The 56,583-nt window shown below is 51.2% G+C and carries 55 protein-coding genes and 1 tRNA gene (1 of these 56 running past the window's edge); 33 read left to right on the top strand and 23 right to left on the bottom strand.

The features are described 5' to 3' along the window. The 3 genes from HMPREF2560_RS08665 to HMPREF2560_RS08655 all read left to right on the top strand — a co-directional run. On the top strand, positions 1-14 hold the end of the coding sequence (locus tag HMPREF2560_RS08665) for an LPS-assembly protein LptD (RefSeq protein WP_349267261.1). It extends 2,386 nt beyond the left edge of the window; 14 of the gene's 2,400 nt are visible here — the last part of the coding sequence; its start codon lies off the left edge, out of view; the stop codon is at positions 12-14. Next, positions 11-1,000 (top strand): peptidylprolyl isomerase, encoded by a 990-nt coding sequence (locus HMPREF2560_RS08660; protein ID WP_070735021.1) that lies wholly within the window; start codon positions 11-13, stop codon positions 998-1,000. Before HMPREF2560_RS08665 ends, HMPREF2560_RS08660 begins: the two co-directional genes overlap by 4 nt. Before the next feature lie 114 nt (positions 1,001-1,114). Next, the gene (locus tag HMPREF2560_RS08655; protein ID WP_070735019.1) at positions 1,115-1,924 is read left to right on the top strand and encodes an alpha/beta hydrolase; all 810 of its coding nucleotides are present in this window, start codon (positions 1,115-1,117) and stop codon (positions 1,922-1,924) included. A gap of 233 nt (positions 1,925-2,157) precedes the next feature. Here HMPREF2560_RS08655 and HMPREF2560_RS08650 read toward each other — a convergent pair whose 3' ends face one another. Both HMPREF2560_RS08650 and rsmI read right to left on the bottom strand, forming a co-directional pair. Then, a complete protein-coding gene (locus HMPREF2560_RS08650; RefSeq protein ID WP_070873823.1) occupies positions 2,158-2,778 on the bottom strand; it encodes a DUF1269 domain-containing protein in 621 nt (206 codons plus the stop codon). A 217-nt stretch (positions 2,779-2,995) separates the two neighbouring features. Beyond that, positions 2,996-3,883, bottom strand: coding sequence for a 16S rRNA (cytidine(1402)-2'-O)-methyltransferase (gene rsmI / locus HMPREF2560_RS08645; protein ID WP_049336857.1), 888 nt, complete (start codon positions 3,881-3,883; stop codon positions 2,996-2,998). A gap of 65 nt (positions 3,884-3,948) precedes the next feature. Between rsmI and HMPREF2560_RS08640 the strand changes: the two genes are divergently transcribed. The 6 genes from HMPREF2560_RS08640 to HMPREF2560_RS08615 all read left to right on the top strand — a co-directional run bounded on the left by HMPREF2560_RS08640 (position 3,949) and on the right by HMPREF2560_RS08615 (position 7,793). After that, positions 3,949-4,296: a YraN family protein gene (locus HMPREF2560_RS08640; RefSeq protein ID WP_049322470.1), complete on the top strand. Its 348-nt coding sequence runs from the start codon at positions 3,949-3,951 to the stop codon at positions 4,294-4,296. Positions 4,297-4,300: 4 nt separating this feature from the next. Continuing rightward, positions 4,301-4,894 (top strand): phosphoheptose isomerase, encoded by a 594-nt coding sequence (locus HMPREF2560_RS08635; RefSeq protein ID WP_003749391.1) that lies wholly within the window; start codon positions 4,301-4,303, stop codon positions 4,892-4,894. 73 nt (positions 4,895-4,967) lie between these two features. Next, complete coding sequence (locus HMPREF2560_RS08630) at positions 4,968-5,579, top strand: BON domain-containing protein (RefSeq protein ID WP_070608435.1); 612 nt, start codon at positions 4,968-4,970, stop codon at positions 5,577-5,579. Positions 5,580-5,645: 66 nt separating this feature from the next. Beyond that, positions 5,646-6,251, top strand: coding sequence for a hypothetical protein (locus HMPREF2560_RS08625; protein ID WP_070608433.1), 606 nt, complete (start codon positions 5,646-5,648; stop codon positions 6,249-6,251). A 63-nt stretch (positions 6,252-6,314) separates the two neighbouring features. Continuing rightward, entirely contained in the window at positions 6,315-7,094 is a 780-nt protein-coding gene (gene map, locus HMPREF2560_RS08620; RefSeq protein WP_049336852.1) for a type I methionyl aminopeptidase, read from the top strand. A 405-nt stretch (positions 7,095-7,499) separates the two neighbouring features. Next, positions 7,500-7,793, top strand: coding sequence for a helix-turn-helix domain-containing protein (locus HMPREF2560_RS08615; RefSeq protein WP_003684039.1), 294 nt, complete (start codon positions 7,500-7,502; stop codon positions 7,791-7,793). Between the two features lie 93 nt (positions 7,794-7,886). Here the strand turns inward: HMPREF2560_RS08615 and HMPREF2560_RS08610 are convergent, their stop codons facing one another. From HMPREF2560_RS08610 to HMPREF2560_RS08600, 3 genes are read right to left on the bottom strand one after another with little or no spacing between them, the layout of a single operon-like run. After that, positions 7,887-8,837, bottom strand: coding sequence for a YheT family hydrolase (locus HMPREF2560_RS08610; RefSeq protein ID WP_070608431.1), 951 nt, complete (start codon positions 8,835-8,837; stop codon positions 7,887-7,889). An 11-nt stretch (positions 8,838-8,848) separates the two neighbouring features. Continuing rightward, positions 8,849-9,475 (bottom strand): phosphatase PAP2 family protein, encoded by a 627-nt coding sequence (locus tag HMPREF2560_RS08605; protein WP_070608429.1) that lies wholly within the window; start codon positions 9,473-9,475, stop codon positions 8,849-8,851. Further along, entirely contained in the window at positions 9,475-10,275 is an 801-nt protein-coding gene (locus tag HMPREF2560_RS08600; RefSeq protein WP_070608428.1) for a competence/damage-inducible protein A, read from the bottom strand. Before HMPREF2560_RS08600 ends, HMPREF2560_RS08605 begins: the two co-directional genes overlap by 1 nt. A 110-nt stretch (positions 10,276-10,385) precedes the next feature. Between HMPREF2560_RS08600 and argG the strand changes: the two genes are divergently transcribed. From argG to HMPREF2560_RS08575, 5 genes are all read left to right on the top strand, one after another. Then, positions 10,386-11,729, top strand: coding sequence for an argininosuccinate synthase (argG, locus tag HMPREF2560_RS08595; RefSeq protein ID WP_004520241.1), 1,344 nt, complete (start codon positions 10,386-10,388; stop codon positions 11,727-11,729). Positions 11,730-11,771: 42 nt separating this feature from the next. Continuing rightward, on the top strand, positions 11,772-11,987 hold the full coding sequence (locus HMPREF2560_RS08590) for a DUF4177 domain-containing protein (RefSeq protein WP_003749376.1): 216 nt from the start codon (positions 11,772-11,774) through the stop codon (positions 11,985-11,987). Positions 11,988-12,032: 45 nt separating this feature from the next. Continuing rightward, positions 12,033-12,629 (top strand): DUF4240 domain-containing protein, encoded by a 597-nt coding sequence (locus HMPREF2560_RS08585; RefSeq protein ID WP_070873822.1) that lies wholly within the window; start codon positions 12,033-12,035, stop codon positions 12,627-12,629. Positions 12,630-12,807: 178 nt separating this feature from the next. After that, positions 12,808-13,257 carry a DUF3290 domain-containing protein gene (locus HMPREF2560_RS08580; RefSeq protein WP_049330865.1) on the top strand — a complete coding sequence of 150 codons (450 nt, stop codon included), beginning with the start codon at positions 12,808-12,810 and terminating at the stop codon, positions 13,255-13,257. 14 nt (positions 13,258-13,271) lie between these two features. Beyond that, positions 13,272-13,904, top strand: coding sequence for a DUF421 domain-containing protein (locus HMPREF2560_RS08575; RefSeq protein ID WP_070873821.1), 633 nt, complete (start codon positions 13,272-13,274; stop codon positions 13,902-13,904). Between the two features lie 72 nt (positions 13,905-13,976). On the opposite strand, the gene HMPREF2560_RS08570 is transcribed toward HMPREF2560_RS08575, so the two are convergent. The 3 genes from HMPREF2560_RS08570 to HMPREF2560_RS08560 all read right to left on the bottom strand — a co-directional run bounded on the left by HMPREF2560_RS08570 (position 13,977) and on the right by HMPREF2560_RS08560 (position 16,810). Next, complete coding sequence (locus HMPREF2560_RS08570) at positions 13,977-14,348, bottom strand: DUF488 domain-containing protein (RefSeq protein ID WP_070829725.1); 372 nt, start codon at positions 14,346-14,348, stop codon at positions 13,977-13,979. 63 nt (positions 14,349-14,411) lie between these two features. Continuing rightward, positions 14,412-15,194 carry an indole-3-glycerol phosphate synthase TrpC gene (trpC, locus tag HMPREF2560_RS08565; protein ID WP_070873820.1) on the bottom strand — a complete coding sequence of 261 codons (783 nt, stop codon included), beginning with the start codon at positions 15,192-15,194 and terminating at the stop codon, positions 14,412-14,414. A 143-nt stretch (positions 15,195-15,337) separates the two neighbouring features. After that, on the bottom strand, positions 15,338-16,810 hold the full coding sequence (locus tag HMPREF2560_RS08560) for a malate:quinone oxidoreductase (RefSeq protein ID WP_070829729.1): 1,473 nt from the start codon (positions 16,808-16,810) through the stop codon (positions 15,338-15,340). A 431-nt stretch (positions 16,811-17,241) separates the two neighbouring features. Between HMPREF2560_RS08560 and HMPREF2560_RS08555 the strand changes: the two genes are divergently transcribed. From HMPREF2560_RS08555 to HMPREF2560_RS08545, 3 genes are all read left to right on the top strand, one after another. Beyond that, positions 17,242-17,736 (top strand): hypothetical protein, encoded by a 495-nt coding sequence (locus tag HMPREF2560_RS08555; RefSeq protein WP_070588206.1) that lies wholly within the window; start codon positions 17,242-17,244, stop codon positions 17,734-17,736. Positions 17,737-17,818: 82 nt separating this feature from the next. Beyond that, positions 17,819-18,448: a 16S rRNA (guanine(527)-N(7))-methyltransferase RsmG gene (gene rsmG / locus HMPREF2560_RS08550; RefSeq protein WP_070735012.1), complete on the top strand. Its 630-nt coding sequence runs from the start codon at positions 17,819-17,821 to the stop codon at positions 18,446-18,448. A 67-nt stretch (positions 18,449-18,515) separates the two neighbouring features. Next, positions 18,516-19,286, top strand: coding sequence for a ParA family protein (locus tag HMPREF2560_RS08545; protein ID WP_070735010.1), 771 nt, complete (start codon positions 18,516-18,518; stop codon positions 19,284-19,286). 649 nt (positions 19,287-19,935) lie between these two features. Here the strand turns inward: HMPREF2560_RS08545 and HMPREF2560_RS08540 are convergent. The 8 genes from HMPREF2560_RS08540 to HMPREF2560_RS08505 form a co-directional block, all read right to left on the bottom strand. After that, positions 19,936-20,616: a hypothetical protein gene (locus HMPREF2560_RS08540; RefSeq protein WP_070735008.1), complete on the bottom strand. Its 681-nt coding sequence runs from the start codon at positions 20,614-20,616 to the stop codon at positions 19,936-19,938. Then, positions 20,613-21,458 (bottom strand): GTPase domain-containing protein, encoded by an 846-nt coding sequence (locus tag HMPREF2560_RS08535; protein WP_070735006.1) that lies wholly within the window; start codon positions 21,456-21,458, stop codon positions 20,613-20,615. The genes HMPREF2560_RS08540 and HMPREF2560_RS08535 overlap by 4 nt, the downstream gene beginning before the upstream one ends. Positions 21,459-21,691: 233 nt before the next feature. Further along, the gene (locus HMPREF2560_RS08530) at positions 21,692-24,643 is read right to left on the bottom strand and encodes a DUF3418 domain-containing protein (protein ID WP_070735004.1); all 2,952 of its coding nucleotides are present in this window, start codon (positions 24,641-24,643) and stop codon (positions 21,692-21,694) included. Positions 24,644-24,708: 65 nt separating this feature from the next. After that, positions 24,709-26,286, bottom strand: coding sequence for a lipooligosaccharide phosphoethanolamine transferase (lpt3, locus tag HMPREF2560_RS08525; RefSeq protein ID WP_141755477.1), 1,578 nt, complete (start codon positions 26,284-26,286; stop codon positions 24,709-24,711). Positions 26,287-26,424: 138 nt separating this feature from the next. After that, positions 26,425-27,813 (bottom strand): ATP-dependent RNA helicase HrpA, encoded by a 1,389-nt coding sequence (gene hrpA, locus HMPREF2560_RS08520; protein WP_083313427.1) that lies wholly within the window; start codon positions 27,811-27,813, stop codon positions 26,425-26,427. A 108-nt stretch (positions 27,814-27,921) separates the two neighbouring features. Beyond that, complete coding sequence (gene rsfS / locus HMPREF2560_RS08515) at positions 27,922-28,308, bottom strand: ribosome silencing factor (RefSeq protein WP_070735002.1); 387 nt, start codon at positions 28,306-28,308, stop codon at positions 27,922-27,924. Positions 28,309-28,366: 58 nt separating this feature from the next. Then, positions 28,367-28,972, bottom strand: coding sequence for a nicotinate-nucleotide adenylyltransferase (gene nadD, locus HMPREF2560_RS08510; protein WP_003684732.1), 606 nt, complete (start codon positions 28,970-28,972; stop codon positions 28,367-28,369). Positions 28,973-28,990: 18 nt separating this feature from the next. Beyond that, the gene (locus HMPREF2560_RS08505; protein ID WP_049336840.1) at positions 28,991-29,575 is read right to left on the bottom strand and encodes a beta-class carbonic anhydrase; all 585 of its coding nucleotides are present in this window, start codon (positions 29,573-29,575) and stop codon (positions 28,991-28,993) included. Between the two features lie 120 nt (positions 29,576-29,695). Here HMPREF2560_RS08505 and HMPREF2560_RS08500 point away from each other — a divergent pair, with 120 nt between their 5' ends. Beyond that, positions 29,696-30,574: an NUDIX hydrolase gene (locus HMPREF2560_RS08500; RefSeq protein ID WP_070829731.1), complete on the top strand. Its 879-nt coding sequence runs from the start codon at positions 29,696-29,698 to the stop codon at positions 30,572-30,574. A 27-nt stretch (positions 30,575-30,601) separates the two neighbouring features. Then, entirely contained in the window at positions 30,602-31,543 is a 942-nt protein-coding gene (locus HMPREF2560_RS08495) for an ABC transporter ATP-binding protein (RefSeq protein ID WP_070608409.1), read from the top strand. A gap of 75 nt (positions 31,544-31,618) precedes the next feature. Here HMPREF2560_RS08495 and HMPREF2560_RS08490 read toward each other — a convergent pair whose 3' ends face one another. The 5 genes from HMPREF2560_RS08490 to HMPREF2560_RS08470 form a co-directional block, all read right to left on the bottom strand. Continuing rightward, on the bottom strand, positions 31,619-34,450 hold the full coding sequence (locus HMPREF2560_RS08490; RefSeq protein WP_070608406.1) for a valine--tRNA ligase: 2,832 nt from the start codon (positions 34,448-34,450) through the stop codon (positions 31,619-31,621). A 96-nt stretch (positions 34,451-34,546) separates the two neighbouring features. Then, the gene (gene zupT / locus HMPREF2560_RS08485) at positions 34,547-35,356 is read right to left on the bottom strand and encodes a zinc transporter ZupT (RefSeq protein WP_002220178.1); all 810 of its coding nucleotides are present in this window, start codon (positions 35,354-35,356) and stop codon (positions 34,547-34,549) included. A 180-nt stretch (positions 35,357-35,536) separates the two neighbouring features. Then, positions 35,537-36,793, bottom strand: a complete 1,257-nt coding sequence (locus HMPREF2560_RS08480; RefSeq protein ID WP_070608404.1) for a D-amino acid dehydrogenase — start codon at positions 36,791-36,793, stop codon at positions 35,537-35,539. A 77-nt stretch (positions 36,794-36,870) separates the two neighbouring features. Further along, complete coding sequence (locus tag HMPREF2560_RS08475; protein ID WP_070608402.1) at positions 36,871-38,262, bottom strand: alanine/glycine:cation symporter family protein; 1,392 nt, start codon at positions 38,260-38,262, stop codon at positions 36,871-36,873. 365 nt (positions 38,263-38,627) lie between these two features. Next, the gene (locus tag HMPREF2560_RS08470; protein WP_070608400.1) at positions 38,628-39,485 is read right to left on the bottom strand and encodes an ATP-grasp domain-containing protein; all 858 of its coding nucleotides are present in this window, start codon (positions 39,483-39,485) and stop codon (positions 38,628-38,630) included. A gap of 126 nt (positions 39,486-39,611) precedes the next feature. Here HMPREF2560_RS08470 and HMPREF2560_RS08465 point away from each other — a divergent pair, with 126 nt between their 5' ends. From HMPREF2560_RS08465 to HMPREF2560_RS08445, 5 genes are all read left to right on the top strand, one after another. Then, on the top strand, positions 39,612-40,847 hold the full coding sequence (locus tag HMPREF2560_RS08465) for an FAD-binding domain-containing protein (RefSeq protein WP_070608398.1): 1,236 nt from the start codon (positions 39,612-39,614) through the stop codon (positions 40,845-40,847). 147 nt (positions 40,848-40,994) lie between these two features. Continuing rightward, positions 40,995-41,714 carry a septum site-determining protein MinC gene (gene minC / locus HMPREF2560_RS08460; RefSeq protein ID WP_004520214.1) on the top strand — a complete coding sequence of 240 codons (720 nt, stop codon included), beginning with the start codon at positions 40,995-40,997 and terminating at the stop codon, positions 41,712-41,714. Between the two features lie 26 nt (positions 41,715-41,740). After that, the gene (gene minD, locus HMPREF2560_RS08455) at positions 41,741-42,556 is read left to right on the top strand and encodes a septum site-determining protein MinD (protein ID WP_049330767.1); all 816 of its coding nucleotides are present in this window, start codon (positions 41,741-41,743) and stop codon (positions 42,554-42,556) included. Between the two features lie 3 nt (positions 42,557-42,559). Beyond that, positions 42,560-42,823, top strand: coding sequence for a cell division topological specificity factor MinE (gene minE / locus HMPREF2560_RS08450; RefSeq protein ID WP_003680625.1), 264 nt, complete (start codon positions 42,560-42,562; stop codon positions 42,821-42,823). 3 nt (positions 42,824-42,826) lie between these two features. Further along, the gene (locus tag HMPREF2560_RS08445; protein ID WP_049330768.1) at positions 42,827-43,747 is read left to right on the top strand and encodes a hydrogen peroxide-inducible genes activator; all 921 of its coding nucleotides are present in this window, start codon (positions 42,827-42,829) and stop codon (positions 43,745-43,747) included. A 63-nt stretch (positions 43,748-43,810) separates the two neighbouring features. Here the strand turns inward: HMPREF2560_RS08445 and HMPREF2560_RS08440 are convergent, their stop codons facing one another. Beyond that, entirely contained in the window at positions 43,811-44,023 is a 213-nt protein-coding gene (locus tag HMPREF2560_RS08440; RefSeq protein ID WP_003684747.1) for a glycine zipper 2TM domain-containing protein, read from the bottom strand. Between the two features lie 254 nt (positions 44,024-44,277). On the opposite strand from HMPREF2560_RS08440, the gene HMPREF2560_RS08435 reads away from it, so the two are divergent. Then, positions 44,278-44,727, top strand: coding sequence for a CopD family copper resistance protein (locus tag HMPREF2560_RS08435; RefSeq protein ID WP_070608396.1), 450 nt, complete (start codon positions 44,278-44,280; stop codon positions 44,725-44,727). 33 nt (positions 44,728-44,760) lie between these two features. Next, positions 44,761-45,735, top strand: a complete 975-nt coding sequence (locus HMPREF2560_RS08430) for a TerC family protein (protein WP_070608394.1) — start codon at positions 44,761-44,763, stop codon at positions 45,733-45,735. 69 nt (positions 45,736-45,804) lie between these two features. On the opposite strand, the gene HMPREF2560_RS08425 is transcribed toward HMPREF2560_RS08430, so the two are convergent. Beyond that, a complete protein-coding gene (locus HMPREF2560_RS08425) occupies positions 45,805-46,236 on the bottom strand; it encodes an Ag473 family lipoprotein (RefSeq protein ID WP_070608393.1) in 432 nt (143 codons plus the stop codon). Positions 46,237-46,418: 182 nt separating this feature from the next. Here HMPREF2560_RS08425 and HMPREF2560_RS08420 point away from each other — a divergent pair. The 7 genes from HMPREF2560_RS08420 (at position 46,419) to cas2 (ending at position 56,425) form a co-directional block, all read left to right on the top strand. After that, positions 46,419-46,494: transfer RNA gene (locus HMPREF2560_RS08420), tRNA-Lys, on the top strand. Positions 46,495-46,794: 300 nt separating this feature from the next. Then, a complete protein-coding gene (aldA, locus tag HMPREF2560_RS08415; RefSeq protein WP_070608391.1) occupies positions 46,795-48,237 on the top strand; it encodes an aldehyde dehydrogenase in 1,443 nt (480 codons plus the stop codon). 170 nt (positions 48,238-48,407) lie between these two features. Next, positions 48,408-49,919, top strand: coding sequence for a lysine--tRNA ligase (gene lysS, locus HMPREF2560_RS08410; protein ID WP_070608389.1), 1,512 nt, complete (start codon positions 48,408-48,410; stop codon positions 49,917-49,919). Between the two features lie 262 nt (positions 49,920-50,181). After that, positions 50,182-51,606 carry an alanine/glycine:cation symporter family protein gene (locus HMPREF2560_RS08405; protein WP_070608387.1) on the top strand — a complete coding sequence of 475 codons (1,425 nt, stop codon included), beginning with the start codon at positions 50,182-50,184 and terminating at the stop codon, positions 51,604-51,606. A gap of 269 nt (positions 51,607-51,875) precedes the next feature. Beyond that, positions 51,876-55,124: a type II CRISPR RNA-guided endonuclease Cas9 gene (gene cas9 / locus HMPREF2560_RS08400; RefSeq protein WP_070608385.1), complete on the top strand. Its 3,249-nt coding sequence runs from the start codon at positions 51,876-51,878 to the stop codon at positions 55,122-55,124. A gap of 67 nt (positions 55,125-55,191) precedes the next feature. Beyond that, positions 55,192-56,106 carry a type II CRISPR-associated endonuclease Cas1 gene (gene cas1 / locus HMPREF2560_RS08395; RefSeq protein WP_070608383.1) on the top strand — a complete coding sequence of 305 codons (915 nt, stop codon included), beginning with the start codon at positions 55,192-55,194 and terminating at the stop codon, positions 56,104-56,106. Further along, complete coding sequence (gene cas2, locus HMPREF2560_RS08390; RefSeq protein ID WP_033912916.1) at positions 56,099-56,425, top strand: CRISPR-associated endonuclease Cas2; 327 nt, start codon at positions 56,099-56,101, stop codon at positions 56,423-56,425. Before cas1 ends, cas2 begins: the two co-directional genes overlap by 8 nt. Positions 56,426-56,583 lie beyond the last annotated feature (158 nt).

Raw genomic sequence — 56,583 nt, 5'->3', positions numbered from 1 at the left:
TAGTCAAACAATGAACTTCAAACCCCTGATTCTCGTCGCCGCACTCACTCTCGCAGTAGGCGCACACGCCGCCCCTAAAGCCAAAGCAGGCAAAGCGCGCGTAGCCAAAGCAGCTGCCGTCAGCGCCACCACCATGCCTGCCGTACAAAGCGGCGTACATCTTTCAGACGGCATTGCCGCGATTGTCGACAACGAAGTCATTACCCACCGCCAAGTAGAACAAGCCGTGGCACAAGCGCGTCAAACCATGCCGAAAGGTACACAAATGGACGCCAACGAGCTGCGCCAACAGGTTTTGGCACAAATGATCAACCAATCCCTGATCCTCCAAGCCGGCAAACGCCGCAACATCCAAGCGACCGATAGCGAAATCGAAGCCGTTATCGCGCACAACCCCAACATCAAAAATCCGTCTGCCGCCGTCCGTCAAGACATCGCCGACAGCATTATTGTTGAAAAAGTGCGCCAACAAGCCATCATGCAAAACAGCCGCGTCAGCGACTCCGAAGTGGCACGTTACATCGAGCAGGCCAAACAACAAGGCGTGACCCTGCCTGAAGCAGACCCTGTGCGCCAATACCATGCCCAACACATCCTCATTAAAGCCGACAACGACAATGCCGCCGTCGGCGCAGAAAGTACCATCCGCAAAATCTACTCACAAGCCCGCAGCGGCGCAGATTTCGGCGGTTTGGCACGCCAATACTCGCAAGACAGCAGCGCCGGCAATGGCGGCGATTTGGGCTGGTTTGCCGACGGCATGATGGTTGCCCCGTTTGAAGAAGCCGTCCACAAACTCAAACCCGGCCAAATCAGCGCCCCTGTCCGCACCCAATTCGGCTGGCACATCATCAAGCTGAACGACGTCCGCGAAGCAGGTACGCCTGAAGAGCGTCAACAAAACGCCGTCCGCCAATACCTGTCCCAACAAAAAGCGCAACAGGCGACCACCAACCTCCTGCGCGAACTGCACAGCAGCTCCTATGTTGACGTACGCTAATCGCGCGTATTGTTAAAAAGGCAGAAATCCGTACAATAAGGCCGTCTGAAAACCATTGTTCAGACGGCCTTTTCCCCTTTTACTTAAACAACCCATTGACTAAAGCACCCCATCATGCCCATCCGCCCCAACTGGCAAGCCGCCACCCTGCTGCAAGCCGAAGAAACTTCCATTACCTCCGCACACACCGGCCGCACCTACCGCATTCAAGCCGCGACACTCGGCGAACGTCCGGCAGGAGGCTATCCCGTACTGTATATTCTTGACGGGGATGCCTTTTTCCCTGCCATCCTCAATATGGCGCAATCCCTGCTCATCAACCCCATTACCAAAAGCCATGCCGCCTGTCTGATTGTCGGCATCGGCTACACCGGCGGCACCATTCGCGACTTAAGCCAACGCGCCCTCGACTACACGCCGCCGCTGCCCGACAACGCGCCCGAATCCGAACGCAAACAATACGGCCAAGCCGACCGCTTCAGCCGCTTTCTCGATGACGAACTCTCCGCCCTGCTCGACAGCAAATACCGCATCGATACCCAAAACCAAGCCGTCTTCGGCCACTCATTCGGCGCCTTGTACGGTCTCTATTCCCTGTTCATCCGCCCCGAACGATTCCGCCATTATTTGCTGGTGTCACCGTCTATCTGGTGGCAAGACCGCCGCGTCCTCGATTGGCTGCCCGACACTTTGCCACAAGGAATCGGCATCCGCCTTGGCGCAGGCGAACATGAAGGCAGAAACAACCGCCCCGACCAAACCAGCAGCGGCATGGTTGCACAAGCCAAAATCCTTGCCGGCACTTTGCACCACCTCGGCGCAGATGTCCGCTTCACCCTCTACCCCAACGCCAATCACGGCAACGCCCCGTTTTACGCCCTGACCGACTGCATCGAATATTTGCGCAGCGCATGGCAGCGTTGAAGCAGGTTTGCCAAACATCGCGGCCGTCTGAAACGCAAACTTAGAAGCGTATTGAACCTATTGGATCAATCTAAAATCCAATTATAAAAAGGCCGAGACCTTTGCAAAGGTCTCGGGGCATGAAAAAGGGAGAGGCTACCTGAAAAATAGATTTTCAGGTAGCCTCAAACTGGTTTGGCATGCATCCGAAACGGAAAATTTGAGCGGTTACATACCTTGGGTTGGTGGCAGTGTTATTTCAACTTGGCTGCCAATTTGTCGAATTTTTGTTTGATGTCGGCCTTGAAGGCTTCCACTTTCTCTTTGCGCTCGGCTTTGCGCTGTTTTTTCCAAGCTTCGTGTGCCTGACGTGCCACTTCTTCCTGCGCTTCTATTGCAGCCAATACGTCCTGTTGGGCAACGGCTGCATCTTGCCGGAGAATAACGGTTTTGAAACGGTGGAAGAAGGCATCCAATACAGCTTCGTCGGATTCTTGCGCCAAAATAATGATTGCAGTACTGCCGTTATCCAGTTTTTTGGCTGTAATTTCCAGCAACAACTCCTCTCCCAATGTTTGGGCAGTGCCTGCATCACTGCCGATGAGTGCGCCAGTAGCTCCACCCAACAGAACACCGATAGGACCGCCGAGAATGCCGACCAGTGAACCAATGAGGCCGCCCGTCCATGCGCCTTCGACCGTATTGGCGGTAAAGTCGGTGCTTTCTGCTGGGATAATCAGACCATTTTCCTTTTTAATCAAAACGGCTTGTGCCACCAAAGCATCTATTGTCTGCGAGTAAGCTTTCAATTCAGAAAAGGCTTGATAAGCTTCGCTGGAGATGTTGAATAAGGCAACGATGATGTTTTGTTTCATAAGTCTACTCCCGTAGGTTGAAAGATTTAAGAACATACAAGTTGTATGCGGTGTCAGTGTAAATTGCAAGGGGGGGGGGAGCAATGCGGCAAACAAAACTTTACCTATGTAAAGCCTGTAGAACCGGCAAACGGATAACGAACAATACCCAGCCTTGCCTGTAGGAAATCGTCGCATCGTTCACACCACAGGTTGAGAGAAATAAGCCTGCAAGACCTCAAGCGTCGTCTGAAATCCGTTTCCACTCCAACGCTAAATCGTACAAGGCTTTTTTGCTTTCGCCGGTAATCTTGGCGGCAAGCTCGGCGGCCTGTTTGGTCGGCAACTCGGCCGCAAGGATTTTCATCGTGTTTTGCGCCGCCTCGGGCAAATCGCTGTGTTTCTCTTTCACCGCAGGGTGCAACACCAGCACCATCTCGCCACGTGTTTGGTTGCTGTCGTTTTTAAGGGCGGCTTGGATTTCGGCAACCGTGCCGCTGAGGAAGGTTTCAAACGTTTTGGTGATTTCGCGCGCCAAAGTCAAACGGCGTTCGGGGAACTGCGCGGCCATATCCGCAAGGCTTGCCTCGATGCGGTGCGGCGTTTCAAACATCACAATCGGAAAATCGGCTTCCGCCCATTTGGCCAGCAGCTTTTGGCGTTCGCCAGCCTTAGGCGGCAAGAAACCATTGAAGTAAAAATCGGATTCCGTCACACCGGCCACGCTCAATGCCCCCATGACCGCGCTTGCGCCGACCACAGGCACCACTTTAAATCCGGCTTCGCGCACGCGGGCAGCAAGTTTTGCACCCGGATCGCAAACCGCAGGCGTACCCGCATCCGAAACTTGGGCAACGCTCAGGCCGTCTGAAAGATAGGCGATGATTTTGTCGGCCATTTGCTGCTCGTTGTGTTCGCGCACGCTCACGAGTTTGCCCTGAATGCCGTACGCACTCAAAAGCTGGGCGGTAACACGGGTGTCCTCGGCGCAGATAATATCGGCCTTTTGCAGCACGGCCAGTGCGCGCAACGTTATGTCGGCTAAATTGCCGATGGGTGTGGCGACAACGTATAATGTCTGTTTTTCGATGCTGTCGACGGCTTTTTGCAGGTGTTTTGTGTACATAGATTCAAGGCCGTCTGAAACGGCGTCTCTTTAAAAACAATGATTATATAACGGGTAAACTTTTCATGCGCTTAAACCACAAACAGGGAGCGGCGGCCGAAGATGCGGCGCTGGCATTCCTGCTGGGCAAAGGCTGCTCTCTGCTGGCGCGGAACTGGCATTGCGCCTACGGCGAAATCGATTTAATCGTCAAAAACGGCGGTACGATTGTGTTTGTTGAAGTAAAATACCGCAAAAACCGAGGTTTCGGTGGTGCCGCATACAGCATCTCGCCGTCCAAATTATTGAAATTGCAACGAAGTGTAGAGTATTATCTGCAAAAGCACGGGTTAAACCATGCGCCCTGCCGCCTGGACGCGGTACTGATCGAGGGCGACGGTCCGCCCGAATGGATTCAAAATATTACAGGTTAACCTCATGACAACATTACAAGAACGCGTTTCCGCACATTTTGCCGAGAGCATCCGCGCCAAGCAGGAAGCTGAAAAAGTACTGGTCGAGCCGACCGCACAGGCCGCCGAGCTGATGCTGCAATGCCTGATGAACGACGGCAAAATCCTGGCCTGCGGCAACGGCGGTTCGGCTGCCGACGCGCAACACTTCGCCGCCGAAATGACCGGCCGTTTTGAAAAAGAGCGCATGGAATTGGCCGCGGTCGCGCTGACGACGGACACTTCCGCCCTGACCGCCATCGGCAACGACTATGGTTTCGACCACGTATTCAGCAAACAAGTGCGCGCGCTCGGACGTGCCGGCGACGTATTGGTCGGCATCTCCACCTCCGGCAATTCCGCCAACGTCATCGAAGCCATCAAAGCGGCACACGAACGCGATATGCACGTCATCGCCATGACCGGCCGCGACGGCGGCAAAATCGCCGCCATGCTCAAAGATACCGACGTTTTGCTCAACGTCCCTTATCCGCGTACTGCCCGCATTCAGGAAAACCATATTCTGCTGATTCACGCCATGTGCGACTGCATCGACTCCGTCCTGCTTGAAGGCATGTAACCCTTTCTTTTCAGACGGCCCATCCCTTAAAGGCCGTCTGAACACCCAACCGTCCATACCCAAGGAAAAGGATATGAAGAATATCAAACGCTACGCCCTCCCCGTTCTGACTGCGACCCTTTTGAGCCTGAGTCTGAGCGGCTGCGTCGGCGCACTGATCGGCGGTGCAGCCGTCGGCACCAAATCCGCCGTCGACCGCCGCACCACCGGCGCGCAAACCGACGACAACGTTATGGCCTTGCGCGTCGAAACCACTGCACGCTCCTACCTGCGCCAGAACAACCAAGTCGAAGGCTACAAGCCCAAACTGAACGTTGTCAGCTACAACCGCCACCTGCTCCTGCTCGGCCAAGTGGCTACCGAAGGCGAAAAACAATTTGTTGAACGCATCGCCCGTTCCGAACAAGCCGCAGAAGGCGTGTACAACTACATCACCGTTGCCTCACAAGCGCGTTCGCTCGGCGATGTGACCAACGATACTTGGGGTACATCCAAAGTCCGCGCCACCCTGTTGGGCCTCAGCCCGGCCACCCAGGCACGCGTCAAAATCGTGACTTACGGCAACGTGACCTATGTGATGGGCATCCTCACGCCTGACGAGCAAGCCCGCGTGACCCAAAAAGTCAGCACGACCGTCGGCGTACAAAAAGTCGTGACCCTCTATCAAAACTACGTTGCCAACTGATTCACAGGCAACCCAGGCCGTCTGAATATTCAGACGGCCATTCCTCCAACGATTACCTGCCACATCATGTCCAAGAATAATAAAACCCCTTTCCAACTTAAGCCCAAACACCTAATCCGCGCTTTATTCCTTGTCAGCTTTATCGCCGTTGCCGCCCTTGTTGCCGGCGTATTCAGCACCCTAAACTCCGGTAAAACCGACGTACCCGAAAAAAGCCCTGCCGAACAAACCGACACACGCATTGAAGTTTGGCGCCCCAACGGCGCAATCGAACCTGAAACCGTTCAGCCTGCCAAAGACGGCGACGCAAAAACCGCCTCCGGAAACCCTGTCGTCCCACAGGACGAAAAAAGCGAAAAAGCGGAAGAAGGTGCAAAAAACGACCGCCCCACTACACACCGCAGCAAACGCACAGAAAACAAACGCGCTGAAGCCGACAAATCAGAAAAAACACAATCCGACAACAGCAGCCCTGCCGCTCAAAACACACCTCAAGCAGACAGCCAGCCGGTAGCAAACAAAGCCGCAGACAGCAAACCGGCCGCACAAGCAGCAGAAAACAAACCGGCAAAAGCCAAAGCCCCCGAGTCCAAACCGACTCCGAAAGCCGAGCCTGAAGCCAAATCACAAGCCAAACCGCGCAATAAAGACAATCTCGACAACCTGTTTTAAACAGACGGCACACCCGTCACGTTCAGACGGCCTCCATGCCGTCTGAAACAAGAAGGAAACCTCATGGACAAAGTCATCATCAAAACCCCCGAAGAAATCGAAAAAATGCGCGAACTCGGCCGCTTGGTCGCCGAAGCCCTCGATTACATCGGCCAATTTGTCAAACCCGGCGTAACCACCAACGAAATCGACAAACTCGTTTACGACTACCACGTCAACGTTCAAGGCGGTTATCCGGCCCCCCTCAACTACGGCAACCCGCCCTACCCGAAATCCTGCTGCACCTCCGTCAACCACGTCATCTGCCACGGCATTCCCGATGACAAGCCGCTGAAAGAAGGCGACATCGTCAACATCGACCTGACCATTAAAAAAGACGGCTTCCACGGCGATTCCAGCCGTATGTTTACCGTCGGCAAAGTCTCCCCGATTGCCCAACGCCTGATCGACGTGACCCACGCCTCCATGATGGCAGGTATTGAGGCGGTCAAACCCGGCGCCACCCTCGGCGATGTTGGCTATGCCTGCCAACAGGTTGCCGAAAATGCCGGCTACTCCGTAGTACAGGAATTCTGCGGACACGGCATCGGCCGCGGTTTCCACGAAGCGCCGCAAGTGGTCCACTACGGCCGCAAAGGTCAGGGCCTCGTCCTCAAACCGGGCATGATTTTTACCATCGAGCCGATGATCAACCAAGGCAAACGCCATCTGCGCATCCTGAACGACGGTTGGACAGTGGTCACCAAAGACCGCTCACTCTCCGCCCAGTGGGAACACGAAGTTTTGGTTACCGAAACCGGCTACGAAATCCTCACCATCAGCCCAGCCAGCGGTAAGCCTTAACCTTGAAAAAACCTTCAGGCCGTCTGAAAACATAGATTCAGACGGCCTGAAATTTATTCGCATTCTCAACCTATAAAACCGAATAAAAACTCGAAATTAAGTTTTTACCCAAATTGAATTGTTTAATTATGTAAAAATTTGCTTACGCCATATTTAAGATAAACGCATAATTTAATGATTTATATAATGAAAATTTACCGAAATAATGAATTAAGAAATATTTACACAAATTATGGCAGACAGCGGAAAACTTCTTTCGAATATACTGTCTAATTATCTAGATCAGTCATTTGCAATACGCCCACATATCACCCCAAAAGCCTACAGGAAAAGGGATGCCGGCATTCTTGCAGACCCATTTTTATGCCTAGAGGCATGCAACAAATACCACAATAAGGAAGATTCATGAAATCGTTCGAAAAAATTGAAAACATCCGCGATATCCGTAAAAAACTCGGCCTGAACCAAATGGACTTCTGGAGCCGCATTGGTGTGACTCAATCCGGTGGTTCCCGTTACGAATCCGGCCGCAATATGCCTAAACCTGTACGCGAATTGCTGCGTTTGGTACACATCGAGCGCGTAGATTTGGCTAAAGTCAACCGTGACGACTTGGCCGTTGCGTCCCTGCTGAAAAACCGCGACCCTGAGTTGTACGCTTCTCTGAAAAAAGAAGCCAAAGCCGACAAAGGCAAATAATCAAGCTATTCAAAAGGCCGTCTGAAACTCTTTTCAGACGGCCTTTTTCCTTTCTACACCCTAAGGGCATGTCGCATACATGCCCTTTTCTATTTACGGCTGATACTGTTTGAAATAGTCCAACACGGTTTGCGGCAGCCATTGCAGATTCAGACAGCCTTGATCGCGGCTGACAAAGCCGACATGACCGCCGTATGCCGGTTGCAGCAGCGTAACGGCCGAGGACACGTCCCGCCCGGTCGGCAGGGCTTCCGGCGGCAGGAAAGGGTCGTTGACGGCATTAAGCAACAGCAACGGCGTATCCACGCCTTTCAGGAATGGTTTGCAGGAATTGCGGCGATAGTAATCATGACGGTCGGCAAAACCGTGTAGCGGCGCGGTAAAGCGGTCGTCAAAGTCGCCAAGCGTTTTGCAGTTTTGCTGGCTTAAGGCCGTCTGAAACCGGGGAATCGCTCGGGCTTTCGGCAACAGCGAGTTTAAAAAATAGCGCGTGTAAATCAGTCGCGTCATGCCATGATCGAAACGCGTACCTGCCGCCACGGCATCAACCGGCGCGGAAACGACGGCAGAAGCACGCGGAACGGCATTGCTGCCCTGCTCGCCCAAATATTTGGCCAGGGCATTACCCCCCAAAGAAACGCCGACGGCGTAGATGGTTGAATAGCGTTGTGCCAGCGTGTTGAGCATATAAGCGATTTCGGGCGTATCGCCGAGATGGTAGAACACGGGCGCGGTGTTTTCTATGCCGCCGCAACTGCGGAAATGGGCAACCACGCCGTTCCAACCGCGCTGCTGTACGGCTTTCATCAATTCGACCGCGTAATGGCTCTCGCTGCTACCTTCCAGTCCGTGGAACAAAACCACCAACGGCGCATCGGGATCGGCGCTGTCGACAAAATCGTAGGCAACTTGGGTTTTGCCGGTACTGTCGGGCAAAAGCTCGCGGCGGTAGTCGGGCTCTTTGCCTTGCAGCAACTTGGCAAACAGAGTGTCGGCATGGCCGTTTCTGAGCCAATAAGGCGTGTTAGGTGAACGTGTATTCATAATTATTTCTTCTATTTTTCAGACGGCCTGAAGATGAGCATATACACCAGCAAGGCAGTCAGCGTGCCGTTTGTCCAGCCTGCCCAAACGTCGGTGGGATAATGCACGCCCAAATAAATGCGTGAGAACCCGGTCAACAGGGCAAAGGAAATACCGCCTATCCAAGCGGCGCGGCGATAGCGCGTGCGGCGGCAAAGCAATATCAGCATGACGGCAATGGCGGCGGAAAACGTACTGTGGCCGCTGGGGAAGGAAAAATTGCTCTCTTCAATCAGGCGCTGCCAAAGCAGCGGACGTTCGCGTGCAAACCATACTTTCACAATCAGCATGTTCACAGTCGGCACCAATGCCGCCAACACGCAAAACAGTGCTTCACGCTTCTTATTGGTGAAATATAGGGCGGCAGCAACCGCGCCGATCAGCGGCACGGCAATCGCGGTTTTACCCAGATAGTGCAACACGGTGGCAATCGGGTCAAACCATGTTCCCGCGTGGGCATGGACAGCGTGCATCAGCGGCGGCTCAAAAGCAAAGCCGCCATATTGCGCCAGCCAAATACCAATGATGAGGGTCGGCGGTAAAAACAGCAAAGAGGCAAAAATCAGTGCGCGTCTGGATTGGGCTGGGGATAAGTGCATTATTCCACCGTTTCTTTCAAAGTCGCGCCAATCGCCTGCAAACCCTGCAACGCATCTTCCCACGCAGCATCCAGCAAGCGGCAGGCCTCGCCTTCCGCCTTAATGCCGAACTCGATATGCGGCGGAATATAACGACCGTCTGGATCGGTACGGCCCACGGTGGGCAGGCTGTACGAACGGATACCGACGTAGGTACGCTCAAGATGTTCCATAATCGGCGTAATGCGCGATTCGGGTTGGTCGAACACATACACGCTGCGGCTGCCGCGTTCGGTTTGGTTGAAGCGGTCGGCGTAATAAGTTTCCAATACCCATTCGGCCATCGGGTGCGCCATCACGGGGAAGCCGGGGAAGAAATAATGCTCGCGGATGGAAAATCCGGCGATGTTGTTAAACGGATTGGGCACCAATTCCGCGCCTTCGGGAAAATCCGCCATTTTCAGGCGTTGGGCGTGTTCCGGCGAATCAAGCGGCTCGCCGCGTTTCCGGGTCACGCCTTCGATAAACTTGGCGGCTTCAGGATGACGGACGACAGGCAAATCCAAAGCAGCAGCGGCGGCTTGGCGCGTATGGTCGTCAGGTGTAGAGCCGATACCGCCGGTAACGAAAGTCGGCAGGCCGTCTGAAAAACTGCGGCGCAGCTGTTTGACCAGCAATTCGGGTTCGTCGGGCAGATATTGCACCTGATTGAGCTTCAGCCCGTGCGATTCCAATAAAGATTTGAAAAAGGCGAAATGCTTGTCTTGGCGGCTGCCGTGTAAGATTTCGTCGCCGATGATAATGAGGTTAAAAGCGTTCATGATGAGGTTTCTTTAATACGGCCCTCCGAACATTCAGACGGCCTAATTGCTGACAATGTATTCCATTTATAAGATAATGGTTTCAACTTTTCAAGTCTGGAGAAATTCCCATGAGCCAAAACCATACCATTTTACAAAATCTCCCCGTCGGCCAAAAAGTCGGCATCGCCTTCTCCGGCGGCCTTGATACCTCCGCCGCGCTGCTGTGGATGAAACTCAAAGGTGCGCTGCCTTACGCCTACACTGCCAACCTTGGCCAGCCCGACGAAGACGACTACAACGCCATTCCTAAAAAAGCGATGGAATACGGTGCAGAAAACGCCCGCTTAATCGACTGCCGCGCACAATTGGCACATGAAGGCATCGCCGCCATCCAATGCGGCGCGTTCCACGTTTCCACCGGCGGCATCGCCTACTTCAACACCACGCCTTTGGGCCGCGCCGTTACCGGCACCATGCTCGTTTCCGCCATGAAAGAAGACGATGTGAATATCTGGGGCGACGGCAGCACCTACAAAGGCAACGACATCGAGCGTTTCTACCGCTACGGCCTCTTGACCAATCCCGCGCTGAAAATCTACAAACCTTGGCTCGACCAACAATTTATCGACGAACTTGGCGGCCGCCACGAAATGAGCGAATTTCTGATTGCCAACGGCTTCAACTACAAAATGTCGGTGGAGAAAGCCTACTCCACCGACTCCAATATGCTCGGCGCGACGCACGAAGCCAAAGACTTGGAATTTCTCAACAGCGGCATCAAAATCGTTAAGCCTATCATGGGCGTTGCCTTCTGGGACGAAAACGTCGAAGTCAAACCCGAAGAAGTCAGCGTGCGCTTTGAAGAAGGCGTGCCGGTTGCATTAAACGGCAAAGAATACGCCGATCCTGTCGAACTCTTCCTCGAAGCCAACCGCATCGGCGGCCGTCACGGCTTGGGCATGAGCGACCAAATCGAAAACCGCATCATCGAAGCCAAATCGCGCGGCATCTACGAAGCCCCGGGCATGGCATTGTTCCACATCGCCTACGAACGCTTGGTTACCGGCATCCACAACGAAGACACCATCGAACAATACCGCATCAACGGCCTGCGCCTCGGCCGCCTGCTCTACCAAGGCCGCTGGTTTGACAGCCAAGCCCTCATGTTGCGCGAAACCGCCCAACGCTGGGTTGCCAAAGCCATCACCGGCGAAGTCACCCTCGAGCTGCGCCGCGGCAACGACTACTCGATTCTGAACACCGAATCGCCTAACCTGACCTACCAACCCGAACGCCTGAGCATGGAAAAAGTCGAAGACGCAGCGTTCACACCGCTCGACCGCATCGGCCAACTGACCATGCGCAACCTCGACATCACCGACACCCGCGCCAAACTGGGTATTTACTCGCAAAGTGGTTTGTTGGCATTGGGCGAAGGCTCCGTATTACCGCAGTTGAATAATAAGGAGTAGAATCAGGGGGCTTTAAAGCCCCCTTGTTTTCAAAGGAATAAAATGAAAGAATATAAAGCCGTCATTTATCAAGAGAACCTGCTGTCCAGTTTGGTTTTCGGCAGCGCCAAAATCAATCCGGTCAAATTCAGCGATTTCCTCAACAGCCACGCTTCGCAAGGCTGGAAGGTCGTTACCATGGAAAAAGACCAGCGCCGCATGCTGCTGTTTTTCGTGCGTGAAGCCTACGTCGTCATTTTGGAAAAAGAACGTGTTTAAACTCGGCGTCTATGCCTGTCTCGGATTATTCGAAAGATTGGAGCCATGACAATCAACGATTTTTGGAACATCATTGATCAAGCACGTCCTGAATCTCGCAATATTGGGGAATTCAACCAAAACTTGAATCGGTTATTGGAATCTTTACCAGATGAGGATTTATTATATTTCGATTATTTCTTTAAGATGTACGAATGCACAATTATTGCCAGTCCCAATAGATTAATTTGGTCTGCGCTATCTTTGGTATACGGTGGTAAGCATAAATACAATACTTATGGCTTCGCAGCTTGGCTGATTTTGCAAGGTAAAAGCCACTATCTTGCTGTTTTACATGATGCCGATCGGCTGGCTGATACTGAAGCTACTCAAAACTATTGCAGTGGTAGTTTGAAGGGGCATGAGCATGAGTTTCCTGAACAACGTTACTTGGCAGGCAGAATATACAGCAAGAGAAACCGCATTGGTATTCGCGCATTCGAAAAAACTACCAAAGAATTCGCTCCAAAAGCCAACACAGAGTGGCAAAAAATCGAACAGCAAGAATTAAACTCTCCCACCTTTCAGTCCAATAGAAATTGGACACTGGAAGACCTTGCTGTGATACTACCCAATACCTATCAAAAATATATATGTGTATGAATGTACAATTAAATACATATCCGAAAAGAAAATGAAAGACGACGGATTTATCAACTGATACCGCTTTAAAAACACCCTATTTTGAAAACTTAACGCAACATCCTTGTTTAATAGACAAGGTCGTCTGAAATTTAAGTTTCAGACGACCTTATTACCCTTCCCAAATTTATCAAATACCATGAAATTCTTTTCTCACTTTTATCTTGAAAACCATATGTATTTCAACGACTACTTGAAATACGTCCTGATTTTCGCCGCCCTCGTCATCCTCCTGCTCGCCGTATCGCAATACCTGCGCCACCGCATGGACACCAAATACCGCGACCTGAGCATTATTGCGCTGTTGTTGCTCATCCTCATCTGCGGCACGCAATATCTTTCATACAGCGAGCGTCAAAACTTTGCCGCCGATACTTCGCGCATGGTGGGTTTTCTCAATGCCTTGATTGAAAACCAAAAAGTTGAAAAACAAGACATCATCGTCAACAGCACGCGCCTGTTCAACGGCATGATTATCGGCATCAAAAACCAATACTACGAAGTCCATTTCAATCAAGACTTCTCCGCCTACACGCTGACACCCATCAATTTGGTCAACAACAATATCGAACTCATCGATAAAGAATAACAGGATACACACACATGGAAGCATACTCCCTGCTCGCCCTCAAACTACTGATGGGTATTTTAGGTTTGATTTTGCAAATCAACCTCTTAGGTAAAGGCAACCTCGCGCCGACCTCCGCCATGGACCAAGTGCAAAACTATGTACTCGGCGGCATCATCGGCGGCGTGATTTACAGCGACAGCGTCGGCCTGCTGCAATTTTTCCTCGTGCTGATTTTGTGGACGCTGTTGGTCTTGAGCCTGAAATTCATCAAAAACCACAACCGCTGGGTCAAATCCATCATTGACGGCAAATCCGTCTGGGTCATCGTCAACGGCAAAATCCAAACCGATGAATGCATGAAAAACGGCATCAGCGCACACGACCTCATGTTCAAACTCCGCGCCGCCGGCATCTACGAAATCTCTGCCGTCAAACGCGCCGTGATGGAACAAAACGGCCAGCTCACCGTCATCCAGTACGGCGACGAGAGCCTGCGCTATCCGCTGATTACAGACGGCCAAGTCGACCCCGACATCCTCGAAATCATTAAGCGTGACGAAGAATGGCTGAAACAAGAACTCGACCGCCTCCACCTTGAAGCCTCACAAGTCTATATCGGCGAATACATAGACGGAAAATTGGTGGCACACCGTTATCCTTCTTGATTTGAAAATAGCAGGCCGTCTGAAACCTTGTTTTCAGACGGCCTTTTTGTATTCAGCCCAAACACTGATTTTTTAATCGCGATATTCAAACGTTGTGCCCAAAAATTGAGCCAGTGCGGAGACGTGGGAATGTCGGGGGTCTTTGACGGCGGTCAGCAATAAAATATTGCCGTGCTGTTTTTCCAAATCCAGCAGCTGCTTGATGGCGGCTTGCTCCGTATCGCCATGCAGCTCTTCATGATAACGGCTGACAAAACCGTCGAAATTTTGAGTCGGATTTTCGTGATACCAGCGGCGCAGGTTTGCACTGGGCGTAATGTCTTTCAGCCAAAGCGCCGTAGCGAAAACTTCTTTATGGACGCCGCGCGGATAGAGGCGGTCGATAAAGACGGCGGTTTGTTTAGAATCGGGTTGATAGGCGTAAATGCGCTGTACGGTAAACATTTTTTCTCGTCTCCAATGGATTCAGGCCGTCTGAAAATTCAGACGGCCTGATGTTTTTTAGGTTTAGAACAGTTTTTTGACTTCGGCTTCAATATCTTCGGCTCGCATAAAGGTTTCGCCGATCAGGAAAGTATGCACGCCGTGGCCGCGCATGAAATCGACGTCTTCTTTGTTGCGGATGCCGCTTTCGGTGACAACGGTTTTGCCGTTTAATTCGGGCAAGAGGTCGAGGGTTTGTTGCAGGGTCACTTCAAACGTACGCAGGTCGCGGTTGTTGACGCCCCACAACGGCGTGGTCATGTTGCGGCATTTTTCCAGCTCGGACGCATCGTGCAACTCCAACAATACAGTCATGCCCAATTCGTGGGCGACGGCTTCAAAACGCTCAAGCTGCTCGGCTTCCAATGCGGCGGCAATCAGAAGAACCGCATCCGCACCCCACGTGCGCGCCTGATAGATTTGGTATTCGTCGATGATAAAGTCTTTACGCAAGACCGGCAGCGCCACGGCCGCACGCGCCTGTTTCAAATACTCGGGCGAGCCTTGGAAATAAGGTTCGTCCGTCAACACGGACAAACAGGCCGCGCCGGCTTTTTCATAGGCAACGGCAATTTCGGCAGGATGAAAATCAGGACGGATCAGGCCTTTGCTCGGGCTGGCTTTTTTGACTTCGGCAATAATGGCGGGCAGGTTTTGTGCGTGTTTTGCACGGATCGAGCCGATAAAGCTGCGAACCGGCGCAGCAACCTGCGCTTGGGCTTTGATGTCTTCCAAGGAAACGGCGGCTTTTTGGGCGGCCACTTCTTCTGCTTTGGTGGCAAGGATTTTGTTGAGAATATCGGTCATGGCGTTTTTCTATTGGGGCTGATTTTCGGGTTTGAGTCGTGCAACATGCTGCCGCAGATTAGATTTCAGACGGCCTGAATGTCGCTATTTTAATGGTTTGAAAAAAGGCGGGCAAGAATGCCCGCCTTTGCGTCTGCTTCAATTTAGTGATGAATGCCCAAAACGGACGCGTTGTGGCTGATGATTTCGTCCGCCAAAGACGGATTGTCGTTCAGCTTGATACCGTAGCCGGGCACCAATTCTTTCAGACGGCCTGACCATGATTCGGCATGATCTGGGAAGCATTGGTTGATCAGCTTAATCATCAAAGGTACGGCGGTTGATGCACCTGGGGACGCGCCCAGCAATGCGGCCAGCGAGCCGTCGGCATGGGCGACGATTTCGGTACCAAATTGGAGTATGCCGCCTTTTTTCGGGTCTTTTTTGATGATTTGCACACGCTGACCGGCGGTAATCAGTTCCCAGTCGTCAGGATTGGCTTCCGGATAATACTCTAAGAGCGAAGTGAAGCGTTCTTCTTTGGTTTTACGCAATTCGCCCAAGAGGTATTTGGTCAGCGGCATATTAGCCCAACCGGCGCGGAGCATAGGATAGAGGTTGTCCATTTGGATGGACATCGGCAGATCCATGAGCGAGCCTTGTTTGAGGAAGTTGGGGCGGAAGCCTGCATACGGGCCGAACATCAAATGGCGTTGGCCGTCCACGTTGCGGGTATCCAAATGCGGAACGGACATAGGGGGCGCGCCGACGGAGGCTTGGCCGTACACTTTGGCGTTGTGTTGCGCGGCCGTTTCGGGATTGCTGTTGCGGAAGAAGAGGCCGGAAACCGGAAAGCCGCCGTAGCCTTTGCCTTCGGGGATACCGGATTTTTGCAGCAGGGTCAGTGCGCCGCCGCCTGCGCCGAGGAAGACGAAACGGGTGCGGAGTGTCAACGGGTCGTCATCCTCTTTGGTGCTGCTGGTTTTCAGCACCCATGCGCCGTCCGATTCGCGGTTGAGGTCGTCGACATGGCGGTTGAATTTGATTTTTACGCCTTTGTCGCTCAAGTATTTGACCATCTGGCGGGTCAGGCTGCCGAAATCGACGTCTGTGCCTTCGGCGGAGTAGTTGGCGGCAATGGATTGGTTTTCATCACGGCCGTTGACAACCAGCGGCGCCCATTCGGCAATTTTGGCGCGGTCGGTAGAAAACTCCATTTTTTCAAAGAGTTTTTGGTTTTTGAACACGTCGAAACGTTTTTGCAGATAACTGCAATGGTCGGCGTTCATCACCAGCGACATATGGGGGACGGAATTGATGAAAGTGCGGTCGGTCAGTTTGCCTTCTTCGACCAAAGTCGCCCAAAATTGGCGGCTGATATGGAATTGTTCGGCAATATTGAGGGCGCGGGTCGGATCGATCGTGCCGTCGGCAGTCAGGGGCGCATAGTTCAATTCACACAGCGCAGAGTGTCCCGTACCGGCATTGTTCCATGCATTTGATGATTCCAACGCTACATCTTCCAAGCGTTCGATCAGGGTGATTTCCCAAGATGGTTCGAGTTCTTTGAGCAATACGCCCAAAGTGGCGCTCATAATGCCGCCGCCTACTAATACGACATCGGTTGCTTCAGCCATGGTTTTACTCCTACTAAAGTCAGGCATGGTTTGCCTTGTGGTTATCTATCATTATAAACAACTGATTTCATAGGAATTATTTTGTATTTTTGTTGTGTGTGAAACTTTTTTGCCTGCTGAGTTTCCGAGCGTAAATGGCGGAAGGCAGTTTCGGTTTGGGTTCCAGATTTCAGGTCTTTATAATATGTTATTGAGAATTTAGTAGATTTTACGGAGAAATGCAAAGATTTTCTGTTCGGTTCATATAAAAATAAGAGATTAGGCTGTCTGAAAACGTTTTTTTAACCTTTATCCGCCAACGTTTGCCAAGAAAAAAGAATTTTTCATTTCTTTTTTAATTGACCGTTTTTGTCAGCAATTTCAGCGCTAACAAACGTGAATCAACCGCCAATCTGCTATCATTTCAACTTATTTTCCCAAGGCAAACCGCCATGTATCTGACACAAGAAAAGCCCTACCGCCCCCTATTGGTCGCACTGATGTTCCTCACCCTGCCACTGGCGATGATATTGCACAATATCGTGCAAATCGCCTTTTCAGACGGCCAAGGCCTGCTGATAACGGTCAAAGACGGCACATGGGCATGGCAAAGCGGTTGGCAGGATTCCGTCGCATGGTTCGTCTGCGGCATGTTTGCCTTCCTCAACCTGCCGATTGCCGGCGGGCTGACCAAACTGGCGTATAAAAAAATGATGCGCCGGCATTCGCGTTACGCCATCTTCCTTGCCGGGGTCGCAGCGTGTGCCTCGGCGGCGGCAGGATTAATTTTTGAAGCCATCTTAGGCAATGCCGCATTGGCCGGTATGCGCGGACAAGGCGTGTTCTACTACACCCTCTCCGTGTGGATCATCGCCATGCTGACCCTGCCCAAACAGCTTACGCGCGCGCCGGAGCAGCCCATCGTCTTTCACAAAATGAAACGTTGATTCAACAGGTACAAACATTTTCAGACGGCATGCTTTCCGTTACCATTACATCCAACGCGTTTTAACCAATAAGGAATAACAAATGAATCAGGCGCAACAGCTCCGCGACGGCATACAGACACTAGGTTTGGACATCGACGAAGCCAAACAGGCCAAACTGCTAGACTATGCCGCCCTGCTGCAAAAGTGGAACAAAACCTACAACCTGACCGCCCTGCGCGATCCCGCCCAAACCGTCAGCCATCATTTGCTCGACAGCCTGACCCTCCTGCCCTATATCGAACACGCCCAAACCATGCTCGACGTCGGCTCCGGCGGCGGACAGCCCGGCATACCCACCGCCATCTGCCGCCCCGACCTCGACATCACCCTCCTCGATGCCAACACCAAAAAAACCGCCTTTCTGCAACAAGCCGTCATCGAACTCGGCCTTAAAAACGTCTGCGTCATCAGCGGCCGCGTAGAAGCCGCTGCCGACTGCCGTGCCGACGTCATCACCAGCCGCGCCTTTGCCGAACTCGCCGACTTCGTCAACTGGACCGAACACCTCCTCAAAGACGGCGGCTACTGGGCTGCCATGAAAGGCGTATATCCGCAAGAAGAAATCGACAAACTGCCCGAAAGCGTCGCCGTCGAAAAAGTCGAAGCATTGCACGTCCCCCAACTCAATGCCGAACGCCATATCGTCATCATCCGCAAAAAGGCCGTCTGAAAACAACCCAAGCATACCGAATAACGGTACAATCCAGCCATCCACACTTAACACGACAGCAAAGCACATGAGCGCACAAATCCTCGCCGTCGCCAACCAAAAAGGCGGAGTCGGCAAAACCACCACCACCGTCAACCTAGCCGCCTCCCTAGCCTCCAAAGGCCGCCGCGTCCTCGTCGTCGACCTCGACCCCCAAGGCAACGCCACCACAGGCAGCGGCATCAACAAAGCCACCATCGAAAACGGCGTTTACCAAGTTGTCCTCGGCGAAACCGACATCCCCAACGCCGTCGTCCGCAGCAAAGAAGGCGGCTACGACGTATTGGGCGCCAACCGCACACTGGCCGGCGCAGAAGTCGAACTCGTCCAAGAAATCGCACGCGAAATCCGCCTCAAAAACGCCCTGCAGCTCGTTGCCGACGACTACGACTACGTCCTCATCGACTGCCCCCCGTCCCTGACCCTGCTCACCCTCAACGGCCTGGTCGCCGCCAACGGCGTCATCGTCCCCATGCTTTGCGAATACTACGCCCTCGAAGGCATTTCCGACCTCGTGGCCACCGTCCGCAAAATCCGCCAAGCCATCAACCCTGACCTAGACGTAACCGGCATCGTCCGCACCATGTACGACAGTCGCAGCCGCCTCGTCGTCGAAGTCAGCGAACAGCTCAAACAACACTTCGGCAACCTGCTCTTCGACACCGTCATCCCCCGCAACATCCGCCTAGCCGAAGCCCCCAGCCACGGCCTCCCCGCCCTCGTCTACGATGCCCACGCCAAAGGCACCCAGGCTTATCTAGACTTGGCCGATGAACTGATTGCACGGTTGGAAAAATAAACAGAAATATGAATATAAAAAGGCCGTCTGAAAGTTGAAAAGTGCTTTCAGACGGCCTTTGGTTTGATTGGAAAGAATATTTTTTCAAAAGACCGCGTGCGTGCGTACCGCGCACACCCTACATACGGGTTTTGTGGGATTGCAGGTAGGGTGTGTGCCCAAAGGCACGCACGCGGTTGGATACAGGCTACGGCTTGCTAGACAGGCTACGCTGGCTACACATAAATTTCAAATTCTTTGTGATTCATAGGTAGGGTGTGTGCCCGAAGGCACGCACGCGGTTTGATGTAGGCTACAGCTTGCTTGCCCTGCTGAAAATACAGCAGTCCGCGTTCGGTGATATGGGGCGGGAACAGGTGGAGCGGGTGGATACGGGGCATGGTTTGCTTCCAAGAAGTGGTTGAAACATGGGGAGTTTACTGGTTCGGGCGACGTTTGGGGAGAGGGTAGTGGGAATTCTTGTTTGGCGAAGTGGTAAAAGGTCGTCTGAAAATGGGTTTCAGACGACCTTTGGGGGGGAAGAACAGAGGTTTACAAGACAAACATGTGTACTACACAGCTTGAACACGAATTCCAAATTTTGTGTGTCTTGTAGGTAGAATTCGTGTAGGAAGGCAAGAACGCGGCTGGCTACGGTCTGCTAACTTACTTACAAAATATTTAATTTGATAAATTTAAAATATAGATAAATGGTTATTATTGCAGTTATTGTTAGATAACACCCAAAAACAAAAAACATCATTATTCTTCTAGTTTTCATATTTGCTTCATATTCAGAAGAATAGGTTTCTGCTTGGTAAATCATTATTGAAATATACTCCTCCAAGCTAAATTTCATTTTTTCCTCATTACTATATAATTGATATTGGTAAGTAGTGTTATGAATGCTTTCTTGTTCTTCTTGTTGAATCTTAATATTTATCCTATACAATTCTTGTATCAAATGAAATATTTCTTCAGAATAGTAATCAAATTGTCGTTGCATTCTTAGTCTCTGATTTTGTGTACAATATCCAGACCATATAAAAATTAAACTAGAGGGCTTTTCTTCTATCTGTTTTTCACTATAAAAAATATCTGGATACTTGTCAAAAGAAAAAATTACATTCACTGGATCATCATTAGATTTTTTAGAAAAAAACAATGAATTCATTTTAAGGCTTTTATTAAATAGCCCTGCTATATATGCCGAATACAAAGCCACTCCTTTTGTCCTATTGGCATATACTGCTAACGTATCTCTTCCTTTATAAGGCACGATTATTGCAAAAGAAGGGGGTAAATTTTGTAAGTCAATGGGTTGCATTCTTTCGAAAGGAGGTATTTTCATTTTACACCTTTACAAATTTTATTAAGGATAGCTGCAGAAGAATTTTTATCATCGTAATCATTTTTATTAGTATACTCTATATATTCAGACTTATCTCCAAAATACTTTTTCCAATCCTCGTGAAGATTTTTATAATTCTTTTGCAAAGTCTCTTTACTTGTTTCAGCTGATTTATTCCAAAGGTCTTTTTTGTTCACAATAAATAGACTGGGAATGCTTTTTTTATTATCATAATTTCCATCTACGTTGTCTTTAATTTTTTTGATAAAATTTTTAACATCATTTTGTCGGCTCCAAACAATTTTTTTGGAAACATGAGATTCAGAGTGATCTACCATCAGGACAATAAAATTAGCTAGCTTCAATACTTGATAAGCATGATATATTTGCTCTCCGCTCATATCAATTAAACATAGGGCTTGATTCTCGTGTATTTTTATTCTTCCTTCAATATTCTGAGTTCTACTTTTAGCAAATCGCTCATGAAAAAAAGAATTGATTAGGGTAGTTTTCCCAACATTAGACAACCCAATAATAATAATTTTAGGTGTTAAATGAAGATTTTTAATTTCGTCTATATTTAAAATTTCTCCTTCTTTTATTTTTTTTATTTCTGAAAAAGGCTGTTTAATGATAATTAAAATAATTAATATGACTAAAGGAAGTGAAAGAGCTATTATCCATAAATGAAGGTTTTTAATACCTAAAATAGTGGGGGTTGTTATGCCGAGAGTGGCAAAAAAGCTTATTATTCCACATGGTATAAGTATTATTTTATAATATTTCTTTATTAAAAGAATAAGTATTTTTATATGCAAATTAAGTTTGTTAAATTTTTTCATAACTATCTTTGTAATTCAAATAAATTAACCATATTAGTTTATGTGCTGAATTGTAATATTATTCCAAATATCATGCAGTTACTTATTAAAGTATGCACTAATTTCTAAAAATTGTTGTTAAATAATAAAAATTTTATTTCTAAATTAATTCATCATAAAAATTTTAAAAATTTATGTATATTATCATAATTTTATAGTTAAGGTGATTTCACCGCTATTATGCTGTTTCCAATCTACCTCAAAATTCCCCACTCCTTCAACAACCGCTTCATCGATACTGGATACGGTGTCTTCAACTCCTGCGCAAACAGCGACACTCTCAATTCTTCAATCATCCATTTAAACGCGGCGAGGTCGTCTGAAACGGGTTGTCCTTGTTTCACTAAGCTGTCGGTTTTTTCCTGCCACATTTGTTCCAGCTCTTGAATATCGGCTTCGCGGGCTGCGTCACGGGCGGGGTTGCCGCTGTATTTTTCGAGGCGCAGGGTCATGGCTTTGAGGTAGATGGGCAGGCGTGGCCATTGTGCCCACGGGGTGTGGGTGGCGAAGCCGGCGGCGAGCAGGGTTTGCAGGCGTAGTCTTAGAAGGTGGGTGAGCGGGTGTTTGCCGAGTTTGCCGTTGAGTTCGGCGTAGGCGGCGGCGGTTTCCTGTAGGTAGCGGCTGAGGGCTTCTTTGACGGCGGGCAGGCGGCTGCGGGCGCGTTTGATTTGCTCTTTGAAGGCTTTTTCGTTGCGCGGCAGCTCGTCTTCGCCGATAAAGGCGCGGTCGCAGACGGCTTGGGTGAGGTCGTCGCGCAGGGTGTCGGCGTTGATGTGTTTGAGTAGCATGGCGGCTTGGGTGAAGCCTTGGATGCCTTTGTTCAGGTCTTTAACTTGTTCTTTTAGTTGTAGTTTCATGAGTTCGATCACGCCTAATCTATGGGTTTGTTCGGCGGCGGCGGACGTGTCGAACAGGCGCAGGGCGATGCGGCCGTCTTTTTCTTTTTGCAGGCCAAGGTAGCCGGTAAGCTGTTGTTTGCCGCGTGCGAATTTGATGGATTCGGGCAGGGTGCCGATATCCCATGTGGTAACGTTGTCGCGCTCAAATTCTTGGGTGTTGTCGCGGAAGGTGACGGCGGCAGCTTGGCCGAGCTGTTGTTGCAATTCGTGCAGTTTGCGGCCGCCGGCAAGCTCTTGTCCTCCGTCGTCGATAATGCGCAGATTCAAATAGCAATGTTCGGGCAATTCTTGCGCCGCCCATGCGTCTTGGTCGATTTGCTCGAGAATCCGCATATCGCCGGCACTTTTGGCGATAAAGTGCGCCAACTGGGGAATGATGGACGCTTGGCGGTCGGGATTGCTTTCGAGGAATTTGGTGATGAAATCGGGGACGGGCACGCAAATGCGGCGGATTTGCTTCGGCAGGGCTTTAATCAGCAACTGGATTTTTTCGCGTAACATACCGGGCACCAGCCATTCGAGCGACGGCGCGTGCAGGCGGTTGAGGACGGTCAGCGGCACGGTCATGGTCACGCCGTCGAGCGGATGGTGCGGCTCGAAGCGGTAGGAAAGTTTGAACTTGCCGTCTGCGGTTTGCCAGAATTTGGGGAACTGCTCTTCGGTAATGTGCGCGGCGGCGTGTTGCATCAGATCGTCGCGGCTTAGGAACAGCAGGCGCGGATTGTCGCGTTCGGCGGTTTTGAGCCAGGCTTCAAAGGTGCGAATATCGGCAAGGGGTAAAGGTTTCAGACGGCCTTTTTGAGATGCTGGCTGCTTTTTGGGTTTTGGGTCGTCTGAAACATTTTGTCGGGTATGTGAACTCGGTTCACGCTCGCGGTTGTCCGCATCATTGGAATCCGTATGCATGGCTTGTGCCACACGTCCTGCGTTGCGCTGGTTTGCTTGTCCGTTTTGATCGACTGTCTTGTCCGACTGGGTTTGTCCGCCCTCTTCACTTCCCCAAATGCCGCCTTTTGCATCTTTCCACACCAGCTCGGGCAGGCGTTCGTTATAAAACGCGAACAGGGCTTCGTCGTCGACCAATACGTCTTGCTTGCGCGATTTGTGTTCGAGTTCGGTAATTTCTTTAATCAGCTTTTTATTGTGGGTAAAAAAGGCCGTCTGAAGATTGCTTTCCTGCGCCACCAATGCGCCGCGGATAAAGATTTCACGCGCTTCTTCGGGCGCAACTTTGCCGTAAGACACGGGGCGGCGCGGCAATACGGTCAGGCCGTAAAGCGTCACGCGTTCGCTGGCGACGACTTCGCCGCGTTTTTGTTCCCAGTGCGGCTCGAAATAATGATAGCGGACGAGGTGCGGCGCTTCCTGCTCTATCCATTCGGGCTGAATAACGGCGACGTCGCGCGCGTAAAGGCGCGTGGTTTCAACCAATTCTGCCGCCATCACCCATTTGGGCTTGGCTTTGAACAGGGCTGAAGCGGGGAAAAGGTGGAAGCGGCTGCCGCGCGCGCCGGTATAGTCGTTGCCGTCGGGCGATTTCATGCCGACGTTGGCGATAAGGCCGGTCAGTAAGGCGCGGTGGATTTGTTCGTAGCCGGCTTCTTTGGCGGCGCGGATTTGGGCGCGGTGTTGTTTCTTATCCAGTTGTTTTTGTTTGAGTTTAGCTGCCAAATCTTGGTCGCCTTGGCTTTCAGACGGCCTTAATTGTTCTTGGGAAGGAGGTTGCCTAAATGCGGCTTCTTTGGTGGTCAAACCCATTTCAATCGCGGTTTGGGCAAGCTGGTGGTGCAGCTCACGCCATTCGCGCATACGCAGGTGTGACAGGAAATATTGTCGACACCACTGCACCAGCTGCTTGTTGGATAAACCTTTGTCGCGCTCGCGCTGGAAGCTGTCCCAAATATTCAGATAGGCAAGGAAATCGGATTGCTTGTCGGTAAAGCGTTCATGCGCCTTGGCTGCGGCATCGCGCGCTTCCAGCGGCCGCTCGCGCGGGTCTTGAATCGACAGTGCAGACGCGATCACCAATATTTCCGCCATACAGTCGTGTTTCTTCGCCGCCAGCAAAATGCGCGCGATTTTCGGGTCGATAGGCAGACGCGCCATTTGTTCACCGAGCTTGGTCAGGCGGTAGCGCGTGTTGGCACCGATATGGCCCGAACTGTTTTGCAGGCCGTCTGAAACATTGGCTGGGTTGGATCGGGCATCCATGCCTGATCCGCGTACTTGGTTTTTCATATTTTGCATAGTCTTGTCGGTCGGGCATCTTCCCCGACATCATCTTAATTTGTCTTTATTGGTTTTCACGCCGCTTATTGCGGATAAACATATTCCGCCTTACCGTCGCGAATGTTCAAGCTGCCTGCATCGCCTGTAATCAGGTTGCCCGTTACCGAGCCTTCGCTACAACCTGAGACCGGCATATCGTAGCCCAGCGTGTGAATCAGGAACGTTGAAAGTTGCTGGTGGAAGGCAATCTCGCAAGGCGCAAAAGCCTGGTTGGCAGCCTGTTGCACGGCCTTATCCGGGCTATATAACACCAGCGGCACAAGATAGCTGTCAGGCTGCACCGTGCCTTGATTGTAGGTATCTTGGCGCACATACTGGCCATGATCGGAGGTATAGGCAAACAGCCAGTTGCCGTCAGGCTGCTTTTGCAGCTGCTCGAATACGGTTTGAATCATTTGGTCGGTTTTGTGGATGGTGTTGTCGTACTTATCCACAATATTGGCTTCGCCGAATACTTTATCTTGAGGCTGCAACAATGCGCCGTATGGGACGTGCGAACCGCGTTGGTGCAACACGATAAAATGCTTGCCCTGCTGCAAATTGATTTTGCTAAACAGCGGCAGTAGCTTCTCATCGGGCATATTGTCGCCGTTGCCATAGCCAAGTTGCGTCGGCTGAATCAGATGGTCTATCCACTTTTTACCGATTAGGTTCAAAATCGCCATTTCGTTTTCCGCCTGCGCGCTGTAAAAATACGTTTCATAGCCCTGTTCTTTGGCAAGGCGGAACATATTGGTGTCGCCGCTGCTGATTTGCTCATAGCCGTTGGCATGCGGTATCGCATTGAAAAAGCTGGGCAGGGACACAGCCGTCATCAAAGCGGCGGAATAGCTTTGTTTCACAATCGGCTTAAAGTCGGCTTGCGAAAGCTGGGTCAAAAACGGCGAAGTTTCGCGTCCGTAACCAAACAGTTTCAAATGCATCGCGCTTTCACTTTCGCCCATAATCAGGACAATATTTTGAACACTGCCCTGCCCGATTTTGCTTGGCGCTGGCTGTTTGAACACAGGAATCTTGCTTAAATCAAATAACTGATACGGCAACACGCGCCCGACAAAATAGCCGAAGCTGAAATAATTGGCTTTGATACGGCTATATGTCGGTTTGGGCGAAATACCGTGTTCCTGCGTCGTACTGAATGAACGTCCAAAAATCAGCAACATCGCCGCAATAAACAAAATATCGGCGGCAAAATGCGTCTTACGGCGGAACTTGGCAAGGCTGCAAAACAGCACGACTTCCAATACACCCCACACCACAGGCAGCCACAACTTATCCAACATCGACGCGCCCGCGCTGCCGACTTCAGTAATCTCTTTCAGCATCAGCCAATAATTAATGCCCGTCATCCAACTTTGATAAACCGCGTAATGCACATTGTTGGCAATAATGCTGAGCGCGAAAAACACCGCAATCAACAAACGCGTCACCTTATAACGCGCAAACAGATACAGCGCAGCAATCACAAATGTCAGCGCAAACGTTTCCGCAATTTTCGCAGTCGGTAAGGTTTCAATTCCGAATACAAAGCGATAGGCAATTTCGCTGGCAGTCAGTAAAGACGAATACAAAACAAGCGTGAGGAAAGATTTTTTCATCATTAATATTTCACAATAAAAAATTTACCGATTGGGTTTTAAAACCCAATATTCCCTTTTTAATAGTTTTTAGTTTCTCAATGATTTAGGCCGTCTGAAAATGAAACATGGCCTGCCATTTGATTAAGAAAGATTTTATTTTCAGACGGCCTCCACCGCACCCAACTCCAGCAACACTTGAAAACCGTCATTGATATACCGCGAATCGGGCATTTCTAAAAATGGGAATGCCGCCACATCGCCCAAGTTCAGCGATGCCATGCGCAAGATGACGGCGGCGAGGTTGCTGCGGACGATTTCGGGATCGGTAAATTCAGGGCGGCTGTTGAAATCTTCTTCTGAAAACAGTCGGATACATACGCCTGCGGAAACGCGGCCGCAGCGGCCGGAGCGTTGGCGGGCGGCGGCTTGGGAGATTTTCTCTACATGAAGCTGTTCCACTTTCGCCCGTGCGGAATAGCGTTTGACGCGTGCAAGGCCGGTGTCGATGACGTATTTGATTCCCGGTACGGTGAGCGAAGTTTCGGCGACGTTGGTTGCTAACACGATGCGGCGTTTCGCGCCTGAAGGGTGGAAGATTTTGTGCTGCTCGGCGTGTGACAGGCGTGCGAACAGGGGCAGGATTTCGTCGTTGCGGCGCAGCGTGGATTTGCGCAGGGCTTCGGCGGCTTCGCGGATTTCGCGCTCGCCCGGCAGGAACACCAAGATATCGCCGTAGCGCGCCAATTCGTCGGCTGCATCGACAATCGCGTCGGTCAGCTCGACTTCTGCATCGTCTTCGTCTTTGCTGGTCAGCGGGCGGTAGAGGATTTCGACGGGGTAGGTGCGCCCGCTCACTTCCAGCACGGGCGCGCCGTTGAAGTGTTGGGAGAAGCGTTCTGCGTCTATCGTTGCCGAGGTGATGATGACTTTCAAATCGGGGCGGCGTGGCAGCAGTTGTTTCAAATAGCCCAAGAGGAAGTCGATGTTCAGGCTGCGTTCGTGCGCTTCGTCGATGATAATCGTGTCGTAGGCGGCGAGATAACGGTCGGTCTGGGTTTCTGCCAGCAGGATGCCGTCGGTCATCAGCTTGACGCAGGCATCGCGCGAAGTATGGTCGGTAAAGCGCACTTTATAGCCGACCGCGCTGCCGATTTCGGATTTCAGCTCTTCGGCAATCCGCTCTGCTACGGAGCGCGCGGCCAAACGGCGCGGCTGGGTATGCCCGATCAATCCTGCCGCCCCACGCCCGAGTTCCAAGCAAATCTTGGGCAACTGCGTGGTTTTGCCCGAACCGGTTTCGCCGCAAATAATCGTTACCTGATTCTCGGCAATGGCTTTTTTGATTTCGTCGAGTTTTTCGTGAACGGGCAGCGTGTTGTCGAATTCGGGCTTGGGCAGTTTGGACAGGCGTTGCAGATAGAGGTCGTGCGATTTTTTGTATTTTTCCTCGACCTTGGCCAAGCCGCCGTATTTATTGGGGTTTTTAAAGGCAGATCGCAGAAAATGGCGGTCTTTGGAGAGGGTTTGGGCGAAATCGGGTTGCGGCATGATGGTGCAATAAATTAAATAATGTGAAAAGAATGGAATTATAGCAAAAGGCCGTCTGAAACTTGCTTGCTTTCAAGTTTCAGACGGCCTTTGTATGGATAAACCGTTTTAGTCGGCGGCGTGCCAAGGTTTTTGCATACCGGCGTGGAAACTCGGTTTTTCTCCGCCCCACAAGGTGTCGATGTCGTAGAAGTCGCGCACGGCAGGGAGCATGACGTGGACAACGAGGTCGCCTGCGTCGACAAGCGTCCATTCGCCGCTGTCACCTTCGGTGCTGAGGATTTCAAAACCGGCTTCTTTCAAATCGACGGCAACGTTGTTGGCCAATGCTTTGACTTGGCGTGTGCTGTCGCCGCTGGCAATAATCATGCGGGCGAACAGGGAGGTTTTGTCTTGGGTTTCCAAAATAGAGATGTCTTTGGCTTTAATGTCTTCGAGGGCGTTTACGGCCACTTCGACCATTTTTTGCAGGTCTTGCAATTCTTGTTCGTTCATTATTTTCCTAGTTGAAATGTTTTCAGACGGCATTATAGCTTATCTGCCTGAATAAACGCTATTTTTCATAGAGTTTGTGTTGGCGGATGTATTGGGCAACGGGTTGCGGCAGGCCGTCTGAATGGTGGGTTTTGGCGAGATCGGCGCGGATTTGGGTGGAGCTGGTATTGTGCAGCGGCGCGTTGAGGATGCGGACGCTGCCGTTTTGCAGGGCTTCGCCGAGCCATGCGTGCAATTCGCGCGGGGTTTTGTTGAGGTTGTCGCCCTGTCGCATGGCAATGGCGATATGGGTCTGGCGCACGAGGGTTTGCCATTTTTTCCATGTGTGCAGCTGCATCAGGCTGTCGCTGCCCATCAGCCACCACAGTTGCGCGCCGGGAAACTGCTGGCGGAAGATTTGGACGGTGTCAAACGTATAAGTCGCGCCGTCGCGAACGATGTCGCAGTCGCTGGCGGCGAATTTCGGCTCGTCGGCGATGGCGAGTTCAACCATATTGAGGCGCTCTTGTGCCGGCGTGCGCGTGCTGTCTTTGTGGTACGGGTCGCCTGCCGGCAGGAAGACGACGAGATCCAAACCGATTTCGTCGGCGAAGGCGCGGGCGATGTGGAGGTGGCCGTTGTGGATGGGGTCAAACGTGCCGCCGAATAATCCGATGTTTTTCATTTCGTGGTGGTGTCTGCGTTAGATGTTTTGGCCGTCTGAAGCAGGCAGGCTGCCGTCAACAATCAGGTTGAGCTTGCCAGTGGTCGGGTGGATGACCAGGCCGTGGATGGCGATATTGTCGGGCATCAGCGGATGTTTGCGAATCAGCTCGACGGTATGGCGCACACTGTCTTCGACATCGTCAAAACCGGTCAGCCAGCCGTCCAAATCGATACCGGCATTGCGCAGGGTTTCGATACGGTCGTCGGGGATATTGCTGTCGTGTACGCGTTGGAGGAACTCTTCGGCGTGCAATCCGCGCATACCGCAGTCGTGGTGGGCAATGACCATGATTTCTTTGACTTTGAGTTCAAATACGGCCACCAACAAACTGCGCATCACAGAACCCCAAGGGTGGGTCACCAGCGCACCGGCGTTTTTGATGAGCTTGGCATCGCCGTTTTTCAAGCCCAACGCATTGGGCAGCAGCTCAATAATGCGTGCGTCCATGCAGGAAAGGATGGCCAGCTCACGGCCGGGGTATTTGTTGGTAAAGTATTTTTCGTATTCGCCCGTTTCGACGAAATGTTGGTTATAGGCGAGGATTTCGCTCAATTCGCTCATGATGTGCTCGTTTCGGATGGTTTACTCTATTATAGCGGTTTTCGAGTAGTGCGGTTGTTTTGCAAATTCGCCGTAAACGGCTAAAATCGACGTATCTTTAGTTCTTTTGGAGGATGCGCCATGTCTCAGTCTTTCCGTCTTGAACAGGTATTCGCGTCTGATGTCCACGACGCATTGTGGGATTGGGCGCAAACCAGCTATGGCGCATCCGACGATTGGTGCATTCTGTATCTCAACGGCCTGCCTTTAGGCCGTCTGAACCCGTTATGGCGCGAACGCCTCGGGCAAGATTGGACAGGCAGGCAGTCGACCCTTTCAGACGGCCTGAATTTGGAAACCGACAACTGGGCTCAGATGGGTGACAGTTTACAAACTCTGGCGCAACAATGGCGCGATTGCGGTTGGCTCAAAGGTTGGCGCGGTGAAAAGTTCGACATCTGCGACCAGTCGGGCAAGCCTTTATGCGCACTCGAACGCGCCGCCTTCCGTCCGTTCGGCCTGATGAGTCAGGCAGTGCATTTGAACGGATTGGTCGAAACAGAAGACAGTCTGCGCTTTTGGATAGGCCGCCGCAGTCCGCACAAAGCCGTTGATCCGAACAAACTCGACAACCTGACCGGCGGCGGCATCAGCAGCGGCGAGAGGCCGTCTGAAGCTGTCTGTCGCGAAGGTGAAGAAGAAGCTGGCATTCCCGCTTCGTTAACCCCCCATATCCGACCGACTGCCCAGATATATAGTTTGCGCCCCGTTAACCGCGGTGTCCACAACGAAATTCTGTATATCTTCGATATCGTCCTGCCCGAAGACTTCCAACCCGCCAACCAAGACGGCGAAGTCGCCGGTTTTGAACTGATGGACATCCCCACCCTGCTCGATGCCATGTTGGGCGGGCACATGATGCACGATGCCCAGTTGGTCACGATCGAAGCCTGCCGGCGATACGGCCTGATCGACCCCAAACATCCGCTGTCCGCATGGCTCGACAGCATCCGTTGCTGACCCCATTTTTAAAGACCGTCTGAAACCATGTTGCAACTCAAAAACATCAACAAACGCTTCGGCAGCAAAACCGTTGCCCAAGACATCAACCTAACTGTCGAAGCAGGCGAAATCCTTGCCGTACTCGGCCGCTCCGGCTGCGGCAAATCCACCCTGCTCAAAACCATCGTCGGCCTGGTGCGTCCCGACAGCGGCGAAGTCTGGCTCAACGGCGACAACATCACCGACATGCCGTCTGAAAAGCGCAATATCTCGCTGATGTTTCAAGACTACGCCCTTTTGCCGCATTTAACCGCCCTCGACAACGTCGGCTTCGGCCTCAAAATGCGCCGCCTGCCCAAAGCCGAAATCGAAGAACAATCCATGCAGGCATTGCGCGACATCGGTTTGGAACACGAAGCGCAACGCAAACCCGAAAGCCTCTCCGGCGGCGAACAGCAACGCCTTGCCCTCGCACGCGCCCTCATCACGCGCCCGTCGCTGTTGCTCTTGGACGAAGCCTTCTCCAGCCTCGACACCCACCTGCGCCACCACCTGCGCACCCTGACCGCCGAACGCATCCGCAGTCAAAACATCCCCGCCATCCTCGTGACCCACTCCGCCGAAGAAGCCTGCACCATGGCCGACACCATCGCCATCATGCACGAAGGCCGCATTCTCCAACACGGCACGCCGGAAACCCTTATCCGCCGCCCCGTCAACGCCCAAGCCGCCCTGCTGCTCGGTTTGGCCAACACCGGCGACACACGCTACATCCCCCAACACGCCATCCGATTCGACCCGAACGGCACGGCCGTCCGCATCAGCGAAGCCGTCCCCCTCGCCGAAGGCACACGCCTCACCCTCGCCCATCCGCAATACGGCGATTTGATTTGGTATCCCCACGCCGACCACGATACAGACAAACCGCAAACCGGACAGGAAATCCGCATCAGCGTGGATGAAAGTCAGATTGTTTGGTTTGATTGAATTTGATGGATTAAGAAAAAGAAAAAGGCCGTCTGAAAAAACATTCTTCAGACGGCCTTGTCTATTCAATCAAAATCAGTCTTTCAACTTCGCCAACTGATTTTGAACTTTCGCCATTTTGTCTTCCAATTCCGCCAAATCGGCTTTGTCTTTTTCCACCAAATGCGCCGGAGCTTTTTCGGTGTAGCCGGGTTTGGAGAGTTTGGCATTGAGTTTGTCCAAGGCTTTTTGCAGCTTCTCGGCTTCTTTGCTCAAACGGGCGGTTTCGGCGGCTTTGTCGATTTCGACTTTCAGCATCAGGCGCGCGCCGTTGCAGACGGCGACAGGTGCGTCTTCCGCTTCGGGCAGGCTATCCACCAGCTTGGCTTCGGTCAGTCGGGTCAGCGACGGCAAGTATTTGAGCAGGCCTTCGAGTTCTGCGCTGCCTTCGACGAAGAGCGGTGCTTTGACGTTTGGCGCGATACCCATTTCGCCGCGCAGTTTGCGTACTTCTTCCACCAAGTCTTTCAATGCGGCCATTTTGTCGAAGGCCGTCTGAACGATTTTTTCTTTATCGGCTTGCGGATAGGCGGCCAACATGATGCTGTCGGCGGTTTTGGCATTGGCCAGAGGCGCAACCACCTGCCACAGCTCTTCGGTAATGAAAGGCATGATTGGGTGCAGCAGGCGCAGGATGGTTTCGAGTACGCGCACGAGGGTGCGGCGTGTGGTGCGCTGGGTTGTCGGGCAGCCGGTTTGGATTTGCACTTTTGCCAGCTCGATGTACCAGTCGCAATATTCGTTCCACACAAATTCGTACAGCGTTTGCGCGGCAAGGTCGAAGCGGTAGGTTTCAAAGGCTTCGGCAACGGCGGCTTCGGCCTGTTGCAGTTTGCCGATAATCCATTGGTCGGCAAAGGTAAACGCCAACGGCTGCATTTCGTCTTGACCGCAGTCTTTATCTTCGGTGTTCATCAACACGAAGTTGGTGGCGTTCCACAATTTATTGCAGAAATTGCGGTAGCCTTCGGCGCGTTTGAAGTCGAAGTTGACGCTGCGGCCGAGGCTGGCGTAGCTCGCCATGGTGAAGCGCAATGCGTCCGCGCCCATGCTCGGAATGCCTTCAGGGAAGAGTTTTTTGGTTGCTTCTTCCACTTTCGGCGCGGTTTCGGGTTTGCGCAGGCCGGTGGTACGTTTTACCAGCAGTTTTTCCAAATCGATGCCGTCGATCAAATCCACAGGGTCGATGACGTTGCCTTCGGATTTGGACATTTTTTTGCCTTCGTGGTCGCGCACGATGCCGTGGATATACACGTCTTTAAACGGTACTTTGCCGGTGAAGTGGGTGGTCATCATAATCATGCGCGCCACCCAGAAGAAGATGATTTCGTAGCCGGTAACCAAGACGTTGGACGGCAGGAAGGCTTTGAGTTCGTCGGTTTCAGACGGCCAGCCGAGTGTGGAGAACGGCACGAGCGCTGAGGAGAACCATGTGTCCAATACGTCTTCTTCGCGGGTCAAGCCTGTTTTGCCGGCTTGTTTTTCGGCTTCTTCCTGATTGCGGGCAACGTAAACATTGCCTTCGTTGTCATACCATGCAGGGATTTGATGGCCCCACCACAGTTGGCGCGAAATACACCAGTCTTGGATGTTGTTCATCCATTGGTTGTAGGTGTTGACCCAGTTTTCGGGAATGAAGCGCACTGCGCCGCTGTCGACGGCTTTTTTGGCTTTGTCGGCAAGGCTCAAGCCTTTGAATTCGCTGTCAGGCTCGCCGCCGTTTGGCGTGGCGGACATGGCGACAAACCATTGGCTGGTCAGCATCGGCTCAATCACGGAACCTGTGCGGTCGCCTTTCGGTGTCATCAGCGTGTGCGGTTTAATTTCGACCAAGAAGCCTTGTTCCTGCAAATCGGCAACCATTTGTTTGCGCGCGGCAAAGCGGTCCAAGCTCGCATATTTTTCAGGCAGGGCAAAGCCTGGTTGCGCTTCGCCTTTGAAGTTGAACACTTCAGCGTTTGCCAGCACTTTGGCTTCCAAGTCGAACACATTAATCAGGCGCGTGTCGTGGCGTTTGCCGACTTCGTAGTCGTTGAAGTCGTGCGCAGGCGTAATTTTCACGCAACCGGTACCGAAGTCTTTTTCAACGTATTCGTCGGCAATCACTGGAATGGTGCGGCCGGTCAGCGGCAGGATTAATTCCTTACCGATCAAATGGGTGTAACGTTCGTCTTCTGGATTGACGGCAACGGCCACGTCGCCCAGCAACGTTTCAGGACGGGTGGTCGCGACGATAACGGCTTCGGCGGGATTATCGGCCAGCGGATAGCGGATGTGCCACATAGAGCCTTGTTCTTCCACGCTTTCCACTTCCAAATCAGACACTGCCGTACCCAAAACCGGATCCCAGTTCACCAAGCGTTTGCCGCGGTAAATCAAGCCCTGTTCAAACAGGCGCACAAACACTTCGGTAACAGTTTCGGCACGCACGTCGTCCATCGTGAAATACTCACGCGTCCAGTCGGCAGAACAGCCTACGCGGCGCATTTGCTGGGTAATCGTGCCGCCGGACACTTCTTTCCATTCCCACACTTTTTCCAAGAATTTTTCGCGGCCCAAGTCATGACGGGACACGTTTTGCGAGGCAAGCTGACGCTCGACCACAATTTGTGTGGCGATGCCCGCGTGGTCGGTGCCGGGAATCCAGGCGGTGTTGCAGCCTTTCATGCGGTAGTAGCGGGTCAGGCCGTCCATGATGGTTTGGTTGAAGGCATGACCCATGTGCAGCGTGCCGGTTACATTGGGCGGCGGCAGTTGGATGGAGAAAGACGGTTTCGTCAAATCCATATCAGGCTGGAAATAGCCCTGCTCTTCCCAGTTTTGATAATGTTTGGATTCGATTTCGGCTGGATTGTATTTGTCTAACATGATGGAACTTTGTGAAATTAAGGTTATTTTTGATGTGCGGATTATAACGCAAAAAGGCCGTCTGAATCATTTCAGACGGCCTTTGGCATACGGGTTTTAAAAACGGAACAATACCAGGCTGACGGCAATCACCGCCATACCCGTTGTCAGGCCGTAAACGGTTTCATGGCCGTCTGAATAGCGTTTGGCGGCTGGCAACAGCTCGTCCAACGCCAAAAACACCATCACGCCGGCTATCACGCCGAACACCGAACCGAACACGGCAGGCGACAAAAACGGCTGCAAAACCAAATAGCCCAAAGCCGCCCCCAAAGGCTCGGCCAAGCCGGATAGCAGGCACGCCCATACCGTCTTCTTACGGCTTCGGGTGGCAAAATAAACCGGCGCGGCGATGGAAATGCCCTCCGGAATATTATGGATGGCAATCGCCAAGGCCAAAGGCATCCCGACCGCCGGATTTTCCAAGGTGGCAAAAAACGTCGCCAAGCCTTCGGGGAAATTGTGCGCAGTAATCGCAAACGCCGCCATCATGCCGACTCGCGCGATATGGCGGCGTTTACTTTCTTGAAACGACGGGTCTTGCGCGTCTAAAGTTTCATGCGGGTTCGGCACCAGGCGGTCAATCAGCGCAATGCCGCCCATTCCGGCCAAAAATGCCATCGTTGCCGCCGCAAACGCGTGGTCTTTATCATAAATTTCAGCGAACGCCTCGCTGGATTTACTGAAAATCTCCGTCAGGGAAACATACACCATCGCACCGCCGGCAAATGCCAAACCAAACGACAACACGCGCGGATTGGGCGTTTTGGAAAACATCACCAAGCCGCTGCCTAATACGGTAAACAAACCGGCAGCCAACGTGATGGAAAAGGCAACGGCCAAATTGGACATCGAAAAATCGGGCATAAGAAAACCTGCGCTAAAAGCTGGGACAGGTTCAGACTAACACTTTTTAATGCGCATGATAATAGTTATTATTTATTTTATTGATTGGATACATGGATTTTGAAACAAAAGGCCGTCTGAAAAATGATTTTCAGACGGCCTTTACATTTAAAATGCCGCTAAACCTTAGCGCTTTCCAGCTTAAGCCTGATAGCGCGACAGGCTCAAATCGTCGCTTCGGATTTCGGTGTCTTTGCCGCTCACGATATCGGCAGTTAATTTTGCCGAACCCAGCGACATGGTCCAGCCCAAAGTACCGTGGCCGGTATTTAGGAATAGGTTTTCAAAGCGGGTGCGCCCGATTAGCGGCGTGCTGTCGGGTGTCATCGGTCTGAGGCCGCTCCAGAACAATGCTTGTTTCAAATCGCCGCCTTCGGGGAACAAGTCGTTGACGACTAAAGCCAAGGTTTCGCGGCGTTTTTCGGGCAGTTTGATTTCATAGCCCGACAATTCCGCCATGCCGCCGACACGGATTCTGTTGTCAAAGCGCGTGATGGCGACTTTGTAGCTTTCATCGAGAACGGTGGAAACCGGTGCGCCGTCTGAGTTTGTGACCGGCAGGGTCAAGGAATAGCCTTTGACGGGATAAATCGGCAGATTGAGATCCAACTGCGCCAACACAGTCCTGCTAAAGCAGCCGAGCGCGCAGACAACGGCATCTGCTTCAAACCGCCCTGTTTCGGTTTCAACGGCTTTGATGCGCAGCCCGTTGTGGTCGATGCGGCTGATGGTTTGGTTGAAGTGGAACTGTACGCCCTTTTCTTGACACAATTTGTATAGGTTTTCAGTGAAGAGATGGCAGTCGCCGGTTGCGTCTGCGGGTAGGTGCAGGCCACCGGCAATTTTGGCGGTAACGCGTGCCAGCGCAGGCTCAAATTCTGCGCATTCTTTAGGTTTCAGGCGGCGGTACGGCACGCCGTAGCGTTCCAAAACGGCAATGTCTTGTTCTGCCGCTTCGACTTCCTTAGCCTGACGGAAAATCTGCAATGTCCCTTTTTTGCGTCCCTCGAAATTCATGCCGGTTTGAGCTTCAAAACGGAGGAACATTTCACGGCTGTATTCAGAAATCCTGACCATGCGCTCTTTATTGATTTGATAGCGCGCTGCCGTGCAGTTTTGCAGCATTTGCCACAGCCATTCAATTTGATACAGGCTGCCGTCAGGGCGAAACAGCAAAGGCGGATGGCTTTTAAACAGCCATTTCAGTGCTTTGGTCGGGATACCGGGTGCAGCCCAAGGCGTGGTATAGCCGTAAGAAAGCTGGCCTGCATTGGCAAAACTGGTTTCCATCGCCACGCCCTCGGCGCGGTCGATGACCGTTACTTCATGCCCTGCCTCTGCCAGATACCACGCGGAAGATACGCCAGCAACACCTGCACCTAAAACAAGCACTTTCATTCTTCTCCTCCTCTGACTTTTTTCAAAACAAACTTAATATACATCGGGCCGTCTGAATGTTCAGACGGCCTTGGACATTAATGCGGCAATTCGCCGTTTTTGATTTTTTGTTTGAAGTCGCGCGTTTCATTGACGATGACTTTCGCCATCAACAAAAGCGCAATCAGGTTGGGCAATGCCATCAGGCCGTTGAATGTGTCCGAAGCCAGCCACACCAAATCAAGGCTCAACACGGTACCCAGCATGACAGAAGAGACGTAACCCACGCGGTACAAACCGGCAAACTTCTCGCCGAAGACATAAACCGCGCATTTCTCGCCGTAATAACACCAGCCGAGAATGGTTGAGTAGGCAAAGAAAATCAGGCCGATGGTGACAATCCAGCCGCCGATACCGGGCAGCATTTTTTGGAAAGTGACGGTTGTCAGCGCCGCGCCGCTCAATTCAGGTTTCACAAACTCGCCACCTGCGCCGAGCAAACCCATGACCAACACGATACCGGTAATCGAGCAGACAACAATGGTGTCCAAAAAAGTACCGGTCATGGAAACCAAAGCCTGACGAACGGGGTGGTCGGTTTTCGCGGCGGCGGCGGCAATCGGCGCAGAACCCATACCCGCCTCATTGGAGAACACGCCGCGCGCCACGCCGTAGCGGATAACCGTACCGATGGCGCCGCCTGCCACGGCCTGTGCGCTAAACGCATCGGAGAAAATCAGTTTGACGGCGGGCATCAATACATCGGAATTAATCACGATAATGGCAATACCGCCTACTACATAAAACACTGCCATGGCAGGCACGATAAAGGACGCGGCTTTGGCGATGCCCTTAATGCCGCCCAAAAGTACAATGGCCGTTAATACAGTCAATATCACGCCGGTGTAGGCAGGTTCGACGCCGAAGCTGGTTTGTACTGCCTGCGCAACCGAGTTGGACTGCACCGAGCTGCCGATACCGAAGGAAGCGAAAGTACCGAACAGCGCAAATGCGACGGCCATCCATTTCCAGTTTTTGCCCAAGCCTTTTTCGATGTAATACATCGGGCCGCCGGACATTTCGCCTTTGGAATTGGTGACGCGGTATTTCACCGCCAACACGCCTTCGCCGTATTTGGTGGCCATGCCGAAAATGGCGGTCATCCACATCCAAAATACCGCGCCTGGGCCGCCTGTTACCACCGCTGTCGCCACACCGGCGATGTTACCCGTACCGATGGTGGCGGACAGCGCGGTCATCAACGCCGCGAAATGGGAAATATCGCCTTCGTGGTCTTCACCGTCTTCATGCTTCTTTGACGGCACAAACGCCTGTTTCAGCGCATAACCCAACATGGTGAACTGCAAGCCTTTCAGCAACACGGTCAGCAAAATGCCCGTACCGACCAGCAACATCAACATAATAGGTCCCCAGACCCAGCCGCTGATGGTTTCGAAAAAGGCTTTGAGATTGTCTAAAAAAAATTGCATGGCTTTCTCCTTTGTCTGTTTTATTTTTTTATGCACTACTTTTTGTAGTGTCATGTAATTTCAGCACAGAATATTCAATAAGACAATATCTTTCTTTTTAAAAAGATTTTTGAGGTTTTACCCTAAAAAGATACCTATTTAGACCGACCAGATTGTTTACAATCCGCTAAAAATAAAGGCTGCGGCCGAGATAAAATGCCAAATGAAAGTTAATCAACCATCAATTAAGACTGCAACAATTAAAATGACACAATCGACAAATGGCACATTATTGAAAAATACAAATGCGCAAATCTTGTTTAAAAAAAGCCTCAGACCGTCTGAAAGATGGTTTTCAGACGGCCTGAGGCTTGTTATTTATAAAGTCAGGTTGATGAATGTTGTCCAAGCAACTGCGCCAACACTCGGGCAAAGCGTTCCGTCGTGCCTTCGCTGGTGTGCAAATACAGGGCAGGCTCGATGAGTTCCAACTCATTGAGCAGGAATGTGTCGCCGACCAATGTGCCGTCCACGCGGGCGTAAACCGGCATTTGCGGCAAAGTGGCCAGTACGTCTTGCGCGGCACTGATGGCAAACTCGGGCGGCTCAATACCAAACACCGACACGCCATAGGCCGAGTTGGCGCGCCATTCGCCTTGGGGCGGCTGACGGCGCACGGCATGGCTGAATATGCCGTTGAAAAACACCAGCGAGGTTTCGCCCGCCGTTTCGATTTCACGGATATACGGTTGAACAATCATGCCTTGCGGATAATCCGCCATGTTCACGTCCAATGCGTCCGCACAAACTTTGACCACGCCTTTGCCGCTCTGCCCGAATGCAGGCTTGATGACCGCTTCCGTCCAACCTTGTTGGTTCAGTATGTCCGCCAATTCGGCTTTTTGCGGCGGAACAAATACGCTGGGAATCACTTGCGAGCCACGCGCCGCCAAATCGCACAAATAAGTCTTTTCCATATTCCAAGCCATCAGCTCGGGCGGATTGATAAAATGCTGCCCCGCCTGCTCGGCTTGCTCCAGCCATTGGCGGAAGGCTTCAGGTTCGGCGGCATAATCCCATGCGCACAAAGGCAGTAAAAACGTCGCAGACGGATGGTTTTGCCACGTATCAAATACGGTTTTCACGCCCATGCTTTCCAAGCATGCCGCCAATGTTTTCAGGTTGTCCGATGGTTCGGGATAAGTTTGGCAGGTAATGAGTGCCAAAACGGTTTGCTCGGTCATGGTTGCCGCCTCATTGCTAAAACCAAAATTATATAGCGAAATCAAACCAAAAGATTTTTCAGACGGCCTGATACATGAGGCCGATTCTGATAAAATGGTTTTCCCCTTTTCCGTCGGAACATGCTCATGAAATCTGCTCACGTCCTTGTCTGGTTCCGCCGCAACCTCCGCCTGCACGACAATGTCGCGCTTAATGCCGCCGTTGCAAGCGGTTTGCCCATCGCCTGTGTCTGGGTCAGCCAAAGGCCGTCTGAAAACCACAATCCGCGTCAAAGCCTGTTCCATTATCAAGCCGCGCAAGAGCTGCATACCCGTCTGGCGGCACACCATATTCCTTTATATGTCGTTGCCTCCGACGAAGACCTCCTCCCCTTGGCTGCTGCGCTCAATGCCCATACCGTCATCACAGACGAAGCCTACACCGAAGCCGAAATCCGCCAAGACAACCACCTCTGGCACAATTTCGACCGGGCAGGCATTGCCCTGCAACACGCCAAAGACCGCGGCATTTTAGCCAAATCCCCCCTTATGGATGCCAACGGACTGCCCTACACCGATTTTGCCGCCTATAAACAAGCATGGTTGCAGGCTTATTCAGGACAAAGGCCGTCTGAAACCGAATTGCCTGTTCAAACCGGACAAAACGTTCCACTGTTCCCAGCCCATACCGGCGCGGTATTGCCTGCCTATCAGCAGGGTGGCGAAACTGCAGCCTTAACGCAATGGCACGCGTTCAAACAGAATTTGGTTCACTACCCGATTACCCAAAACTTTCCGGCACGAAAAAACACCAGCCTCCTCAATGCCTACCTGTCCGCAGGCTGCATTTCACCGCGCCTGCTGGCCGCCGAAGGCTTGGCAAACCGACATTTCGAGTGGCTGGACAAGCTTATTTTCCGCGACTACTGCTACCAGCTCGCCTACCACCGCCGCCTGCCCGAAACAACCGATGCCGCCCCGGTACGCGAATACTGGCGACACGGCCAAACCGGCGTGCCCATCATCGACGCCTCCATCCGCGGCCTCGAAGCCACCGGCCACTTACATCCCGTTCTCCAGCAACTGTGCGCCCACTATTTCTGCCATGCCCTCAACTTCGACCCCAACCAAGGCATCACGTGGACAGCCTCCGTCCAAACCGGCACCGACCCCGCGCTTAACCAAGCCAACTGGCACCTCGCCGCCCAAGACACAGCCACCGTCCGTTATGCCCACCGTTCGCACCAAATCGACCCCGACGGCAGTTACATCCGCAGTTACATCCCCGAATTGGCGCACCTGCCGTCCACCCTCATCCACACGCCGTGGGCAGCCGCCGACGACATCGACACACACGGCTACCCCTTTCCCAAGGCCGTCTGAAACCTGCGTTCACACCAAAAAACCACACTAAATACAGCTGAAAAACGTTCAAACAAAATATTTTGGTTTCAGACGGCCAAACAGATTGAATAGCCAAGATTTACACGGTAAACTTACGTCATTAAAAAATTTTATTATTTCATTACAATGAAACCCGCATTCGACATAAAAACGTCACGTTTGGACGTCTTATCCATCCATCTGCACACCGCAGATTTAACCGAATTGGAAGAATTCCTGCGCCAACTGGCAGGCCAATCTCAAGACGAATTCGTTCCCTTCATTTTAGACGTACAAGATTTCGACCATCCCGAATCCATCGATTTGGGCGGCATGATTTCCCTGTTTGCCCGTTACGGCATGCAAATTTTAGGGCTGCACCACACCAGCGACACATGGGCGGCAGCAGCGGCGCGTTATCATTTGGTATTCAAACAAGGTAACTCCACCCAGGCAGCCGACACACAGGCAGCACCTACTCCGCGCCAAGCACCGCAGCCGCAAGACGTACAAGCCACCGTTATCAACAATCCGACCGTATTGGTCAGCACGCCCGTACGTACCGGCCAGCAGGTTTACGCTGAAAACGGCGACCTCATCGTTACCGGCATCGTCAGCCAAGGTGCGGAACTTATCGCCGACGGCAACATCCATATTTACGCTCCCATGCGCGGCAGAGCGTTGGCTGGCGCGAAAGGCAATACCAACGCGCGCATCTTTATTCATTCCATGCAGGCCGAATTAGTCTCTGTTGCCGGTATCTACCGCAACTTCGAGCAAGACCTGCCCGAGCATCTGCATAAAAAACCCGTACAAGTATCATTGCAAGACAACCGACTGGTTATCAGCGCAATCGACGCCGAATAAACATCAGTACTTAAAAAGGAAATATCGTGTCCAAAATCATCGTAGTAACTTCAGGTAAAGGCGGCGTAGGCAAGACCACTACCAGCGCCAGCATCGCAACCGGCCTGGCCCTGCGCGGCCACAAAACTGCTGTGATCGACTTCGACGTCGGTTTGCGCAACCTTGACCTGATTATGGGTTGCGAACGCCGCGTCGTATACGACCTCATCAACGTTATCCAAGGCGAAGCCACACTCAACCAAGCCCTGATTAAAGACAAAAATTGCGAAAACCTCTACATCCTGCCTGCATCGCAAACCCGCGATAAAGACGCACTGACCCGCGAAGGCGTGGACAACGTGATGAAAGAGCTGGCCAGCGAAAAAATGGGCTTCGAATTCATTATCTGCGATTCCCCTGCCGGTATCGAACAAGGTGCACTGATGGCACTCTACTTTGCCGACGAAGCCATCATTACCACCAATCCGGAAGTATCCAGCGTCCGCGACTCCGACCGCATCTTGGGCATTTTGCAAAGCAAATCCCGCAAAGCAGAACAAGGCAGCACTGTTAAAGAGCACCTGCTGATTACCCGCTACTCCCCTGAGCGCGTAGCCAAAGGCGAAATGCTGTCGGTACAAGACATCTGCGACATCTTGCGTATTCCGTTGATCGGTGTGATTCCTGAATCACAAAACGTTCTGCAAGCTTCCAACGCCGGCGAACCTGTCATTCACCAAGACAATGCTGCCGCAGCCGAAGCCTACAAAGACGTTATTGCCCGCCTCTTGGGTGAAAACCGCGAAATGCGTTTCCTCGAAGCTGAGAAGAAAAGCTTCTTAAAACGACTGTTCGGAGGTTAATACATGTCACTGCTCGATATGCTGTTCGGCAGAAAGCCGAAAACCGCCACAGTCGCGCGCGACCGCCTGCAAATCATCATCGCGCAAGAACGCGCACAAGAAGGCCAAGCTCCGGACTATCTGCCGACCCTGCGTAAAGAGTTGTTGGAAGTCCTGTCCAAATACGTCAACGTATCATTGGACGACATCCGCATCTCCCAAGAGAAACAAGACGGCTTGGACGTTCTTGAGCTGAACATCACCCTGCCGGAACAAAAAAAGGCTTAACACATGACCTTGACCGAATTGCGTTACATCGTAGCCGTCGCACAAGAACGTCACTTCGGACGTGCCGCACGACGCTGCTTTGTCAGCCAGCCCACCCTCTCCATCGCCATCAAAAAGCTGGAGGAAGAGCTGTCGGTATCCCTGTTCGACCGTAGCAGCAACGACATCATCACAACCGAAGCAGGCGAGCGCATTGTCGCCCAAGCCCGCCGGGTTCTGGAAGAAGCAGAACTCATCAAGCACCTTGCCAATGAAGAGCAAAACGAATTGGAAGGCGCATTCAAACTCGGCCTGATTTTCACCGTTGCCCCCTACCTTCTGCCCAAGCTCATTACCGCGTTGCGTGAAACCGCGCCGAAAATGCCGCTGATGCTGGAAGAGAACTATACCCACATCCTGACCGAGTCGCTCAAACGTGGCGATGTCGATGCAATCGTCGTTGCCGAACCGTTCCAAGAGCCGGGCATCGTGACCGAGCCTCTGTATGACGAACCTTTCTTCGTCATTGTTCCCAAAGGACATCACTTTGAAGAACTCGATGCCGTTACGCCTCAGCTTTTGGGTGAAGAACAAGTGTTGCTGCTGTCCGAAGGCAACTGTATGCGCGACCAAGTGTTGGCAAGCTGTTCCGAATTGGCTTCCAAGCAAAAAATCCAGGGCTTGACCAATACCCTGCAAGGCAGCTCCATCAACACCATCCGCCACATGGTTGCCAGCGGCCTGGCCATCAGCGTCATGCCGGCTACCGCATTGACCGAAAACGACCACATGCTTTTCAGCATTATCCCGTTTGAAGGCACTGCACCGCACCGCCGTGTCGTTTTGGCCTATCGCCGCAACTTTGTCCGACCGAAAGCACTGACTGCTTTGCGCACGGCTATTTTGCAATCGCAACTGACCGGTGTAACGTTCGTCAACGAATAAACCACAAAACAAAAGGCCGTCTGAACATTCAGACGGCCTTTTTATTTTTAACCGAATAAAGGATTAGTAGCGGGTATGAACCTGACTGCCGATGACGCCACCCAAAGCCGCACCACCCAAGGTAGAGCCGGTATCGCCACCAATCAAGTTACCTGCCACGCCGCCCAATACCGCACCAGCAGCAGTGTTGCGTTGGGTTTGAGTCATATTGGCACATGCACCCAAAGAAGCGGCCAGCATGATCAAGGTCACAGTTTTTGCAAAAGTTTTCTTCATGGTTTGATTCTCCATCAGGGGTTAAGCTTTATATGGAGCAGTATGGCACAACCTTTCATTAATATATTTTCTGATAAGTAAAGACAGATTAAACTAAGATAACGCTCTTGATGAACGGTTAACTTCAAAAACAAACGGCAATTCCTATAAAATATTTATAAATTTTAATATATTTGGCATAAAATTGCGCATACATCAACCGCATTCGGTAGTGATACAATGACGACTTGTCTGAACTACCGGAAACACCCGTCATGAGTACCTACGCACTGGCACACATCATCCACGTTTATTGCGCGATTGCCTTTGTCGGCGGCGTATTTTTCGAAATGCTGGTTCTCTCCGTTTTGCACACCGGCCGCGTTTCGCGCGAATCGCGCCGCGAAGTCGAACGTGCCATGTCCCATCGTGCCGTCCGCGTAATGCCGCCTGTCGTCATTATCTTGTTCATCAGCGGCATCGTGATGGTGTACAACCGCTACCTGCCGATACTTCACCACCCATTCGACAGCTCTTTCGGCATCATGCTGAGCATCAAAATCCTGTTGGCAATAAGCGTTTTGGTACATTTTGCCATAGCAGTTGTCAAAATGGCCCGACACACCCTCACCGTCGGCTGGTCGAAATACATACACGCCGTCGTATTCAGCCATATGCTGTTTATCGTCTTTTTTGCCAAAGCAATGTTCTACCTGTCTTGGTAAACCTTACCCTTCCCCCGCACACAAGGATTGTTTATGACCCAATACCCGTCCGTCGGCTCGCCGATGTTTTACGGCATCTTCTTTATTGCCGTCTTAATCATGATCGCCATCGATATGGTATCGCTGAAAAAAAACGGCGCCCACAAAGTCAGCATCAAAGAAGCCCTCGCCTGGAGCGGCATTTGGGTGGCCGTATCCTGCGCATTTGCAGGCTGGCTCTATTTTGAACTCGCGGGCAACCCGACTTATGGGGCCGTTGTCGCCAAAGAAAAAGTCCTCGAATTCTTCACCGGCTATGTACTCGAAAAATCCCTTGCAGTCGACAACATCTTCGTTTTCCTGATGATTTTCGGCTATTTCAAAGTCGAACCCAAATTCCAACACCGCATCTTGCTCTATGGTGTATTCGGCGCCATCGTCCTGCGCGCCATCATGATCTTCATCGGCGCAGCCTTGGTACAACAATTTGAATGGATTTTGTACCTCTTCGGCGCCTTCCTCTTATACACCGGCATTCACATGATGAAGCCGGAAGCCGAAGCTGAAGAAGACCTTTCCCAAAACAAAATCCTGACCCTACTCAAAAAAGTCATCCCGACCAGCCAACAGTTTGACGGTGAAAAATTCTTTACCATTGAAAACGGCAAACGCATCGCTACGCCGCTTTTGCTAGTATTGATTATGATCGAATTGAGCGACGTCATCTTCGCCGTTGACAGCATCCCCGCTATTTTTGCCGTAACCACCGACCCATTCATCGTCCTCACTTCCAACATTTTTGCCATCTTAGGCCTGCGTGCCATGTACTTCTTACTGGCAGACTTTGCCGAACGCTTTATTTTCCTCAAATACGGCTTGGCCTTCGTATTGAGCTTTATCGGTATCAAGATGCTGATTATGCACTGGGTACATATCCCGATTTCCATTTCCCTGTCCGTCGTCTTCGGCGCACTGGGTGCATCCATCCTGACTTCTTTGGTGTACACGCGTCAGCAAGAAAAAAAATAATCTGCCGATACAAAAAGGCCGTCTGAAAAACATTTTTTCAGACGGCCTTTTCAAATATCAAACACCAGCTTATTTAGCAGCGTCTTTCAATTTGTCGGCAGCTTCTTGAGTCACATCGGCTGCTTTACCCAAAGCATCTTTAGCCGCATCTTTGGCAGCATCTTTAGCCTCGCCCACAGCAGCTTTTGCATCGTCCAAGGCTTTGTCGCTGGCTTCTTTAGCACCATCGATGGCTTTACCGGTAGTTTCTTTAGCATCGGAAATTGCTTTCTCCGCAGTTTCCTTCGCATCGGCACCAGCTTCTTTAGCGTCAGAAACAGCCTGTTCAGCAGCGCCTTTAGCTTCGGAAGCAGCAGCATCGGCAGCAGAAGCCGCGTGTTCGGCAGCAGCGTTCACATCAGAAGCAACGGCAGAAGCCGCTTCTTGAGTTTCCTGTTTCGCCTCTTGAGAACAAGCAGCCAAACCAGCCACCATCATCGCAGCAATCAATAATTTTTTCATGTTGTATATCCTTTGGTCTAAAAAATATCCATCAGAACTGACAGATTAGAAAATCATAACATAATTAATACTCGAAAACGGGAGAATTAACGCCAAATAACAACCGATTTACGTTTTCTGAAGAAAATTTCAAAAAAACAGTTGACGAAAAGAAACAATCTCCCTATAATGCACAACTTATCGGGTCGTTAGCTCAGTCGGTAGAGCAGCGGACTTTTAATCCGTTGGTCGAGCGTTCGAATCGCTCACGACCCACCAAATATGAAAACCTGCTTTGGAAAAAGCAGGTTTTTTTATATTCTCCATCAAGCCTTTCTTCATTTGATACCTCCCTTATTATCAACATCAATAATATTCGAGCTTTGTCACAATGCTGTTATAGATGCAACTCAAAGCATCACAAACCTCTTGAATCAATCAAACCCAACTCTTCACCCATCACCTTTTTCTAAAAACTTCCAAACACCTATCATCAACCCATACCAAATCCTCTTGTATGCCAGACAATTTAGGCATAGACTAAAACTACATCCAACTACAACAACAGGAGAAGGTTTGATGAAACAACTGTCTATGTATATCAACGGCCGCTTTGAAACCGACTTTAACGGTACATGGCGTGATGTATTGAATCCGGCAACCGAAGAAGTCATCGCACGTGAGCCTAAAGGCGGAAAAGCCGATGTTGATCGTGCCGTTGCCGCGGCCAGAGATGCGCAAACTGCGTGGGAGCGTTTGCCTGCCGTTGAGCGCGGCGCATACCTGCGCAAAATTGCCCAAGGCATCCGCGAACGTGCCGACGAGCTGACCGACACCATTATCGCCGAAGGCGGCAAAACCAAAGATTTGGCACGCATAGAAGTCATGTTCACTGCCGATTATCTCGACTACCAAGCCGAATGGGCGCGCCGTTATGAAGGCGAAATTATCCAAAGCGACCGCCCGCGCGAAAACATTTTATTGTTCAAACGTCCTTTGGGCGTAATCGCCGGCATTTTGCCGTGGAACTTCCCATTCTTCCTGATCGCCCGCAAAATGGGCCCGGCTTTGGTAACAGGCAATACCATCGTCGTCAAACCAAGCAGCGTTACCCCGATTAACTGCCACATCTTTGCTGAAATCGTTCATGCTTCAGGCTTACCTGCCGGCGTATTCAACGTCGTCAACGGCCCAGGCGCAGAAATCGGCAATGCCTTGGCATCGCATCCGCAAGTCGATATGGTCAGCCTGACCGGTTCTGTAGAAGCAGGCCGCCAAGTAATGGAAGCTGCCGCCGCCAACATCACCAAAGTCTCACTGGAACTGGGCGGCAAAGCTCCTGCCATCGTTCTTAAAGATGCCGACCTGGATCTGGCCGTCAAATCCATCTTGGCTTCACGCGTGGGCAATACTGGTCAAATCTGTAACTGCGCCGAACGCGTATATGTCCACAGTAGCCTGAAAGACGCATTTATCGAAAAAATGACTGCCGCCATGAAAGGCGTGCGCTACGGCAACCCGGCCGAAGCCGAGCCAGGCGCACTGGAAATGGGCCCGTTGATTGAAGAGCGCGCCGTCAAAGCCGTTGCCGAGAAAGTCGAACGCGCCGTCAAACAAGGGGCGACACTAGTCTGCGGCGGCAAACGTGCCGACGGCAAAGGCTACTTCTTCGAACCTACCCTGCTGACCGATACCGACAACAGCATGGACATCATGAAGGAAGAAACCTTCGGCCCCGTCCTGCCGGTTGCCACTTTCGACACGCTCGATCAAGTCATCGCTTTGGCAAACGATAGCGAATTCGGCCTGACCAGCTCCGTCTATACCACCAATCTGAATGAAGCGTTTTATGTAACCCGCCGTCTGCGTTTCGGCGAAACCTACATCAACCGCGAAAACTTCGAAGCCATGCAGGGCTTCCATGCCGGTTGGAAAAAATCAGGTATCGGCGGCGCGGACGGTAAACACGGTTTGGAAGAATATCTGCAAACCCAAGTTGTTTATTTGGAAACCGATATCTAACTGCCCTTCATAAAACAAAAGGCCGTCTGAAACTGATTTTTCAGGTTTCAGACGGCCTTTCTACCTTTATAGAAAAAAACACCGACATCGCGTAAAATAGAGCCAATTTTTCACTTTATTCAGGCCGTCTGAAAACTCCGGCAGCCTGACTCATTTTTCCGGAAAACACCATGAGCGAACAAAACAATCCTCAAATCGAGCCGCAGTTGGACGAAAACCAAATCATCGCCCTGCGCCGCGAGAAACTGCACAACATCCGCAAAGAACGCAACGCCTACCCTAACGATTTCAAACGCAACAGCTTTGCCGCCGACCTGCATACCCAATACGGTGAAATCAGCAAAGAAGAACTCGACCCGCAAGGCATTCCCGTCAAAGTGGCCGGTCGCATGATGCTCAAACGTCAAATGGGCAAAGCCAGCTTCGCCACCATTCAAGACGTTACCGGTCAAATCCAGCTTTATTTGAACAACAAAGGCGTGAGCCAAGAAGTTTTGGACGACTTCAACCACTGGGACTTGGGCGACATCGTCGGCGCGGAAGGTACTTTGTTCAAAACCAACCACGGCGAATTGACCGTGCGCGTGTCCAACATCCGCCTGCTGTCCAAATCCCTTCGCCCTCTGCCGGACAAACACAAAGGCTTGAGCGATCAGGAAACCAAATACCGTCAACGCTACGTCGATTTAATTGCCAACGAAGAATCGCGCAATACCTTCATCAAACGCAGCCAAATCATCCAATCCGTGCGCAATTTCATGGTCAACGAGCATTATTTGGAAGTTGAAACCCCGATGATGCACCCGATTCCAGGCGGCGCAACAGCGAAACCCTTCGTGACCCACCACAATGCCTTGGACATTCCGCTCTACCTGCGCATCGCCCCCGAGCTGTATCTGAAACGCTTGGTTGTCGGCGGCTTAGAACGCGTGTTTGAAATCAACCGCAGCTTCCGTAACGAGGGCATGTCCGTACGCCATAACCCTGAATTCACCATGATTGAATTCTACGAAGCCTTCTCCGACTACGAACGCATGATGCAAATGGCGGAAGACATCATCCGCAACGCTTCCCGCGCGGTAAACGGCACGGCGAAAATCAGCTACAACGGAAAAGAAGTCGATTTGGAAAGCCCGTTTGAACGCCTGACCATTCTCGGTGCCATCAAAAAATACAATCCGCACTACACCGATGAGCAGTTGAACGATGAAGAATGGCTGAAAAAAGAAATCGTCAAACACGGCGAAAGCCTGCCTCCTTCTCCAGGTATCGGCAGCCTGCAACTTGCCCTGTTTGAAGGTTGCGCTGAGAGCAAACTGTGGAACCCGACTTTCATCATCGACTACCCTGTCGAAGTGTCGCCATTGGCACGCGCATCCGACAGCAAACCGGGTCTGACCGAACGCTTCGAGCTTTTCGTTGTCGGCCGCGAACTGGCAAACGGCTACTCTGAGTTGAACGATCCGGAAGACCAAGCCGAACGCTTCAAGGCGCAAGTGGCACAAAAAGACGCCGGCGACGACGAAGCCATGCACTACGATGCCGACTACATCCGCGCCATGGAATTCGGCCTGCCGCCGACCGGCGGTTGCGGTATCGGCATCGACCGCTTGGTAATGTTGCTGACCGATTCACAAACCATCCGCGACGTGATTCTGTTCCCGCAAATGCGTCCCGAATAATGCATTGAAATAAAATCAAGGCCGTCTGAAAACAAGACTCTGTTTTCAGACGGCCTTTTTGTTCAAATATGTAAAACGGAAGAGTTTAAATCGATAAATCCTTTACACCATAATAATAAAATTACATGATAATCAAAAAGATAATATAAAAAAGAATATGTAAACGTTTTTCAGTTTGTTGACAGTCTGCTAGAATACATCCAGTTACAGACAGCCTCCACACACAGGCCGTCTGAAAATGCAGAAACTCTGAAAGGTTTGTATGGATCAATTTTTCGAACAGCTTCACGGCTGGGTAAACGACATCAACGACCCAATGTGGTCGGGGTTGGTATATATGCTTTTAGGCGTAGGCCTATTTTTCACCGTTACTACCGGTTTTGTACAATTCCGCCTCTTCGGCCGCAGTATCAAAGAAATGTTGAGCGGCCGCAAACAAGGTGATGATCCGCATGGAATTACACCGTTCCAAGCATTCGTTACCGGCTTGGCCAGCCGCGTAGGCGTGGGCAACATCGCCGGCGTAGCGATTGCCATCAAATTCGGCGGACCAGGCGCGGTGTTCTGGATGTGGGTAACCGCCTTAATCGGCATGAGTTCGGCGTTTGTCGAATCTTCACTGGCTCAACTCTTTAAAGTCCGGGACTACGACAACCACCACTTCCGCGGCGGCCCTGCCTACTACATCACTCAAGGCCTGGGACAAAAATGGCTGGGCGTTTTGTTCGCCCTGAGCCTGATTTTCTGTTTCGGCTTTGTATTTGAAGCTGTACAGACCAATACCATCGCCGATACCACCAAAGCGGCATGGGGCTGGGATCAACACTATGTCGGCGTCGCCCTGGTCATTCTGACTGCCCCGATTATCTTCGGCGGTATCCGCCGCGTATCTAAAGCCGCGGAAATTATCGTTCCGCTGATGGCGGTTTTATATCTCGTCATAGCACTCTTCATCATTGCTACCAATATTTCCCTGATTCCTGATGTGTTCGGTCAGATTTTCTCCAACGCGTTCAACTTCGATTCGGCTGCAGGCGGTTTCCTCGGCGGTCTGATTTCGACCACCATGATGCAGGGTATCAAACGCGGCCTGTATTCCAATGAGGCGGGTATGGGTTCCGCGCCGAACGCCGCAGCCGCAGCCGAAGTGAAACACCCCGTCTCCCAAGGCATGATTCAAATGCTGGGCGTTTTCGTCGATACCATCATCGTCTGCTCATGCACCGCCTTTATCGTCTTGACCTATCAACAGCCTTACGGCGACCTGAGCGGTGCGGCGCTGACCCAAGCGGCAATCGTCAGCCAGGTAGGCGAATGGGGCGCGGGCTTCCTTGCCGCCATCCTGTTTATGTTTGCTTTTTCAACCGTTATCGGCAACTATGCCTATGCTGAGTCCAACGTCCAATTCATCAAGAGCCATTGGCTGGTTACCGCCGTTTTCCGTATGCTGGTTTTAGCATGGGTCTACTTCGGCGCAGTTGCCAACGTACCCTTGGTATGGGATATGGCAGACATGGCCATGGGCATCATGGCATGGATTAACCTCGTTGCCATCCTGCTCCTGTCCCCACTTGCCTTCCTGCTGTTGAAAGACTACACAGCCAAGCTGAAAATGGGTAAAGACCCAGAGTTCAAACTCTCTGAACACCCAGGCTTGAAACGCAAAATCAAATCCGATATCTGGTAACACCAAAGGCCGTCTGAAATTTCAGACGGCCTTTTTAATCCCTGTCATTTTGACAAAACGATGCCCCTTAAAGCAGAAGCCTTAAGGGGCAGAGCGTTGCGGCACATCTTTTCAGACGGCCTTATTGTAGCAACGTTTCTCATTTCGCAGTGCAACAATATGGACAGATTCTAATTCCAAATCGGTACCTAGTCAAGTATTTCATTTGCATGGTAATACTTACCTAGGATATATTTATACTTACCAAACATCACATTACGGAGAAACTGATGGCTGCATTCAAACCCAATCCAATCAACTACATCCTCGGCCTCGATATCGGCATCGCATCCATCGGCTGGGCGATGGTAGAAATTGACGAAGAAGAAAACCCCATCCGCCTGATTGATTTGGGCGTGCGCGTATTTGAGCGTGCAGAAGCCCCGAAAACAGGTGACTCTCTCGCAGCGGCAAGACGTTTGGCACGCAGTGTTCGCCGCCTGACCCGCCGTCGCGCCCATCGCCTGCTTCGGGCCCGCCGCCTATTGAAACGCGAAGGCGTATTACAAGCCGCCGATTTTGACGAAAACGGCTTGATCAAATCCTTACCGAATACACCATGGCAACTTCGCGCAGCCGCATTAGACCGCAAACTGACGCCTTTAGAGTGGTCGGCAGTCTTGTTGCATTTAATCAAACATCGCGGCTATTTGTCGCAAAGAAAAAACGAGGGCGAAACTGCCGATAAGGAGCTTGGCGCTTTGCTTCAAGGCTTAGCTAACAATGCCCATGCCTTACAGACAGGCGATTTTCGTACACCGGCCGAATTGGCTTTAAATAAATTTGAAAAGGAAAGCGGCCATATCCGCAACCAGCGCGGCGATTATTCGCATACGTTCAGCCGCAAAGATTTGCAGGCAGAGCTGAATTTACTGTTTGAAAAACAAAAAGAATTTGGCAATCCTCATGTTTCAGACGGCCTTAAAGAAGGTATTGAAACCCTGCTGATGACACAACGCCCCGCCCTGTCCGGTGATGCTGTTCAAAAAATGTTGGGGCATTGCACCTTCGAGCCGACAGAGCCGAAAGCCGCTAAAAACACCTACACCGCCGAACGTTTCGTCTGGCTAACCAAACTGAACAACCTGCGTATTTTAGAGCAAGGCAGCGAGCGGCCATTGACCGCTACCGAACGCGCCACGCTTATGGACGAGCCATACAGAAAATCCAAACTGACTTACGCACAAGCCCGTAAGCTGCTGGGTTTAGAAGATACCGCCTTTTTCAAAGGATTACACTATGGTAAAGACAATGCCGAAACCTCAACATTGATGGAAATGAAGGCCTACCATGCCATCAGCCGTGCGCTGGAAAAAGAAGGATTGAAAGACAAAAAATCCCCATTAAACCTTTCTCCCGAATTACAAGACGAAATCGGCACGGCATTCTCCCTGTTCAAAACCGATGAAGATATTACAGGCCGTCTGAAAGACCGTGTTCAGCCCGAAATCTTAGAAGCGCTGTTGAAACACATTAGCTTCGATAAGTTCGTCCAAATTTCCTTGAAAGCATTGCGCCGAATTGTGCCTCTAATGGAGCAAAGCAAACGTTACGATGAAGCCTGCGCCGAAATCTACGGAGACCATTACGGCAAGAAAAATGCGGAAGAAGCGATTTATCTGCCACCGATTCCCGCCGATGAAATCCGTAACTCAGTCGTCTTACGCGCCTTATCTCAAGCCAGAAAAGTCATTAACGCCGTTGTACGGCGTTACGGCTCTCCTGCACGTATTCATATTGAAACGGCAAGGGAAGTAGGAAAATCGTTTAAAGACCGCAAAGAAATCGAAAAACGCCAAGAAGAAAACCGTAAAGACCGAGAAAAAGCCGCCGCCAAATTCCGAGAGTATTTCCCCAATTTTGTCGGCGAACCCAAATCCAAAGATATTCTGAAACTGCGCCTGTACGAGCAACAACACGGCAAATGCCTGTATTCAGGCAAAGAAATCAACTTAGGCCGTCTGAACGAAAAAGGCTATGTCGAAATCGACCATGCCCTGCCGTTCTCGCGCACATGGGACGACAGTTTCAACAATAAAGTGCTGGTATTGGGCAGCGAAAACCAAAACAAAAGCAACCAAACCCCTTACGAATACTTCAATGGCAAAGACAACAGCCGCGAATGGCAGGAATTTAAAGCGCGTGTCGAAACCAGCCGTTTTCCTCGTAGTAAAAAACAACGGATTCTGCTGCAAAAATTCGACGAAGATGGCTTTAAAGAACGCAATCTGAACGATACGCGCTACGTCAACCGTTTCCTGTGCCAATTTATTGCCGACCGTATGCGGCTGACAGGTAAAGGGAAAAGACGTGTCTTTGCATCCAACGGACAAATTACCAATCTGTTGCGCGGCTTTTGGGGATTACGCAAAGTGCGTGCGGAAAACGACCGCCATCACGCCTTGGACGCAGTTGTCGTTGCCTGTTCGACCGTTGCCATGCAGCAGAAAATTACCCATTTTGTACGCTATAAAGAGATGAACGCATTTGACGGCAAAACTATAGATAAAGAAACAGGAGAAGTGCTGCATCAAAAAGCACATTTCCCGCAACCTTGGGAATTTTTCGCACAAGAAGTCATGATTCGCGTCTTCGGCAAACCGGACGGCAAACCCGAATTTGAAGAAGCGGATACCCCCGAAAAACTGCGTACCCTGCTCGCAGAAAAATTATCATCTCGTCCCGAAGCCGTACACGAATACGTTACGCCACTGTTTGTTTCACGCGCGCCCAATCGGAAGATGAGCGGGCAAGGCCATATGGAGACCGTCAAATCCGCCAAACGACTGGACGAAGGCATCAGCGTGTTGCGCGTACCGCTGACACAGTTAAAACTGAAAGACTTGGAAAAAATGGTCAATCGGGAGCGTGAACCTAAGCTATACGAAGCGCTGAAAGCACGGCTGGAAACACATAAAGACGATCCGGCCAAAGCCTTTGCCGAGCCGTTTTACAAATACGATAAAGCAGGCAACCGCACCCAACAGGTAAAAGCCGTACGCGTAGAGCAAGTACAGAAAACCGGCGTATGGGTGCGCAACCATAACGGTATTGCCGACAACGCAACCATGGTGCGCGTAGATGTGTTTGAGAAAGGCGGCAAGTATTATCTGGTACCGATTTACAGTTGGCAGGTCGCAAAAGGGATTTTGCCGAATAGGGCTGTTGTACAAGGAAAAGATGAAGAAGATTGGACGGTAATGGATGATAGTTTTGAGTTTAAGTTTGTACTTTATGCGAATGATCTGATTAAGCTAACCGCTAAGAAAAATGAATTTTTAGGCTATTTCGTCAGCCTAAATAGAGCTACAGGAGCAATTGATATTCGTACACATGATACGGATAGCACCAAAGGGAAAAACGGCATTTTCCAAAGTGTTGGTGTCAAAACCGCCCTTTCATTCCAAAAATACCAAATCGACGAATTGGGCAAAGAAATCAGATCATGCCGTCTGAAAAAACGCCCGCCTGTTCGTTAAATAAACCTATCCCTGTTTCAGACGACATGAAACAGGGATTTTTTGTATAAAAATAAGGGGAAGAAACATGACTTGGCGCAGTCTGCTTATTCAAAACGGCGGTAAATTATCCTTGCAACGCCGGCAACTGCTGATTCAACAAAACGGCGAGTCCCATACCGTACCATTAGAAGACATCGCCGTTATCATCATCGAAAACCGCGAAACCCTGATTACTGCCCCGCTCCTATCAGCCTTAGCCGAACATGGCTCAACCCTGCTGACATGTGACGAACAGTTCCTACCCTGCGGACAATGGCTGCCTTATGCCCAATATCACCGCCAACTTAAAATCCTCAAGCTGCAGCTGAATATAAGCGAACCCTTAAAAAAGCAACTCTGGCAACATATCATCCGCCAAAAAATCCTAAATCAAGCATTTGTCGCAGACGAAACAGGCAATGATCTTGCCGCCAAACGGCTGCGCACTTTGGCAGTCGAAGTCCGTTCGGGCGATACAGGAAACCGTGAAGCCCAAGCTGCCGCCCTCTACTTCCAAGCCCTCTTTGGAGAAAAGTTTACTCGCAATGACAACAATGCCGTCAATGCCGCATTGAACTACACCTACGCCGTACTCCGTGCAGCAGTTGCACGCGCCCTGACTTTATATGGATGGTTGCCTGCATTAGGCTTGTTTCATAGAAGCGAACTAAATCCATTCAACCTCGCCGATGACTTTATCGAACCCTTACGCCCATTGGCCGACCTGGTCGTTATACATTTGCATGAACAAGGCCGTCTGAAAACTGATCTGACCCCTAATATCAAACAAAACCTTATCAAGACCCTTCACTGTCAAATCTGCATCGAACGGCAATACTTCAGCACCTTGGCTGCCATAGACAAAATGATTTCCTCATTTCAAGCCAGCGTAACTGACAAAAATGCCAAACAGCTGAAACTGCCTGAAATCTTGCCATTGAAAGAATACCAATATGAGTGAGGCCAAATTTATGAGGATTATTGTCTTCTTCGACCTACCGGTTACCACAGCGGCAAAGCGCAAAGCTGCCAATCAATTCCGCCAGTTTCTATTAAAAGATGGATACCAAATGCTCCAGCTTTCCGTATACAGCCGTATTGTCAAAGGTCGAGATTCGTTGCAAAAACACCACAACAGGCTATGTGCAAACCTACCGCAAGAAGGGTCAATCCGCTGTTTGGAAGTAACGGAAAAGCAATATGCCACCATGAAACTACTATTGGGAGAGCTAAAAACCCAAGAAAAAAGAGTAAATTCAGACCAACTATTATTATTTTAAGCTCATTTTTTAGACAAAATAAAACGGGAAACCCTTATAAAATAAGGATTTCCCGTTGAGGTATTGTAGCACTGCGAAATGAGAAAGGGAGCTACAACAATCATGGTAACACGAAATAACCCTTGACTATTGTAGCACTGCGAAATGAGAAAGGGAGC

It is taken from the genome of Neisseria sp. HMSC078H04, assembly GCF_001838135.1.
In the GTDB taxonomy this organism is placed as follows: Bacteria; Pseudomonadota; Gammaproteobacteria; order Burkholderiales; family Neisseriaceae; genus Neisseria.
Note: the sequence above shows the minus strand (reverse complement) of the source record. Positions and strands in the feature narration are given on the sequence as shown.

Excerpts from the sequence above, each read along its gene's own strand:
- HMPREF2560_RS08660 (WP_070735021.1), top strand. The coding sequence starts at position 11 with ATGAACTTCAAACCCCTGATTCTCGTCGCCGCACTCACTCTCGCAGTA.
- HMPREF2560_RS08655 (WP_070735019.1), top strand. The coding sequence starts at position 1,115 with ATGCCCATCCGCCCCAACTGGCAAGCCGCCACCCTGCTGCAAGCCGAA.
- HMPREF2560_RS08650 (WP_070873823.1), bottom strand. The coding sequence starts at position 2,778 with ATGAAACAAAACATCATCGTTGCCTTATTCAACATCTCCAGCGAAGCT.
- rsmI (WP_049336857.1), bottom strand. The coding sequence starts at position 3,883 with ATGTACACAAAACACCTGCAAAAAGCCGTCGACAGCATCGAAAAACAG.
- HMPREF2560_RS08640 (WP_049322470.1), top strand. The coding sequence starts at position 3,949 with ATGCGCTTAAACCACAAACAGGGAGCGGCGGCCGAAGATGCGGCGCTG.
- HMPREF2560_RS08635 (WP_003749391.1), top strand. The coding sequence starts at position 4,301 with ATGACAACATTACAAGAACGCGTTTCCGCACATTTTGCCGAGAGCATC.
- HMPREF2560_RS08630 (WP_070608435.1), top strand. The coding sequence starts at position 4,968 with ATGAAGAATATCAAACGCTACGCCCTCCCCGTTCTGACTGCGACCCTT.
- HMPREF2560_RS08625 (WP_070608433.1), top strand. The coding sequence starts at position 5,646 with ATGTCCAAGAATAATAAAACCCCTTTCCAACTTAAGCCCAAACACCTA.
- map (WP_049336852.1), top strand. The coding sequence starts at position 6,315 with ATGGACAAAGTCATCATCAAAACCCCCGAAGAAATCGAAAAAATGCGC.
- HMPREF2560_RS08615 (WP_003684039.1), top strand. The coding sequence starts at position 7,500 with ATGAAATCGTTCGAAAAAATTGAAAACATCCGCGATATCCGTAAAAAA.
- HMPREF2560_RS08610 (WP_070608431.1), bottom strand. The coding sequence starts at position 8,837 with ATGAATACACGTTCACCTAACACGCCTTATTGGCTCAGAAACGGCCAT.
- HMPREF2560_RS08605 (WP_070608429.1), bottom strand. The coding sequence starts at position 9,475 with ATGCACTTATCCCCAGCCCAATCCAGACGCGCACTGATTTTTGCCTCT.
- HMPREF2560_RS08600 (WP_070608428.1), bottom strand. The coding sequence starts at position 10,275 with ATGAACGCTTTTAACCTCATTATCATCGGCGACGAAATCTTACACGGC.
- argG (WP_004520241.1), top strand. The coding sequence starts at position 10,386 with ATGAGCCAAAACCATACCATTTTACAAAATCTCCCCGTCGGCCAAAAA.
- HMPREF2560_RS08590 (WP_003749376.1), top strand. The coding sequence starts at position 11,772 with ATGAAAGAATATAAAGCCGTCATTTATCAAGAGAACCTGCTGTCCAGT.
- HMPREF2560_RS08585 (WP_070873822.1), top strand. The coding sequence starts at position 12,033 with ATGACAATCAACGATTTTTGGAACATCATTGATCAAGCACGTCCTGAA.
- HMPREF2560_RS08580 (WP_049330865.1), top strand. The coding sequence starts at position 12,808 with ATGAAATTCTTTTCTCACTTTTATCTTGAAAACCATATGTATTTCAAC.
- HMPREF2560_RS08575 (WP_070873821.1), top strand. The coding sequence starts at position 13,272 with ATGGAAGCATACTCCCTGCTCGCCCTCAAACTACTGATGGGTATTTTA.
- HMPREF2560_RS08570 (WP_070829725.1), bottom strand. The coding sequence starts at position 14,348 with ATGTTTACCGTACAGCGCATTTACGCCTATCAACCCGATTCTAAACAA.
- trpC (WP_070873820.1), bottom strand. The coding sequence starts at position 15,194 with ATGACCGATATTCTCAACAAAATCCTTGCCACCAAAGCAGAAGAAGTG.
- HMPREF2560_RS08560 (WP_070829729.1), bottom strand. The coding sequence starts at position 16,810 with ATGGCTGAAGCAACCGATGTCGTATTAGTAGGCGGCGGCATTATGAGC.
- HMPREF2560_RS08555 (WP_070588206.1), top strand. The coding sequence starts at position 17,242 with ATGTATCTGACACAAGAAAAGCCCTACCGCCCCCTATTGGTCGCACTG.
- rsmG (WP_070735012.1), top strand. The coding sequence starts at position 17,819 with ATGAATCAGGCGCAACAGCTCCGCGACGGCATACAGACACTAGGTTTG.
- HMPREF2560_RS08545 (WP_070735010.1), top strand. The coding sequence starts at position 18,516 with ATGAGCGCACAAATCCTCGCCGTCGCCAACCAAAAAGGCGGAGTCGGC.
- HMPREF2560_RS08540 (WP_070735008.1), bottom strand. The coding sequence starts at position 20,616 with ATGAAAATACCTCCTTTCGAAAGAATGCAACCCATTGACTTACAAAAT.
- HMPREF2560_RS08535 (WP_070735006.1), bottom strand. The coding sequence starts at position 21,458 with ATGAAAAAATTTAACAAACTTAATTTGCATATAAAAATACTTATTCTT.
- HMPREF2560_RS08530 (WP_070735004.1), bottom strand. The coding sequence starts at position 24,643 with ATGCAAAATATGAAAAACCAAGTACGCGGATCAGGCATGGATGCCCGA.
- lpt3 (WP_141755477.1), bottom strand. The coding sequence starts at position 26,286 with ATGATGAAAAAATCTTTCCTCACGCTTGTTTTGTATTCGTCTTTACTG.
- hrpA (WP_083313427.1), bottom strand. The coding sequence starts at position 27,813 with ATGCCGCAACCCGATTTCGCCCAAACCCTCTCCAAAGACCGCCATTTT.
- rsfS (WP_070735002.1), bottom strand. The coding sequence starts at position 28,308 with ATGAACGAACAAGAATTGCAAGACCTGCAAAAAATGGTCGAAGTGGCC.
- nadD (WP_003684732.1), bottom strand. The coding sequence starts at position 28,972 with ATGAAAAACATCGGATTATTCGGCGGCACGTTTGACCCCATCCACAAC.
- HMPREF2560_RS08505 (WP_049336840.1), bottom strand. The coding sequence starts at position 29,575 with ATGAGCGAATTGAGCGAAATCCTCGCCTATAACCAACATTTCGTCGAA.
- HMPREF2560_RS08500 (WP_070829731.1), top strand. The coding sequence starts at position 29,696 with ATGTCTCAGTCTTTCCGTCTTGAACAGGTATTCGCGTCTGATGTCCAC.
- HMPREF2560_RS08495 (WP_070608409.1), top strand. The coding sequence starts at position 30,602 with ATGTTGCAACTCAAAAACATCAACAAACGCTTCGGCAGCAAAACCGTT.
- HMPREF2560_RS08490 (WP_070608406.1), bottom strand. The coding sequence starts at position 34,450 with ATGTTAGACAAATACAATCCAGCCGAAATCGAATCCAAACATTATCAA.
- zupT (WP_002220178.1), bottom strand. The coding sequence starts at position 35,356 with ATGCCCGATTTTTCGATGTCCAATTTGGCCGTTGCCTTTTCCATCACG.
- HMPREF2560_RS08480 (WP_070608404.1), bottom strand. The coding sequence starts at position 36,793 with ATGAAAGTGCTTGTTTTAGGTGCAGGTGTTGCTGGCGTATCTTCCGCG.
- HMPREF2560_RS08475 (WP_070608402.1), bottom strand. The coding sequence starts at position 38,262 with ATGCAATTTTTTTTAGACAATCTCAAAGCCTTTTTCGAAACCATCAGC.
- HMPREF2560_RS08470 (WP_070608400.1), bottom strand. The coding sequence starts at position 39,485 with ATGACCGAGCAAACCGTTTTGGCACTCATTACCTGCCAAACTTATCCC.
- HMPREF2560_RS08465 (WP_070608398.1), top strand. The coding sequence starts at position 39,612 with ATGAAATCTGCTCACGTCCTTGTCTGGTTCCGCCGCAACCTCCGCCTG.
- minC (WP_004520214.1), top strand. The coding sequence starts at position 40,995 with ATGAAACCCGCATTCGACATAAAAACGTCACGTTTGGACGTCTTATCC.
- minE (WP_003680625.1), top strand. The coding sequence starts at position 42,560 with ATGTCACTGCTCGATATGCTGTTCGGCAGAAAGCCGAAAACCGCCACA.
- HMPREF2560_RS08445 (WP_049330768.1), top strand. The coding sequence starts at position 42,827 with ATGACCTTGACCGAATTGCGTTACATCGTAGCCGTCGCACAAGAACGT.
- HMPREF2560_RS08440 (WP_003684747.1), bottom strand. The coding sequence starts at position 44,023 with ATGAAGAAAACTTTTGCAAAAACTGTGACCTTGATCATGCTGGCCGCT.
- HMPREF2560_RS08435 (WP_070608396.1), top strand. The coding sequence starts at position 44,278 with ATGAGTACCTACGCACTGGCACACATCATCCACGTTTATTGCGCGATT.
- HMPREF2560_RS08430 (WP_070608394.1), top strand. The coding sequence starts at position 44,761 with ATGACCCAATACCCGTCCGTCGGCTCGCCGATGTTTTACGGCATCTTC.
- HMPREF2560_RS08425 (WP_070608393.1), bottom strand. The coding sequence starts at position 46,236 with ATGAAAAAATTATTGATTGCTGCGATGATGGTGGCTGGTTTGGCTGCT.
- aldA (WP_070608391.1), top strand. The coding sequence starts at position 46,795 with ATGAAACAACTGTCTATGTATATCAACGGCCGCTTTGAAACCGACTTT.
- lysS (WP_070608389.1), top strand. The coding sequence starts at position 48,408 with ATGAGCGAACAAAACAATCCTCAAATCGAGCCGCAGTTGGACGAAAAC.
- HMPREF2560_RS08405 (WP_070608387.1), top strand. The coding sequence starts at position 50,182 with ATGGATCAATTTTTCGAACAGCTTCACGGCTGGGTAAACGACATCAAC.
- cas9 (WP_070608385.1), top strand. The coding sequence starts at position 51,876 with ATGGCTGCATTCAAACCCAATCCAATCAACTACATCCTCGGCCTCGAT.
- cas1 (WP_070608383.1), top strand. The coding sequence starts at position 55,192 with ATGACTTGGCGCAGTCTGCTTATTCAAAACGGCGGTAAATTATCCTTG.
- cas2 (WP_033912916.1), top strand. The coding sequence starts at position 56,099 with ATGAGTGAGGCCAAATTTATGAGGATTATTGTCTTCTTCGACCTACCG.